Source organism: Pseudomonas syringae pv. coryli str. NCPPB 4273 (assembly GCF_000972175.1).
GTDB lineage: Bacteria > Pseudomonadota > Gammaproteobacteria > Pseudomonadales > Pseudomonadaceae > Aquipseudomonas > Aquipseudomonas syringae.
Genome location: NZ_AWQP01000074.1, coordinates 1 through 57671, shown reverse-complemented (window position 1 = coordinate 57671; position 57671 = coordinate 1). Strand labels below are relative to the sequence as shown.

The following is a 57671-nucleotide window of genomic DNA, read 5'->3' as shown; positions in this document are numbered from 1 at the left end:
GGAGATCACCATCTGGTTGTCGGCGTTGATATTGGCGAGAAATACCGGTGTCTTCGCGCTGTGTACCTGCGCGATCAGCGCTTCTACCTGCGTCTGGTCCAGACCGATGAGCGCGGTCATGCCGTAACCCTGCGGCCAGGCGCTTTGCATCAGCTCGCCACGCAGCGCGACCAGGCGCACGGCGTCGTCAAAGGCCAGCGCACCCGAAATCACCGCTGCCGGATAAGCACCGATGGACAGCCCTGCCAGGTAGTCCGGCACGCAATCACGCGCCTGCAGCACGCGCGCGCATGCGACGCCCGCGATCAACAGGCAAAGCTGAACGGCACGGGTGGCTTGCAGTGCCTCGGCGGTGTCCAGCGCAAGCACGTCTTCGCCCAGCGCATCGGCGGCTTCCTGCAGGCAGTCGCGCACCGCAGCATCGTCCGGCAACTGATGCAGCATGCCGGCTTGCTGCGCGCCCTGGCCGGGAAATACCCACAGGCTGCTCATGCGCGCACCTGACCCAGGTGCCATGGGTCTGCAACCAGCCGCGCGCCGGTGGCGGTCTTGAGCAGCACCCGCCCCGTTGGCCGCGCCCACTCACGCAGCGCCACGGCACCCTGCTCGAGTTGCAGCTGGACGTCGACCCGGCAGACCGAGGTTTCCAGCGCCTCGACCAGCTCGGCGGCACAGCGGCGACCCAGGCGTCCCGGGGTGCGCAGGATCAGGTCCAGATCGCTGTCCTGATGCAACGCGGCAATACCGCTGGCCAGCTCGAATCCGGCACTGCCGCCCACGCCCCAGTCCAGCTCCAGCGCCTCCATGACCGGACGGATCTGGCGCAACGCATGCAACGCCGGCCATTGCTGATGACGCTCGGTCGGGACGTCGACCAACTGCTCGGGCATGACCCTTCGGCAGACGTCGGCCAACGGCATGCTCGCGGCATAGCGCTGCTCCCGACTGCGACCACGCAAACCCACAGCCACCTGTCCAGCGGGCATTGCCTGACGCCGGACCACCACCGGGTGCCCGGCCAGCACGGCGTCGACCGCCCATTTGGGCGCATCGTCCGCCAACGCAGTCAGCGGCATGCCCCACAACAAATCGTGGGGCAGCACTGCGCCAGTGTTGCTGATCACCATTGCGCCCGCAGCAACTGGCGCACATTGGCCGACGCCGCACGGTTGCTGGCGCCCAGGCGACTGCTCAGATCGACGCCGCGGGCCTGCACGTCCTTGATCGCCCTGCTCAGCACATGGCGCACCTGGGTGAGATCATCGGCAGCGGGCTGTTCGATCTGGCTGACCGCCAGGGTTTCCCACAGCAGACCGAGACTGGCGTAGCTGTCGATGTCGTAAGCCATCGGCGGGATGCTGGCGGCGAGCTTTTCCAGGTCCTCGACGCTGCGCAGGGTTACGCGGGCTGCCGAGGCCTTGCCCATCGCATGCACCATCACGCCGGGATCACGTAGCGCGATCAATCGATTGGCCTGATAGCCGTGGGCCAGGAATGCGCCGGACATCGCTTTGCCGACCAGCAGGCCGATCACCGGGTGCCCGGCCAGACGTGCTCGCGCGTAACTGTCCACGGCCCCGGCCAATGCCTGATGGATACCGAGCGCTTCCTCGCGACGCCCGTAGGCCTGGCTCGGGACGTCGACGATGGCAATCAGTGCGCGTTTTTCGGCGCGGTCGCGATCCTGCTCGATGACCTCGTCCACCGCCTTGGCCAGGCCCCAGCCTTCCAGCAGGCCGACTTCGCCCTGACGCGCCCGGGGAAAGCGGTTGTCGGTATCGGCAATCACGGCAACGAAACGCACCGCCTGCTCGCCGAGAAAACCGTCGGCGACCTTGAGTGAAGCAGGCAGGCCAGTGACTTCACGGGCGCCTGCGCTCAAGGCGTTGAACCAGTTCAAACCCCGCTGTGAATGACTCATGACCGGGCTCCTTGATAGAGGGTGCGCACGCTTTGCGGATCGATTTGCGGCTCAGTGTCGAGGCTGGCCAGGCGTTGCAGGAACAGTGGGTACTGACTGCTGCGATGCGTGTCGGGCACGCCCTGTTTGAGCCAGCCGCTGACCTGCTGGCGGACATCGGCGACATCATCGGCAGCAAAACCATCCACCAGAGCGCTGGCAAAGCGTTGCTCGCCACCGGTCAGGCTCCAGATGAACGGGCGATCGCGTGAGTCGTATTCTTCGATGCCGGCTTCCTGCTCGATCACCTGCGGACCGTTCAGGCCCAGACGCGCTTCCTGGGTCACCAGCAGGTAACTGCACAGCCCGGCGGCGATGGACATCCCGCCAAAGCAGCCGACGCTGCCGGCCACCACGCCAATCACTGGCTGGTACTGACGCAGGTCGACTATCGCGGCATGAATCTCGGCAATCGCCGCCAGGCCCAGATTGGCTTCCTGCAAACGCACACCACCGGTTTCCAGCAGCACGATCGCGGCGGTAGGAATGCCGTTGCGGTTGTCTTCGGCAGCCAGTTCCAGCGCCCCGGCCATTTTCGCGCCGCCGACTTCGCCCATGCTGCCGCCCTGAAACGAGCCTTCGATGGCAGCGATGACCACCGGCCGACCATCGACAGTGCCTTTGGCGACCACCACGCCATCATCCGCCTGAGGCACCACGCCCTGCATGGCCAGCCACGGCGACATGACCCGATCGAACGGCCCGAGCAATTCGCGGAAGCTGCCAGCATCCAGCAAGGCGCGGGCACGCTGTCGGGCACCCAGTTCGATGAAACTGTGCTGATTCAGCAAACGTGCGTTATCAGTCATGGCCGATCTCCTCGAAGCCTTGCTCAAGGCGCAAACGCACGACGCCGGGCGTCGCGCCGAAGTCATGAATATCGATGCTCAGCGCAGGCGGGGTCTGACCGTCGAACATGCGTTCGAACAGGTGCTGCCAGCGCAGCGCGGCACCGTTGACCGACGTCACTACCTGAATCGACAAGGTGCCCGGTTTGCCGGGTTCAAGCAGCACCTCCAGATCACCGGAGCCCACCACACCCACCAGCGCACGGCCCTTGGGCGGCTGTCCGGCAGGAAATTCAAAAGACAGGGTTTCCATTTCAGGCACTCCTCGAAACAGGGCCGAGCGCAGGCTCAAGGCCATCGATGAACAGGCAGGCAGCCAGCAGATCCGCCGCGCCACCGGGCGAAGCATTGAGGGCCAGCAGTTGCTGGTCCAGCGCGTTCAGTGCGCGGCGGCCCGCCAGACTGGCGCTGCCTCCGGCATCCAGCACGCGTTGTGCGCCTTGCTGCATGGCGTTCAGCCCTTCGATGCCGGCGCGATGCAGCACGCAGGTGTCGTCCAGCGTAGTCATGATTGCCAGCAGCGCATCCATCCGGGCGTTCTGCTCGCCGCTGCCTGCCGCGCGGCTGCGCCGCAGTTGCGGCAAGGCGAACAGCCTGACCGCCGGGAAACCATGCTGTGCCTGCTCTCTGGCGCCCATGACACCGTAACGACGAACCACCTGATCACCGTGGCTGTTTTGCCTGAGCACCTGGCGGTCCTTGATCTGGGCCAAAGCGGCAGAGCGTGCGCAGATGGCCTCGGGCGCACACTCCTGGGGATCCAGCGCGGCAGCGGTTACCAGCAGGCCCAGCGCCCAGATCGCGCCGCGATGCGTATTCACCCCGCTGGTGGTGCGCAGCATCGTGGCTTCGCCTTCACGGCCAAGCCTGCCCAATGCCTCACGCAATGGCTGGCCCACGACACCGAACTGCGTGGCGGCGTCGGCCATCCACTTGAAAGTCGGCCACAACGACAGCGCCGAAGAATGCATCAACCCCAGGTGCAGGTCGCTGTGCGCGCCGCTGCCACGCCGGTCCACCAGAGCCGGTTTGGGCGACAGGTCGGCTTCGTCGATCAAGGCGTCGACCGCCAGATCGGCCAGTCGCTCGGCCAGCGAGGCCGATTGCGGTGTCCATTGAAGTGCGCTCATTACCAGCTCCTGAATTTGGCGGGCGGGTTGTAGAGGCCACCGGACCACTGAACCAGATCGGCAATGCTCTTGGCGGCCAGCAGTTCACGGCTGGCGTCGGTGCGCCGGATGCCGAGGTCTTCGGGCAGCGCGATCAGCCCTTCACGGCGCATGCGTGCGGTGTCCTTGGGGTTATGGCGCAAGCCGATCACGGTCACGCCTGCCACGGCCGCGATCATCGCCTGGCGTTCCTCAAGGCTGCGCGCCTTGTAGAGGTAGGCGATGCCTTCTTCGGTCAGCAGGTGGGTCACGTCGTCGCCGTAGATCATGATCGGTGCCAGCGGCATGCCGCTTTTCTTCGCCACCTCGACGGCGTCCAGGGTTTCGACGAAGGTCGGTTTGCCGCCCTCCTGGAACGTCTCGACCATCTGCACCACCAGCTTCTTGCCGCGCTCCAGGTAGGCAGCCGGGCCGTCATCGTGCTGCTGACGCATGTCGAGCCAGGCGGGCGTGGCATGACGCCGGCCGCGTGGGTCGTGGCCCATGTTCGGCGCGCCACCAAAGCCGGCCAGACGACCACGGGTGACGGTCGAGGAATGCCCGTCGCCATCAACCTGCAAGGTTGCGCCGATGAACAGGTCCACCGCGTACTGCCCGGCCAGCTGGCAGAGCTGGCGGTTGGAGCGTAGCGAGCCGTCACGTCCGGTGAAGAACACATCCGGGCGCGCGGCGATGTAGTTCTCCATGCCCAGCTCGGTGCCGAAACAATGCACGCTCTCGACCCAGCCGCTTTCGATGGCCGGGATCAACGTCGGGTGCGGGTTGAGTGTCCAGTTGCGACAAATCTTGCCCTTCAGGCCCAGCGACTCGCCGTAGGTCGGCAGAATCAACTCAATGGCGGCGGTATTGAAACCAATGCCGTGGTTCAACGACTGGACGTTGTGTTTCTCATAGATGCCGCGAATCGCCATCATCGCCATCAGCACATGCACCGGCTTGATGTGGCGCGGGTCGCGGGTGAACAGCGGCTCGATATAGAACGGCTTGTCGGCGACCACCACAAAGTCGACCCATGAGGCCGGGATGTCCACGCGTGGCAGCTCGCTGACGTCATCGACCAGTTGGTTGACCTGGACGATGACGATGCCGTCGCTGAATGCCGCCGGTTCGATGAGTGCGGGGGTGTCTTCGGTGCTGGGCCCGGTGTAGATGTTGCCGGCGCGGTCGGCCATGAAGCCTGCTGCCAGCACCACATTGGGGATGAGGTCCACCACCAGCCGTGAATAGAGTTCGATGTAGGTGTGGATCGCACCGATTTCCAGCAGGCCGTCTTCCAGCAGCTGACTGATGCGCAGGCTTTGCGTACCGGCAAACGAGAAGTCCAGCTTGCGCGCAATGCCCTGCTCGAACAGGTCCAGGTGCTCGGCGCGGCCGACGCTCGGCATGATCATGTGCAGGTCATGCACCTTGCCCGGATCGACTTTGGCCAGCGCGCGGGAGAGGAAGTCCGCCTGCTTCTGGTTGTTGCCTTCAAGCACCACGCGGTCGCCGGAAACCAGCAGGGCCTCCAGCGCGGCGACGATTTTGTCGGTTGGCAACACCACACCGTCGGCCAACGCCCGCACTTGCTCCAGACGCCGCTGCTTCTCGCTGCGACGACGTGTCCAGCGTGCGTCGGGGGAAGTTGTTGTTGTCATGATCGCTCCACGATTTTGCTGTCGTCGGCCACCATAGGAGCGATAGCGGTCGAGCATCAATCAAGCAACGCGTCGAATCATTACGGCTGGAGTAACGATAGGGGAACGGATGTTTCGCCGGGCGCGTCATTGCGCGTGCAACATGCTCGAAACGCCCGGCTGGTAATTGCGTAGGACCGCTCTTTAAAGGGCCAGGGGAGCTATCGGAATCCGTGTTTGCGCCTAGCCTTGAGGTTTTCCGTAACCCAGAGGCAGTAGCGCGATGTCATTTATAGTCAGGGAAGGCGATCTCACCACCACACGCGGCTTCGTGCTGGCCGCATCGGCAAGCGAAGTCATCGAGCGGCGCCGTGTGGCGCGCATGGGAGACCCGGTGTGGTGCCCGGCCTGCAAGCAGATTGGCTTCATCGCCCAGGGCAACCCCACCTACATCGACGAACTCGTGGCGGTCGCCACTCAGGGGCATGAGGTGCAGTGTGGCTGCGAGCCCGGCAGCAATACGCTGACCACCTCGCAGGAGCATGTCCGGGCCGACATGGACGCGACCATCACCATCCCCGAAGAACTGGCCAACACTGCCCGCCAGAATGCTGAACACCTGGCGCGCTCATTGAGAGACGGCAGCTATACGCCCGAAGTACTCAGGACTCTTTCGCAGCCGTATTGAGCTGCGAATCTCGTGCCCATGCTCCGTATTCAGCATTTGTGGAGGTGAGCTTGCTCACGAATGCTGTGGTTTAAACGCCCTGCTTTCGGGGTCTGTACCGGCCCCTTCGCGAGCAAGCTCGCTCCCACATGCCCATCACGGATGGGCGTTGGTCTCGAGCAAGTGATGCAGTTCCACGAACTGCTGCGTCAGTTTGTGCCGTGGGTCGAGGTGGATCAGCGGCAGGTTGGCCTGATGCGACTCGCGCATTTTTACCGAGGCGTTGAGGTACACCGGCAGCACCGGCAAGCCTTCGGCAATCAGTTCGTCGAGCATTTGCTGCGGCAGGCTGGCCCTGGGCTGGAACTGGTTGACGATGATGCCTTCCACCTGAAGACCTTCGTTGTGGTCCTCTTTCAATTCCTCGATCTCGCGCATCAGCCCGTACAGCGCCTGTCGCGAGAAGCTGTCACAGTCAAAAGGGATCAACACCCGATCGGACGCGATCAACGCCGAAACCGCATAGAAATTCAGCGCTGGCGGCGTATCCAGATAGATACGCTCGTAATCTTCGCTCAACTCGTCGAGCAGTTTGCGCAGCTTGTTGATCTTGTGCTTGGCCTCGAGCTTGGGCTGCAGGTCAGCAAGCTCTGCAGTCGCCGTGACCACATGCAGGTTGTCGAACGGTGTTTCGTAGATATCGACATGGTTCTTCTTGGCGACCGGGGAGCCGGACAGCGTGTTCTTGAAGAACTCGGCAATCCCCATCGGAATATCCTGACCGGTGAGGCCGGTGAGGTACTGAGTCGAGTTGGCCTGGGCATCGAGATCGATCAATAACGTCCGATAGCCTTCGTGAGCGCTGACTGCAGCCAGATTGCAGGCGATGCTCGATTTGCCGACACCGCCCTTCTGATTGAATACCACGCGACGCATGCTTTGGATTCCTTGAAAGATGAAGAAACAGCAGCAGTGGCCGATAACGACCGTAAGAGGAGGTCGATTCTAGACAGCACATATGACAACGGTGAGCTTAACGCAAAACAGTTGCCAGCCGGTTGTCATACAGAAAAACGACTTCAACCTTAAAATACACGCCTGTAAACGGTTTTTATGTAACAAATTTGCTAGTAATGAGCCCCATCAGGATAATGCGCGCACTCGGTCAATTACCGCACCCAGGCTGATATCGACCTGATATCGATGTAGCGAGAAACAAGCCCGCAGGGGCGGGAAGAGAAGCCTTGATCACCTTCAACATTGCACGATGGCAAGCCTGGGCGCCGGGCCTGGCGAGCGCGGAAGACTGGCAGAGATGGAGCCTCGATCCGACGTTGCTGGAAACCAGTGACGCAGCGCCAGACGTGTCTTTTCTTCCTGCGATGCAACGCCGCCGCCTGGGCCGTATGGCAAGAATGGCGTTTGCTGTCGGCTGGCCATTGACTGAAGGGCTGGAGCGCGTCCCGCTGGTGTTTGTCTCGCGCCACGGAGAAACCCCGAGGACCTTTGAAATCCTGCGTGATCTGGCCGCCAGCGAGCCGCTTTCACCGACCCAGTTCAGCCTTTCAGTGCATAACGCCGTCATTGGTCTGTGGTCGATCATGCGCGGTGAAACAAGTGAGATGACAGCCCTGGCCGCCACAGGCGACGGGCTGGAGTATGGAGCATTCGAGGCCGCAGCGTTGCTGGCCGAGGGAGCAGAAGCAGTATTGCTTGTGGTGACTGAAGAACAGCCGCCGCAAGCCTATGCCCAATGGATTGATGACGTGCCCTTTCCCTACGCGGTCGGCTTGCTGCTGACGCCGGGGAATGAGTGGCAACTGTCTCTGAACACCGATACGCAAGGCACAAAGCGCACTCAGTGGCCTCACGCCCTGAACCTGCTGCGGGCCTTGCACACTGATCAATCCGTCTGCCTGCACCCCTGGAATAACCGGTTATGGAACTGGCAACGCAGTCACTGAAGAAAGGTCGGGACGCCTATTACTGGCGTCTGCTGGCAACAGGCATCAGCTTTGCCCTGTTCGGGTTGAGCGGTTTATGCCTGAGGTTGTTCGTTTTTCCAGTATTGAGTTGCCTGCCTGGCAGTGTGGCCAGCCATCAGCGCCGCGCACGGCGGACCATCAGCCGCCTGTTCTGGCTGTTCATCCGCATCATGGCGCGCATGCGTGTGCTGACCTACGACGTGCAAGGCGCCGAAAAGCTTGGCCGCCCCGGGCAGATGATCATCGCCAACCACCCGTCACTGATCGATGTGGTGTTCCTGATCGGGCTGGTGCGTGACGCCAACTGCGTCGTCAAACGCAGCCTCTGGGAAAACCCGTTCACCCGCGGCCCTGTGCGCTCCACCGGTTACATCAGCAACGATGGCAGCATGGACATGCTCGACGCCGCCGTAGAGCGCCTGCAAAGCGGCCAGACACTGATCATCTTCCCGGAAGGCACGCGCACCCAGCCAGGTCAGCCGCCGGTCTTTCACCGCGGCGCGGCCGCCATTGCGCTGCGTGGCGCAAGCGTCATCACCCCGGTGACGATCAAGGTCCAGCCGACCACCCTGACCAAGGCCGAGCCCTGGTATCGCATTCCGCAACGCCGCGTGCACTTCACTTTGCGCGTCGGTGCCGATATAGACCCAACTGCCTTCAGTGCGCTAGGCCCACCGCCCCTGGCGTCCCGCAAGCTCAACGATTACCTGCATGACTATTTCACCAAGGAGCTCGCCTCAGATGAGCGATCTGCACCAGGACATTAAATTGTTGATCATCGATGCCCTGGGCCTCGAAGACATCACCCCGGAAGATATCGGCAACGATATGACGCTGTTTGGCGAAGGACTGGGACTGGACTCGGTGGATGCACTCGAATTGGGCCTGGCCATCCAGAAGCGTTATGGCATCAGGATCGATGCCGATGCAAAGGACACCCGTAACCATTTCGCCAGCGTCGACAGCCTTGCGGCCTTCGTCAGCGCCAGACAACCGGCCTGAGAATTGAACATGCAAACCCGTGAAGACATCTTCGAAATCCTGCGCACCGCAATGGTGGAACTGTTCGAACTGGAGCCTGAGCGAGTCACGCTTGAAGCCAATCTGTATCAGGACCTGGAAATCGACAGCATCGATGCCGTGGACCTGATCGATCACATCAAACGCAAGACCGGCAAGAAGATTGCGGCTGAAGAATTCAAGTCGGTGAGAACCGTAAACGACGTGGTAGAGGCCGTCTACAAACTGGTCAACAGCGCCGAATGAAGCGGCTGATTGGCCTGATTCTGGTGCTGGCCGGCGTGCTGTATCCATTCGCCGTCTATTGGGGGACCGAGCATTTCGCCCCCTGGCAGTTCGCGCTGCTGCTCGGCAGCCTGTGGCTGGCGCGCGCCCTGACCGGAGAACGCAAGCAAGGCAGCCTGGCGATGGCGATTGTCGCGCTGATCTTTTGCGTGGTGCTCGGCGCCCTCGATAGCCACATGATGCTGCGCTGGTACCCGGTACTGGTCAGCACCTTCATGCTCGGCCTGTTCGGCTCAAGCCTGGTCTACGGCCCGCCGATCGTGGAAAAGATGGCGCGCCTGAACCGCCCCGATCTGCCTGAGGCGGGTATCCGCTACACCCGAAAAGTCACGCAGATATGGTGCCTGTTCTTTCTCGTCAACGGCCTCACGTCAGCCATCCTGACACTGTGGGCACCGTTGTCATGGTGGACGCTGTACACCGGCCTGATTTCCTACGGCCTGATGGGCGTGTTGTTCGCTGTCGAATGGATCGTCCGCCCACCCTCTGCGGGCGGCAAATGAAATGGATCGCATGAACTGGTTGAACCTGGAACACCTGCTGCTCGATGCGCTGCCCGACCGGCTGCTGACGCTGGCCCCGAGCCTCGACCACGCGCAGTTTCGTGATCAGGCGCTCGGCGTGGCCGCTGGACTGCAAGCGCGTGGCATCACGCACCTTGCAGTGCACCTCGAAGATGCCGCCGACCTGGCCATTGCATTGTTCGCGGCCTGGCGCGCAGGTGTACACGTGATGCTGCCCGCCGACTTGCAGGGCCAGACCCGCGAGCGCTGGGCGAATCAGGTCGACCTGTGGCTGACCGACCTGCCGGGTGACACCCACCTGAGCGATCTGCGTGCCGCGCCCCTCCCGGCGGCAGCGCTGGACCTCGACCAGTGCCGGCTGAGCCTGTGCACCTCAGGCTCCAGCGGCGAGCCCAAACTGATCGAAAAACGCCTTCGGCAACTGGCCAACGAAGTCTGCGGGCTGGAGCAACTGTGGGGCGCGGAGCTGGGCGCGGCATGCATGATCGGCAGCGTGGCGACGCAACATATTTACGGGCTGCTGTTTCGCTTGCTGTGGCCGCTGTGCGCGGCACGCCCGTTCGTGCGCCGTCAGTTGCCGTTCGCCGAAGACCTGCAACGCGCCAGCCGTGAATACCCGTCATTCGCCTGGGTCGCCAGCCCCGCGCTGCTCAAGCGCATGGGCGACAATCTCGACTGGCCGGGTCTTGCGGCCGTGCGCCGGGTGTTCTCTTCCGGCGGCGCATTGCCGGCCGAAGCCGCACACAGCCTGCAGCAACGCCTCGGTCAGTGGCCGACTGAGATTCTCGGCAGCTCGGAAACCGGAGGTATCGCCTGGCGTCAGGGCGGGCAACGCTGGCAGGCCTTCGACGGCGTAGAGCTGAGTCAGGACGCGCAAGGTGCGCTGCGCATCAGCTCGCCCTATCTGCCGCCCGGCCATGTCGAGCAGACCGCCGATGCGGCGCTGATCGGTGCGGACGGGCGCTTCGAGCTGCTGGGCAGGCTCGACCGCATCGTCAAACTCGAAGAGAAGCGCGTGTCCTTGCCGCTGATCGAGCAGGCCCTCGCGACTCACCCGTGGGTGAGTGAAGCGCGCCTTGGCGTGGTGCAGGCAAACCGTGCCTCGCTGGGCGCGCTGCTGGTGCTCAGCGACGCGGGCTTGCTGGCCCTGCGCAACCAAGGCCGTCGGGCGCTCACCGAAGCCTTGCGACACTACCTGCAGCCGCATTGCGAAACCATCGCCCTGCCGCGTCGCTGGCGGCTGCTGCGGCAGATGCCGCTCAACGCCCAGGGCAAGCTGCCGCAAGCAGACGTCGAGGCGCTGCTGCTGGCGCCACGCTCGAAACAGCCGGAAGTGCTTGAGCAACAGAACATCGAAGGCGAGTTGCACCTGCAATTGAGTGTCCCGCCCGATCTGGCGTTTTTCAGCGGCCACTTTCCCAAGGCGCCGATTTTGCCGGGCGTGGTGCAGGTCGACTGGGCGATCAGCCTGGGCCAGCGCCTGCTTGACCTGCCATGCGGATTCGCCGGCATGGAGGTGCTCAAATTCCAGCAACTGGTGCGCCCCGGCGACCGCCTCACGCTGACGCTGCGCTTCGATGCAGCACGTTCCAAGCTGCACTTCGCCTTTCGCAACGCCGACAACGCGCCCTGCTCCAGTGGCCGGATCCTCCTGGAAGACGACCATGCATAAGCCTTGCGTGATCATTCCGGTGTTCGACCACGAGCGGGCCGTGCCCAACGTGGTCAAGGCCGTGCGCAACGCCGGGTTGCCGTGCATCCTGGTGGACGATGCCAGCAGCCCGGCCTGCGAAGCTGTGTTACAGCAGTTGGCGCAGGGTGAGGCTATCTACCTGCTGCGCCTGCCGGTCAATCAGGGCAAGGGCGGCGCGGTGATGGCCGGCTTCCGCGAGGCGATCCGGCTGGGTTTCAGCCATGCGTTGCAGGTCGATGCCGATGGCCAGCATGATCTGAGCGATATCCCGGTATTTCTGGAGCAGTCGCGCCAGCACCCGGATGCGCTGATCTGCGGCTATCCTCAGTTCGACGAGAGCGTGCCCAAGGGCCGTCTGTATGCACGCTACCTGACCCACGTCTGGGTGTGGATCAATACCCTTTCGTTGCACATTCGCGATTCCATGTGCGGCTTTCGCCTCTATCCACTGGCCCCGGTCCTGGCGCTGATCGACAGCGTGAAGATCGGCAGGCGCATGGATTTCGACTCGGAAATGCTCGTGCGCCTGTCCTGGCGTGGCCAGCCGATGCGCTGGCTGCCGACCCGCGTGCACTACCCGCAGGACGGCCTGTCGCATTTTCGCCTGTTTCACGACAACGCACTGATTTCGAAAATGCACGCCAAGCTGTTCTTCGGCATGCTGCTACGCCTGCCAATGATCCTGTGGCGACGGTGGCGGCCATGAGCATCGACAAGTCGCCCAAGGAGCATTGGGCCAGTCATCAGGAGCGCGGCAGTTTCATGCTCATGAAACTCACCGCCTGGGGCATGCGGGTGCTCGGTCGGCGCCTGCTCAGCCCGGTGCTGTATGGCATCGTCCTGTATTTCTTTGTCTTCGGCCGACGTGCCCGGCACAGCATCTGGCAGTACCAGCAGCACCTGGCTGACTGGAGCGGCAAGCCCGAACTGCGGCCCAGCCAGCGCCGGGTGTTCGGACAGTTCATGGCATTTGCCGATTCCTTGCTCGACAAGCTCGACGTGTGGAACGGCAGGCTGGGCATCGATCAGATCGAGATCGTCGACCAGGCCCTGCTGCGCCAGAACCTGCGTGGCCAACGCGGACAGATGCTGGTCGGTGCGCACCTGGGCAACCTCGAAGTGTGCCGCGCACTGGCCGAACTCGGCGAAAAGGTCACCATGAACGTGCTGGTGCACACCAAACACGCCGAACGTTTCAATCGCCTGCTCGGCGAAGCTGGCGCGACCCATCTGCGCCTGATTCAGGTCAGCGAGCTGGACCCGGCCATCATGCTGCAATTAAGCCAGCGTCTGGACGAAGGCGAGTGGCTGGCCATCGCCGGTGACCGCGTCGCCCTGCATGGCGGGCGCAATGTGCGGGTCGACTTTCTCGGCCAGCCGGCGACCTTCCCGCAAGGCCCCTGGCTGCTGGCCGGGCTGCTCAAGTGCCCGGTCAATCTGTTCTTCTGCCTCAAGGGTGCGAAAGGCTATCGGGTGATTCTGGAACCGTTCGCCGACGCCATCGAGTGGCGGCGCAGCGACCGCGCTCAGGTCATCGAGCAGTGGGCCACGCGTTATGCCGCGCGTCTTGGGCACTATTGCCTGGAAGCGCCGCAGCAGTGGTTCAATTTCTACCCATTCTGGAAGTCTGCCGATGAATCAGGCTCATGAGCTGATCGCGCTCGGCGATCATGTGCTGCGTTGTAAAATCAGCGCAGGTCGTCACAGGAGGTTACATGCGCAGTAAGGGTTTTCTGCACATCGACACTGAAATCGTCGTGCCGTTTTTCGACGTCGACATGATGAACATCGTCTGGCACGGGCACTACGTGAAGTACCTCGAAGTGGCGCGTTGCGCGCTGCTCGATCATATCGGGCATAACTATATGCAGATGCTCGAATCCGGTTATGGTTGGCCGGTGATCGATCTGCAGTTGCGCTATGTGCGCAGCGCCGTGTTCGGTCAGACACTGAACGTGCGCGCCAGTCTGGTGGAGTGGGAGAACCGTCTGAAGATCAATTACCTGATCACCGATGCACACACCGGTGAGCGCCTGACCCGCGCCAGCACTGTGCAGGTCGCCGTCGACAGCCAGAGCCGGGAAATGCAACTGGCCTCGCCGCAGGTGTTCATCGATGCCGTGAAAAATGCCCTTGAGAGCACAATAGAGAGCGCCTCGCCATGAACCGCCCGCTTCGTACCTTGATCCTGCTGGGTCTGCTGTGCCTTTGTTCCCTGGCGCAGGCGTTCGACCTGCAACAACTGAGCGACCAGCTCGCCAAACCTGCGGTGGTGCAGGGTCGTTTCGTTCAGGAAAAACACCTCCGCGCCCTGCCGCAACCGCTGCTCAGCAAGGGCCGCTTCGTGCTCGCCAGGGATTTCGGGCTGCTCTGGCTGCTGGAAACACCGCTCAAGCAGGATTACCGCATCAATGCCGACGGCATTGCCCGTCGTGAAACCGATGGCAATGTCAGCACCTGGAAGCCGGTGCCGAACAAGAATGCCGGCGCCGAGCAGAACCGCCTGTTCCTGGCGGTCCTGCAAGGCGACAGCAGCGGCCTGCAACGGGATTTCGACTTGCAGCTCAAGGGCGAGGCGAATGCCTGGCACCTCACCCTGACGCCGCGTTCGATGCTGCTGCAACAAGTGTTCAAGCAGATCAACATCGACGGTGGCGAACTGGTGCAGCGTATCGAGCTGCTGGAAACCCAGGGCGACAGCACGGTCCTGAAAATGATCGACAGCAGCAGCGCTCCGACCCTGACCGATGCGCAGCGTAATGACTTCAAAGACTGAGCGGCTGTTGCCGCGACTGTTCCTGCTGATTCTGGCAGGCGTACTGGCGCTCGCTGGCTGGCAGTGGCACGACCGCTCGCCGCTGTCGGCCAACCTGATGGAGCTGGTGCCGGGCACCGATAACGACGAACTGGTGGTGAGCGCCGAAAAGCGCATGCAGGAACCGCTCAACCGGGAAATGCTGGTGCTGGTGGGCCACAGCGATCGGCAGAAGGCCGTCGAACTGGCGCGCACGCTGGCTGAACAATGGCAGTCGACTGGCCTGTTCGAGAAGGTCCAGTGGTCGCTACAGGCCGACCTGCCCGCGTTGCGCACCCAGTTGCTGCAAGGGCGCATCGCCATGTTGCCGACAGCGGATCGCACACTGCTGATCGACGACCCGAAAACCTTCATCGAACAGCGCGTGCAGACGCTGTTCGACCCGTTTGCCGGGTTCAGCCTGGTGCCTGGCCAGGATGACTGGCTGGGGCTGACCGGACGTATCCAGAACGGCCTGCCGAAACAGGGCTCGGTCGAGGCGGACCTGGCCAGCGGTGCGCTGGTGGCCAGCGCCGAGGGTAAAAGCTGGGTACTGCTGCGTTCGCGAACCCGAACCGATGCCTTCGATATGCACCTGCCCGGCCAGGTTGCCGACCTGCTGGCGCAAGCGCGGGTGCAGGCCAGTCAGGCAGGTGGTCAATTGCTCGCGGCCAGCGGGCTGCTTTACGCTGCCGACGGGCAGAAGCAGGCCAGCCGGGAAATCACCTGGGTCGGCGGTGGCGCAACGCTCGGTATCCTGTTGTTGCTGTTGCTCGCCTTCCGCCGCTGGAGCGTGCTGCTGGCATTCGTGCCGGTGATGGTCGGCATGCTCTTCGGCGCGGTGGCCTGCGTCGCGCTATTCGGCAGCATGCACGTCATGACGCTGGTGCTGGGCTCGAGCCTGATCGGGGTGGCGGTGGATTACCCGCTGCATTACCTGTCCAAGAGCTGGAGCCTCAAGCCCTGGCGCAGCTGGCCCGCCTTGCGCCTGACCCTGCCGGGCCTGAGCCTGAGCCTGATCACCAGTTGCATCGGCTACCTGGCGCTGGCCTGGACACCGTTCCCGGCACTCACGCAAATTGCGGTGTTCTCGGCGGCCGGCCTGATCGGCGCCTACCTGACGGCGGTGTGCCTGCTGCCCGCGCTGCTCGCCAACGTCGAGATCAGCCCTGCCCAGTGGCCGCTGAAACTGGCGCAATTGATGCTCGATTGCCGCGCCGCCTTGCTGCTGCGCATCAGCACACCGATCCTGCTGGTGCTGTTGTTGGCCTTCTGTGGCGGCGGACTCTGGCACCTGACCACCAAGAACGATATCCGCCAGTGGGTGGCAGCACCTCAGGCGTTGACTGATGAAGCCCAGGCCATCGCGCGGATCACCGGTTATCAGCCCACCAGCCAGTTCTTTCTGGTGCGCGGCAAGGACCAACAGCAGTTGCTGGATCGGCAGTCCGAACTGACCCAACGGCTCGACCAACTGGTCAGCATGGACAAGCTGCAAGGCTACATGGCGCTCAATCAGTTGCTCGATTCGCCTGCCGAACAACAGGCCACCCGCGATGCACTGGGCAAATTGCCGCAATACTGGGCGCCGCTGGTAGAGCTTGGCGTCCCGGCCAGCGCCTTGAAAGCTGAACTGGCCCAATTGCAGGCACTGCCGACGCAAGATATCGATCACGCGCTTCAAGGCCCGCTGAGCGAACCGTGGCGCACGCTCTGGCTGGGACCGACACGCGATGACGACGGCGATCAAGGTGTCGCCAGCATTGTCAGCCTGCGCGGCATGAACAGCATGGCGTTGCTGCGCGTGCAGGCCATCGGCCTGGAGGGTGTGCAACTGGTTGACCGCCTGGGTGAGCTCAACGAGGTGTTTGCCCACACGCAGATCAGCGCAGCGGAATTGAAGCTGGCGTCGTGCGTACTGATCGTCCTGCTGCTGATCGCGCCGTTTGGCTTCGGTGGTGCGTTGCGCATCGTCGCCCTGCCCCTGCTGGCGGCGCTGTGCAGCCTCGCCAGCCTGGGCTGGCTCGGTCAGCCGCTGACCCTGTTCAGCCTGTTCGGCCTGTTGCTGGTCACGGCGATCAGCGTCGATTACGCCATCCTGATGCGCGAGCAGATAGGCGGCGCGGCGGTCAGTCTGCTGGGCACGCTGCTGGCAGCGCTCACCACCTGGCTGTCGTTCGGCCTGCTGGCCGTTTCCAGCACCCCGGCGATCAGCAACTTCGGCCTGTCGGTCAGCCTGGGGCTGGCGTTCAGCTTCCTGCTGGCGCCCTGGGCCAGCCCGCGTAAAGCGCTTCATTCGCCAGCCAATGCTGAAGGGCCACACGCATGAATCTTGCAGCGCTGTCGTTACTCCCCGCCACCGCCCAACCGAAAAGGAATACCTGTGCCCATCACTGATAGGGAAATTCGTCAGGTCGTCGTCATCGGTGCCGGCCCGGCCGGTTCAATAGCGGCTGCCCTGCTCAAACGCCATGGCCATGACGTACTGATCATCGAGCGCCAGCTGTTTCCGCGCTTCTCCATCGGTGAGAGCCTGCTGTGTCATTGCCTGGACTTCGTCGAAGAAGCCGGGATGCTGGAGGCCGTGCAGGCCGCCGGTTTCCAGCCCAAGAATGGCGCAGCCTTCGCGCGTGGCGAGCAATACAGCGATTTCGACTTCAGCGATACGTTCAGCAACGGCAAGCCGACGACCTTTCAGGTGCAGCGCAGCGAGTTCGACAAACTGCTCGCCGATCAGGCCGCGCTGCAAGGTGTGGACATCCGCTACCAGGAAGAGATCGTCAGCGCCGACTTCGAGGGCCCGCAGCCGGTTTTGCGTGTGAGGCGTGAGGACGGCAGCGAATACAGCGTGCAGGCCAGCTTCGTACTCGACGCCAGCGGCTATGGCCGCGTGCTGCCGCGCTTGCTGGATCTGGAAGCGCCGTCAGGTTTCCCTGTGCGCCAGGCGGTGTTCACCCATATCGAAGACCGCATCGAAAGCCCGCCCTTCGACCGCCGCAAGATTCTGGTCAGCATCCATCCGCAGCACAGCGATGTGTGGTTCTGGTCGATTCCGTTCAGCGAAGGCCGCTGTTCGATAGGCGTGGTCGCCTCGGCCGAACGCTTCAAGGACAAGCCCGAGGATCTGGATGCCTGCCTGCGCGCCTTTATCGATGAAACACCGCAACTGGCCAGCGTGCTGAAAAACGCAGTCTGGGATACGCCAGCGAGAACCATCGGCGGCTACTCGGCCAACGTCAAGACCCTGCACGGCAAGGGCTTTGCGCTGCTGGGCAACGCGGCGGAATTCCTCGACCCGGTGTTTTCTTCGGGCGTGACCATCGCCATGCGTTCGGCGAGCATGGCGGCTGGCGTGCTGAGCCGGCAGTTGCAGGGCGAAAACGTGGATTGGGAAAGCGAGTTCGCGGTGCCGTTGAAACGTGGCGTCGACACCTTTCGCGCCTATGTCGAGGGCTGGTACGACGGTACGTTCCAGAACGTGATTTTCTACCCCGGCAGCGCTCCGGACATCCGCCGCATGATCAGCTCGATTCTGGCCGGCTATGCCTGGGACGAACGCAATCCGTTTGTCAGCGAGCCCAAGCGCCGCCTGCGCACGCTCTCGGAAATCTGCGCGGACAGTGGCCCATGAATCGACCGTTCCTGAGTGACAGTTACGTCGAGGAAACCCGCTTCGGCCTGTGGTTTCTGCGCAGCAACATCTGGCAGTACCGCGTGCTGCGCGTGGCGATAGACGACTTGCGCAGCCTGTTCACCAGCCCGCCGCCGGTTGCCCCGGTATTGCTCGACGCCGGTTGCGGGCAAGGCCGTTCGTTTCAGCAGTTGAACAAGGTTTTTCAGCCGTCGAGGCTCATCGGTGTCGACGCCGATCCGCACAGCCTCGACATGAGTGGTGAAGAGGCTCGGGCCAGAGGCGTAGAGGTCGAACTGATCGGCAGCGACTGCGCAGCCCTGCAAGTACCCGACGCCAGCGTCGATCTGCTGTTCTGCCACCAGACTTTCCATCATCTGGTCGAGCAGGAACAGGCACTGGCCGAGTTTTATCGCGTGCTCAAGCCGGGCGGCTATCTGCTGTTCGCCGAGTCGACCGAAGCGTACATCGACACCTGGGTGATTCGCTGGCTGTTCCGCCACCCGATGCACGTTCAGAAAAGCGCGGCACAGTATCTGCAGATGATCCGCGACCAGGGTTTCGAGTTCGATGCACAGAATGTTTCGTACCCTTACCTGTGGTGGAGCCGCGCCAGGGACTTCGGCCTGCTCGAAGTCTTGAAACTGCAAAAGCCCAGGCCGTTCGGGCAACGTGAGGAAACGCTGGTCAATGTCGTGGCCCGCAAACCCCTGGAAGTTGGAGCATCATGATTCGCGTACTGTTTTTAGCCTTCCTGCTGCTCGGCGGCTGTGCGGCACAAGCCCCGCTGCCGACCAGCGCACCGACCATGCAATTGCCGATGCAGCTGCACATTGAGCGTCGCCAGGCCGATCAGCATCAGGACTGGCTGCTGATCATCCAGCGCGAAAACGGCGGATTGCGCTGGTCAATGATGGACCCGCTGGGCATTCCCCAGGCGCGCCAGTTGCTGATCGACGGAAAATGGCAGGCCGATGGTTTGCTGCCGCCCAATCCGGAAGCCCGCGAGCTGTTCGCTGCGCTGATGTTCGCCATGACCCCGGATCTGGAAATGCATGGCCGCTACCCGACGGCGTACCGCCAGGGCATGCAGCGTCGTCTGGATGACCGCTGGCTGGTCGAATATCAGTCGGCCAACGCGTTCACCATCCGCCTCAAGGACCGGCTGAGCTACAAGGTCACACCGCTGAACAACGAGAGCCTGCCATGACCGCCTATCTCAACGCGCTGGGCGTGATCTGCTCGCTGGGCGACAGCCGTGAAGAGGTGTCGCGCAGGCTGTTCGCAGGCGACAGCTCGGGCATGGTGTTCGAAAGCGGCTGGGTGCCGGAACGCGCGTTGCCGGTCGGTGCAGTCAAATCCGCACTGCCGCCCATTCCGCCTGCCGTGCATTTGCATCGCAGCCGCAATAACCAGTTGCTGCTGGCCGCCGCCCTGCAGATCGAGGAGGACATCAGCCAGGCCATCACCCGCTTCGGCGCCGGGCGGATCGGCGTGATCATCGGCACCAGTACTTCGGGCATTGATGAAGCGAGCGAGAGCATGGCCGTCTGGCTGCGTGAGCGTACCTTCCCCGACGATTACGATTATCGACAACAGGAACTGGGCGCACCGGCGAATTTTCTCGCCGCCTGGCTGCAATTGAGCGGCCCGACCTACGTCATCTCGACAGCCTGCACGTCCAGTTCGCGGGCGTTGCTCAGTGCGCGTCGGGCGCTGGACATGGGCCTGTGCGATGCCGTGCTGTGCGGCGGCGTCGACAGCCTGTGCAAGCTGACCCTGCAGGGGTTCTCGGCACTCGAGGCCATGTCGCCGCAGCTCTGCAACCCGTTCTCCAGCAACCGCAACGGGATCAATATCGGCGAGGCGGCCGCGCTGTTCCTGATGACTCGCGAAGCCGACAGCAGGCACTCGATTGCCCTGCTGGGTGCAGGTGCCAGCTGCGACGCTCACCACATCTCGGCCCCAGAACCCACCGGCCGTGGTGCGCGCGATGCCATGCTGCAAGCGTTGCGCAATGCCCGACTCGAGGCGGAGCAGATCGGTTATCTGAACCTGCATGGCACCGCCACGCAGCACAACGATGCGATGGAGAGCCTGGCCGTGCAGGGCGTATTTCCGAACGGCGTGCCCTGCTCGTCGACCAAACCGCTCAGCGGCCACACCCTGGGCGCGGCGGGCGCGCTGGAAGCGGCGTTTTGCTGGCTGAGCCTGGCCCCGCAGAATACCGAACAGGCCCTGCCCCCGCACCTGTGGGACGGCGAGGCCGATCCGCTCCTGCCTGCGCTGCAATGGACACACGCAGGCTCGCGCCTGACACCTGAAAACGCTCGTTACATGATGAGCAATTCGTTTGCCTTCGGTGGCAACAACATCAGCCTGATTATCGGAGATGCCCCATGACCGAGTGGCCGCTCGCCGAACTCATCCCCCATGCCGGCGACATGATTCTCATCGATCAGGTGCTGAGCGTTGACGAAGAACAGATTCGAACCCGCCTGACCGTACGCGCCGACGGCCTGTTCAATCAAGCCGACGGCAGCCTGCCGGCCTGGCTGGGCATAGAGCTGATGGCGCAGAGCGTCGCGGCCTATGCCGGTTGCAAGGCGCGCAACAAGGGCGAAGCGGTCAAGCTGGGTTTTCTGCTTGGCAGTCGCAAGTTCGACTGCAACGTGACGCGCTTCCCGCTGGGCAGTGAACTGCACATCCATGCCGTGCGCTCCCTGCAGGACGACAACGGCATGGGCATGTTCGAATGCACCCTCACCGGGCCGGGTATCGAGGCTTTTGCCCGACTCAATGTATATTGCCCGCCCAACACTGCTGACTACCTGGCTGAAGGAGCCCCGGCATGACTGAATCGATACTGGTCACCGGCTCCAGCCGTGGCATCGGCCGCGCCATCGCCCTGCGTCTGGCGCAGGCCGGATACGACCTGATCCTGCATTGCCGCACCGGCCGCAGCGAAGCCGAAGCGGTGCAGGCCGAAGTCGTTGCGCTGGGCCGCCAGGCACGCGTGCTGCAATTCGATGTGTCGGACCGGGCCGCCTGCAAGGCCATTCTGGAAGAGGACGTGGAGACGCACGGCGCCTATTACGGCGTGGTACTCAACGCCGGGCTGACCCGCGACGGCGCGTTTCCGGCACTCAGCGACGATGACTGGGATCAGGTGCTGCGCACCAACCTGGACGGCTTCTATAACGTCCTGCACCCGTTGACGATGCCGATGATTCGCCGTCGTGCAGCAGGGCGCATCGTCTGCATCACCTCGGTTTCCGGGCTGATCGGCAATCGCGGCCAGGTCAATTACAGCGCTTCCAAGGCAGGGCTGATCGGTGCCGCCAAGGCACTGGCCATCGAACTGGGCAAGCGCAAGATCACCGTCAACTGCGTCGCGCCGGGGCTGATCGATACGGCCATGCTGGACGAGAACGTGCCGGTGGACGAACTGATGAAAATGATCCCGGCCCAACGCATGGGCACGCCCGAGGAAGTGGCGGGTGCCGTGAATTTTCTGATGTCGGCCGAAGCGAGCTACATCACCCGTCAGGTTCTGGCCGTCAACGGGGGACTGTGCTGATGAAGCGTGTGGTAGTGACCGGCATGTCCGGCATCACCTCGGTGGGCAGCGACTGGCCGACTATCGATGCACGCTTCACGGCCAATCGCAGCGGCATTCGCCGAATGGACGAGTGGAACCGGTTTGCCGAGCTCAATACCCGCCTGGCTGGCCCCATCGACGATTTCGCCGTGCCGGGGCACTGGACGCGCAAACAACTGCGCAGCATGGGCCGCGTGTCCCGTCTGGCCGTGGCGGCCGCGGAGCAGGCCCTGATCGACGCCGGGCTGCTGAATGACCCGATCATTCGCGATGGCCGCATGGGCACGGCCTGCGGCTCGTCCACCGGCAGCACCGACGAGATCAAGGCCTTCGGCAACATGCTGATCAACTCGGTGGCCGTGGGCCTGAACGCCAACTCCTACGTGCGCATGATGCCGCACACCACTGCCGCCAACATCAGCATCTTCTTCGGCCTGACCGGACGCCTGATTCCGACCTCCAGCGCCTGCACCAGTGGCAGTCAGGGCATCGGCTATGCCTACGAGGCGATCAAGTTCGGTCGTCTGCCGCTGATGCTGGCGGGCGGGGCCGAAGAGCTGTGCCCGACAGAGGCCATGGTCTTCGACGCGTTGTACGCCACCAGCCTCAAGAATGACGCGCCACACACCACACCACGCCCCTACGACAGCGGACGCGACGGCCTGGTGATCGGTGAAGGTGGCGGTATGCTGGTGCTTGAAGAGCTGGAACATGCCCAGGCACGTGGCGCGCACATCTACGCCGAAATCGTCGGCTTCGGCAGCAACGCCGACGGCGCGCACAGCACTCGTCCCGAGCAGGCCACCATGCGCCGCGCGATGGAGCTGGCCCTCGAAGACGCCAACCTTTCGCCTGACGCCATCGGTTACGTCAACGGTCACGGCACCGCCACCGAACAGGGCGACATCGCCGAGACCCTGGCCACCAGCAGCCTGTTCGGCCCGCGCATGCCACTCAGCTCGCAAAAAAGCTTCCTCGGCCACACGCTGGGAGCGTGCGGCGCGCTGGAGTCATGGTTCAGCATCGAAATGCTCAACAGCGATCGCTATATCCATACCCTGAACCTGATCGACATCGACTCACAATGCGGCGAACTGGACTACATCGTCGGCGAACCAAGGCACATGAGCAACGAATACGTGATGAACAACAACTTCGCATTTGGCGGCGTGAACACCTCGCTGATCTTCAGGCGTTGGGGTTGAGCGGCGCCTTCCCGAGCACCTGTCGTTCCCTATGCTTCAGCGCAAAGTCATGCTTTGCCTGTAGTCACAGCGCATAAAAGCGCTTTTTTCTCACAGTGGCACTGACGACGCAGAGTGCGACGTCAGTGACGGCTGAGTCCTGGCGCTCAGTGGTCAACAGCCAGACGAGCTGACAGAACGCACAGAAACAGTACCTTCAGGCTTCTCCTGCTGGCCGCACTTGTCATTTGCAATGATGTCCGTGATCCAGTCCTTGTAGAACGAAATTCGAGTCATCTGACTAGCGTCGAGCAAACCACGACTTACCAGCGCAACGCCGACGTAGCCGCTCTGCGTTTTGAAGAGCAACGGCCCGCCTGAATCGCCGCCGCCAGAAATCTTGCTCGAACACACATTCAAGAGAGGATCAAAGTAGGTAGGTGGATAGCCCGGCGGCACGTCTATGCATTTGCGGTCTTCCAGAATCGAGCCGTCAACATGATAAAGCTCGTTCGGCATGGTGCCGGTTTCTCTCATTCCGAAGCCTGCCAGCGTGACGGGCATCCCGACTTCGTGCGCAACCACCTGATCAATGCCGTCCAGTTTGAGGATGTCTTTACTTTCGGTTGGACGCTCAAGTTTCAATAGCGCAATGTCGTAAAGCCCCGATCCCTTTTCGTCGCCTGTTTTAGAGTAAACCTGCCAGCCTTTGAAATCCGCAGGAATAAACGCTTCAGCGATCCTGATCTTGTCCCGGCTGACGACCGGAGGCCCGTACTTCTCTATAGCAATCTGGACAAACGCAGGCGACTGACCACGTATGCAGTGTGCCGCCGTAAGCACCCATTGCGCAGCGATCAAGGCGCCCCCGCAGAGGTGCTGGCCATCCTCCTTGGTCAATGAAGTGAAAAACGGATAAGCACCTGAGGGTGCGGGCGTACCACCGATAATTTTCTCGTCCGCCGCCACTGTCAGCGACAGGCTCAATAAAGCCATCATCCATATTTGTTTGCGCATGCTTCTCTCCCTGTTCCTGTCATTCCGTCCTGGAGCATCAGGTGCACATGAGATTCAACGCAAAAAACACTGATCTGCCTACTGTCAAAAGTGATAGTGAGTACCGGATATACGCCAGGCATTCATCCGACGTTACGCGTCAACAGCTCGGTGAACGCCTTGGCCATGGGCGATTGTTCGTCCTTGCGTTGCACCAGCCACACCGCACTGGTTGCGCCGGGGTCGAGGACGTTGCGGTAGACCACGCCGTCGATACGCATTCGCCGGTAGGACGCAGGCAGTACGGTGACGCCCAATCCTGCTGCAACCAGGCCGATGATGGTCATCACTTCGCCCGCTTCCTGGGTGATCAACGGGCTGAACCCTGCGGCGCGCGCAAGGCTCAAGACTTGCGCGTAGATGCCGCTGCCATAAGTGCGCGGGAAGAACACGAACGGCTCGGCGGCCAGCGCCGCCATGTAGATCCCCTCCTCGCTTTCTGCCGCCAGCGGATGGTCGGCACGCATGATCGCCACCAGCGGTTCACTCAGCAATTCGAACACTACCAGTGAATCGGGCAATGCCAGCGGGCGCATGATGCCGACCTGAATGGTCTTGTCCTCAAGACCTGCCGCCACTTCCTGACTGGTGATTTCGGTCAGGGTCAGGTGCACGTCCGGGTAGGCCTGGCGGAAGGCAAAAATCGCCTGCGGGATGCTCGACGTAAACGGCGCAGACGAAGTGAAGCCGATCTTCAGCTCGCCGATTTCGCCCAGTTGCGCACGCCGCGCCACATCGGTGGCTTTGTCGACCTGCGCCAGCACCAGCCGTGCTTCGTCGAGAAACAGCCGCCCGGATTCGCTCAACTCGACGCGCCGGTTGGTGCGTTCGAAAAGACGCGTGCCCAGTTCCTGCTCCAGCGTCTGAATCTGCTGGCTGAGCGGCGGTTGCGAAATCCCCAGTGCCTGCGCGGCGCGGCCAAAATGCAGCTCTTCGGCAACCGCGATGAAGTAACGCAGATGACGCAATTCCATGCGGCCTCCATTAAGTCGTTTTACCTATCAAACAGGTCAAACAATATATTGGATGGAATGATTAGCGAGCTATATGATTTTTTCATTGCCTGCTCAACCGTGCCCTGAGGTCTTTGTGAACCCTGCCGTTGCCCCGCCCACCCCCGACTTGAACACCTCGTCCGCACAGTCGTCGACGCTGCCGGGCGATACCTACATCGAAAAGAACACGCCGCTTTTCAAACGCACGGCTCTGGCGCTGTTCGCTGGCGGTTTTTCGACCTTTACCCTGCTGTACTGCGTACAGCCGATGATGCCGACGCTGTCCAGCGAGTTCTCCCTGACGGCGGCACAAAGCAGCCTGATCCTGTCCGTGGCCACGGCAATGCTCGCCATCGGCCTGCTGATCACCGGGCCGATATCCGATCGGCTGGGGCGCAAGCCGGTGATGGTCATGGCGCTGTTCTGTGCCTCGCTGTTCACCATCGCCAGCGCCTTGATGCCTAGCTGGGAGGGCGTGCTGATTACCCGCGCCCTGGTAGGCCTGTCACTGAGCGGCCTGGCGGCAGTGGCGATGACCTACCTGAGCGAGGAGATCCACCCCACCCATCTGGGCCTGGCAATGGGGCTGTATATCGGCGGCAGCGCCGTCGGTGGCATGAGCGGAAGGCTGATCGTCGGGGTGATGATCGACTACGTCAGCTGGCACGCGGCGATGCTGGTGGTCGGCGGGCTGGCGCTGATCGCAGCAGCGGTGTTCTGGAAGATCCTGCCGGCGTCGCGCAACTTCCGCCCGCGCTCGCTGCACCCTCGCAGTCTGTTCGACGGGTTTGTGGTGCAGTTTCGTGATGCAGGCTTGCCGCTGCTGTTTCTGACCGGCTTCCTGCTGATGGGCGCATTCGTCACGCTGTTCAACTACATCGCCTACCGCTTTCTGAGCGCACCCTACAACCTGAGCCAGGCCGTGGTCGGCGTGTTTTCCGTGGTGTACCTGTCGGGCATCTACAGTTCGGCAAAGATCGGCTCACTGGCTGACCGCCTTGGCCGCCGGCAGGTGCTGTGGGCCGTGATCGTGATGATGCTGGCCGGCCTGCTGCTGACCCTGTTCACCCCACTGCCGCTGGTGATCGTCGGCGTACTGATCTTCACCTTCGGCTTCTTCGGCGCACATTCAGTGGCCAGCAGCTGGGTCGGACGCAGGGCCACCACCGCCAGGGGCCAGGCCGCGTCCCTGTACCTGTTCTGTTACTACGCAGGCTCGAGCGTGGCCGGAACCGGCGGCGGCGTGTTCTGGCACTACGCGGGCTGGAACGGTATCGGGCTGTTTATAGGCGTGTTGCTGATGATTGCCCTTGGTGTGGCGTTGAGGCTGGCAAGGTTGCAGCCGCTGGGGGCGCAGGTTTAGTCACACATCGGGCGATGGCGCATAGGGTTAGCCAAGGTACACTGGCGCATCCGCCAGTTCTGGTAAAGGAAACCGACATGCGCCTCGACCGCCTCCACCTGCAGAATTTTCGTTGCTACGAAGATGCTCATTTCGACTTCCAGCCTGGGTTCAATCTGGTGGTGGGGGTTAATGGCAGTGGGAAGACTTCGTTGTTGCAAGGGGTAGCGGCATGTCTCGTACCGTATGGCAACGCCATGGGCCAGAAAGATAAGTACCTGAGTGACGAAGATATACGTTTCGTTATCGACAGGTATGAGGGAAGGATTCGATTCGAAAGACAATTCGGCGTGTTCATAAAAGCCGAAGGCAATATGTTCGGTCTTCCACATTGGGGGACCATCAGCCTGAACGCGTCTTGGGACCCGGCTGCCGATCCTGCGGTGGGCCTCCATCTGGACGATGTCTTAGCCAAGAACCAAGCCGGCGAGCGCGTCGACTTTCCTGTGCTTGCTTTTTATCGCGCCAATCGTCGCTGGAGCAGCGCACGTATATCAGCTGAATTCGCCGCGCAGCAGAGAGCTTCCCGTATTGACGGTTATGCAAACTGGTCCGACGCAGTAACCGATCTACGCGACTTTGAAAGCTGGTTGATTGCGCGGACGCTTGAGCGGCTTCAGGATCGTCTGGACTCAAGCCCCAATACCGAGCCTGAAGACGAACTTGAATGGGTAAACCGAGCGATAAGACTTGCTCTGCCAGACGCCCACAACCTCCGGTATGACTTGAGGCTGCAAAGCCTTCTTGTGGATATGGGGCGCGACAACGCGATTCCGTTTCACGAACTGAGTGATGGTCAACGCAGCCTGATTGCATTAATTGCAGATATTGCAAGGCGCATGTGCGTTCTTAACCCACACATGGGGAAGGATGTTCTGACCAATACTGGCGGCATCGTGATTATCGATGAGCTGGACATACACCTTCACCCGGCCTGGCAGCGAACCATCGCACCGACACTTAAAAAAGCCTTCCCGAAAGTACAATTCATCGCCACAAGCCACTCGCCGCAGGTCATAGGCAGCTTACAGCCGGGCGAGGTCATCCTGCTGAATAACCATGACGGCTCTCACCCAAGAGCAACCTACGGCCTGGACTCCAGCAGCATTCTGGAAGAAGTCATGGGCGTGCCTCAGCGTGAGCCTGAAATTGAAGAGTTGCTCGATCAGCTATTCAGCACTCTGGAAAACAACGAGCTTGAAAAAGCCAGGTCGCAGCTTGATGCACTGAAGAAGAAGGCGCCCGATCTACCAGAGTTCGCGGGTGCCGAGGCGCTACTCAAACGCAAGGAGATCATTGGACGATGAGACGCATCATCAAAGGAACTGAGCCTGCGTCATTCACCGAATGGAAAGCCAGCGCAAACGAAGACTGGACGCCCACCTATCCAACCTTGCAGAACCCGCAAAAACGCGACCTGCATGATCGCCTGCTGCAAGAGCAGAACTTCTCATGCTGCTATTGCGGCAGGGAAATAGAACTTGATAGCAGCCACATCGAACATTTCAGACCGCAGGATCATTATCTGCCATTGGCACTGGAGTTCAGCAATCTTCATGCGTCCTGCCTGCGCGAGACCACACCAGGAAGCCCGTTGCACTGCGGCCACTACAAAGGCAACTGGTTCGATGAGGACCTGCACATCTCTCCGACAGAGTACGATTGCGAACAGCGCTTCCGTTATCTGCTGACAGGGAAAATCCAGAGCACGTCCCACACCGACCTTCCCGCCACGACGATGATCGAAAAGCTCGCACTCGATATCGCGTATCTGACCAAAAGACGTCAGGAGGCAATCACGGGTGTGTTCGATGAGCAATTCATATCCAGCGCCAGTGATGCGGAACTCGCGAACCTTGTAGACAGCCTGCGCTCGGGCACCGCTAATACCTCTATTGCTTTCGGCCATGTCGTTGCGCGCTATGCGGAGCAATTGCTGACGCAGCGGTAGGCCGCGCCTCAGCGCCTATCTCCCATTAGCGAGGCACGACCCGAAAAAGAAATTTATTTTCATATATTTGTTTATATTTCATTTTCGTGTAATTTATTTTCATCACGAAAACAGAGATAAAAACAATGAATACCTGTGATCGCCCTGAAACGCCCCTGCTCCATCTTATTGCGTCGTCCCTGCCGAGTACTCCCGAGTCGCCTTCAGGCTGACAGCTTCAGCTGTTGGTGTTGCGCCCTCGCCTACCCACTTTGCAAGGAACCGTCGCTATGTCGCCGTCACCCGGTCTTTCGCTATTGGTCTACGCCGCTGTCGCCATCATCGCCTTGATCGTGCTGATCGCGCGTTACCGCCTCAATCCGTTTATCGTCATTACGCTTGTTTCGGTCGGTCTGGCCCTGGTCGCCGGAATGCCGGCCAGTGGCGTGGTGGCTTCTTATGAAGCGGGGGTTGGCAAAACGCTGGGGCATATCGCGCTGGTCGTGGCGCTGGGCACCATGCTGGGCAAGATGATGGCCGAGTCTGGCGGTGCCGAGCAGGTGGCGCGCACCCTGATCGATCGCTTTGGCGAGCGTAACGCGCACTGGGCCATGGTCTGCATTGCGTTTCTGGTGGGCTTGCCACTGTTCTTCGAAGTCGGCTTCGTTCTGCTGGTACCGATTGCCTTCACTGTGGCCCGGCGTGTCGGGGTGTCGATTCTGATGGTCGGTCTGCCGATGGTCGCCGGTCTGTCGGTGGTGCATGCGCTGGTGCCGCCGCACCCTGCTGCGATGCTCGCGGTGCAGGCGTATCAGGCGTCGGTAGGGCAAACGCTGTTCTACGCCATCCTGATCGGCATCCCGACGGCGATCATCGCCGGTCCGGTGTATGCCAAATTCATTGTGCCGCGCATCCACTTGCCAGCTGAAAACCCGCTGGCCAAGCAGTTTCTCGACCGCGAGCCGCGCCAGAAGCTGCCCAGCTTCGGCCTGACCATGGCCACGATTCTGCTGCCGGTGGTGCTGATGCTGCTGGGTGGCTGGGCCAACCTGATCAGTACACCGGGCAGCGCGTTCAACAGCTTTCTGCTGTTCATCGGCAACTCGGTGATTGCCCTGCTGCTGGCCACCCTGCTGAGTTTCTGGACACTGGGCATCGCGCAGGGCTTCAACCGCGACTCGATTCTGAAATTCACCAACGAGTGCCTGGCACCGACCGCGAGCATCACGTTGCTGGTAGGTGCCGGTGGCGGCTTGAACCGCATTCTGATCGACAGCGGCGTGACCAATGAGATCGTGGGTCTGGCGCAGGACTTTCATCTGTCGCCCCTGCTGATGGGCTGGTTGTTCGCGGCACTGATGCGGGTTGCGACGGGGTCGGCAACGGTGGCGATGACCACGGCGTCGGGCATCGTCGCACCTGTCGCGCTGGGGCTGGGTTACCCGCACCCCGAACTGCTGGTGTTGGCGACGGGCGCAGGCTCGGTGATCTTTTCCCACGTCAACGACGGTGGTTTCTGGCTTATCAAGGAGTATTTCAACATGACCGTCGCGCAAACGTTCAAGACCTGGACGGTATTGGAGACGCTGATTTCTGTCGTCGCTTTCGCCCTGACGCTGGGCCTGGCGCAGGTGCTTTGAGTGGACATTCTGTACCAGATACGTGCCCGTCAGGATTCCTTCAGCGCAGGAGAAGGACGAATCGCCAGGCTGTTGCTCAGCGATATCGCCTTCGCGGCCAGTGCCAGTCTGGATGAGCTGGCCAGCCGCGCCGAGGTCAGCAGTGCGACGCTGTCACGTTTCGCGCGCAGCATCGGTTGCCGGGATCTGCGCGACTTGCGCCTGCAACTGGCCCAGGCCAGCGGCGTCGGCAGCCGCTTTCTGCATCCGGAACCGGCGCCGGAGCAGTCGGCGTTTTTCACCCGAATTGTCGACGACATCGAAGCCACCCTGCGCCAGCACCTGGCCGGCTTCGATGCAACGCGCTTTGCCGCCGCCATCGCCTGTGTCGCCGATGCGCGCATGATTCACACATTCGGCATGGGCGGTTGCTCCAGCCTGTGCAGCGAGGAACTGCAAACCCGGCTGGTGCGCCTGGGTTACCCGGTGGCCGCCTGCCGCGACCCGGTGATGATGCGCATGGTCGCCGCCACGCTTGGCCCGCAACACAGCCTGATTGTCTGCTCGCTCAGCGGACGCACACCGGAACTGCTCGACGCCGTGACCCTGGCGCGCAGCTACGGTGCCCGCGTGCTGGCCATCACGCTGCCTGATTCACCGCTGGCACAACTGGCCGAGGTCGTGCTGCCGCTACAGATTGCTGAAACCAATTTCATCTATAAACCCACCGCAGCGCGTTACGGCATGCTGCTGACCATTGACGTGCTGGTCACTGAACTGGCGTTGGCGAGCCCTGAAGACAATCAGGAGCGGCTGCGCCGGATCAAGCTTGCACTGGATGAATACCGTGGCGGCGAAGATGGCCTGCCGCTGGGAGACTGAACCATGCTTTATGACCTGATCATTCGCGACGCACTGGTCATCGACGGCAGTGACACACCGGGGATACGCGCCGATGTGGCGATCAGCGACGGACGCATCCAGCGCATCGGCAGTCTGAGCGATGCCAGTGCCCGTGAAGAAATCGATGCAGCCGGTCGCGTGCTGGCGCCAGGGTTTATCGATGTGCACACCCACGACGATACGGTGGTCATCCGCAAACCCGAGATGCTGCCGAAAATCAGTCAGGGCGTGACGACCGTCATCGTCGGCAACTGCGGGATCAGTGCGTCGCCGGTTTCGCTAACGGGCAATCCTCCCGACCCGATGAACCTGCTGGGCGACGCCGCGGCGTTCGTCTATCCACGTTTCACCGACTACCGCGCGGCCGTCGACAACGCCCGCCCCGCCGTCAACGTGGCGGCCCTGATCGGCCATACCGCCTTGCGCAGCAACCACATGGATGACTTGTTGCGCAGCGCCAGCCCGGAAGAAATTGCCGCCATGCGCGAGCAGTTGCGCGACAGCCTGGAAGCCGGCGCACTGGGGTTATCGACCGGCCTTGCCTACGCCTCGGCGTTCTCGGCCGAAACCAGCGAGGTCAAGCAACTGGCGGAAGAGCTCAGCGCATTCGGCGCGATTTACACCACCCACCTGCGCAGCGAATTCGAGCCAGTGCTGGAGGCCATGGCGGAAGCATTCGATATAGGTCGCCATGCGCGCTCACCGGTCATCATCTCGCACATGAAATGCGCCGGTGCAGGCAACTGGGGACGCAGCCCGCAACTGCTGGCGGCCCTGGAAAAAGCCGCGCAGGACCATCCGGTAGGCTGCGACTGCTATCCCTATGCGGCCAGCTCTTCGACGCTGGACCTCAAACAGGTCACGGACGCGTTCCGCATCACCATCACCTGGTCTGCACCGCACGCGGATCAGGGCGGCAGGGATCTGCAGGAGATTGCCGCCGACTGGGGGCTGTCATTGCTCGACGCCGCACGCAAGTTGCAACCTGCAGGCGCGGTGTACTACGGCATGGATGAGGGCGACGTCGAGCGCATCATGTCTCACCCGCTGACGATGATCGGCTCCGATGGCCTTCCGGAAGACCCGTTTCCCCATCCGCGCCTGTGGGGCGCGTTCCCGAGGGTGCTCGGGCATTTCAGCCGCGACAAGGGGCTGTTTGCGTTGCACACCGCCGTACACAAAATGACCGGGCTGTCGGCCGCGCGCTTCGCCTTGCACGAACGCGGCCTTATTCGCGAGGGTTACTGGGCGGATCTGGTGCTGTTCAACCCGCAAACCGTACACGACGTTGCAGATTTCAAAGACCCTCAGCGAGCGGCGCAGGGCATCGACGGTGTCTGGGTCAACGGCCGCTTGAGCTATGCCGACGGCAAACCGCAAGGCGAGCGACAGGGCCGATTCCTGCCACGCAGCGGTTCGCTGCGCGAAGGCTTTGCGGATGCGAAAGCGCCGAAGTAGTCGTCGGCGCTTAAAATGGAAGGATGACCCTGGTGCGTACAGGGTTACCAGAGGTAGGGAAACAGGAACTCGATCGAGTGCCGGGATAGGTTCAGGGCTACCGGCTTGCGGCCGTCCAACGTTATCAAGCCCTCTTTGGCCATCTGGCTCAACAGACTGCGTGTGGTGCGCTCGCCGACGCCCAAGCGGGCCTGAATATCAGCGCGCTGCTGATCGCCCTGATAGAGCAACGCCTTATAGACATCTCGGGCCTCTATACGGAGCTCAGGAAGAGTCTCGCCCTTGCTGTCCGAAAGCGCGCGACGGCTGCGCATCTCGAAATAAACGTCGATCCGCTCGCCAAGCCTTTCCGGTTCAAGCTGCGCGCTGAAGTATTGCACCTGATCCAGGGCAGTCTCCGTGAAGAAACGGGTCCAGCGCAACAGGCCACTATCCGAGAGCTCACCCCGCCCGTCCAGCTCACCTTTGCGCGGGTGGTCGGCGGCGCCAAGCATCTCGTAGTAGGCGGTGACGTTGCGGGCAAATCCACGGCTCATGGACCACAGACCATACCCACCAAAGCCAGCTGCCTTGAGGTACTGATCCGTGAACAGGCGGCCGGTGCGACCGTTGCCATCCATAAATGGGTGAATCCACATCAGCCTGTGGTGCGACGCTGCAGCCGCAAAGAAGCCCGAAAGGCCGTGGATCCAGTCCAGGCGGTACATTCGCTCAAAATCGTTGAGGTATGTGGGCATCTGCTCGACGGTTGGCGGGATGTGCTTGCCGACGCGAACCCCTAAATGCCGGAATTCGCCGGGGACCATACGCACGGTATCGTCCTTCTCATTGAGTTGAATATCCAGCATATCTTCGGGCACGCCAACATAGAACTCGCGGTGCATGCGTGAGATAGCGCTCTTCGTGCACACGTCGACCTGATTGATAGGCTCATCGGTAAGTCGACGCTGGGCTTCAATGTGACGCTTGATCTCCTGCAGGTCCTTGGCACCCTTGAACTCCTGAGGCGCATCCTCGGCACGCAGAATGTCGGCGGGAATCGTGGAGTTACCCTCGATCTTGTTGCTGTAGTAAGAATTCACCACCCGAAGCAGATTCATCATCGGCAAGCGCAGCGGGCCCGGAATTTTCGCGTGGAGAGCCGCATCGAGCCGCATGATCTGCACGACCTGATCCTGCAACTCATCGGGCGCTTTGTCTTGGGGAATGTACGGTGTGAATGCCATTTGCCGGCTTTAAACCCCGTCTAACGCCCCTATTTATAGGGCCTGGGTAATTTTTAACCGGCTATTTTTTGCCGGATTTCTTGCCGGCAATTTATCACTCCTTGTCCCTAAGAGCACTACCGTCGTCCGATGACCAGCGATCAGCCATGAGAATCAGCAAGAGGAATAGTCTTTTCTATTCCTCTCCCACAGGTTTAACTCTCAAAAACCAACATCGTCAGCCCAGCAACTACTGGTGATACTGCGCCGACAACTCGTGCACCGCGTTGATGAACGCGCCGGCATTGGCCGGGTCGACTTCTGGGGTGATGCCGTGGCCGAGGTTGAAGACGTGGCCGGTGCCGCTGCCGTAGCTGGCAAGGATGCGTGCGACTTCCTGGCGGATGGCTTCCGGGCGGGCGTACAGCACGGTCGGGTCCATGTTGCCTTGCAGCGAAACCTTGCTGCCGACACGCTGACGCGCTTCGCCGATGTCGCAGGTCCAGTCCAGCCCGAGGGTGTCTGCACCGATGTCGGCAATGCTTTCCAGCCACAGACCGCCGCCTTTGGTGAACACGATCACCGGCACCTTGCGCCCGTCGTTTTCGCGAATCAGGCCGTTGACGATCTTGCGCATGTAGGCCAGCGAGAACTCCTGATACGCCGCCGAAGACAGGCTGCCGCCCCAGCTGTCGAAGATCTGCACGGCCTGCGCACCGGCCAGAATCTGGCCATTGAGGTAGGAGGTCACTGACTGCGCCAGCTTGTCGAGCAGCAGGTGCATGGCTTGCGGGTTGTCGTAAAGCATGGCCTTGGATTTGCGGAAGTCTTTCGACGAACCGCCCTCGACCATGTAGGTCGCCAGCGTCCACGGGCTGCCAGCGAAACCGATCAGCGGTACACGACCGTTGAGTTCGCGGCGAATGGTGCTGACCGCATCCATCACGTAACCCAGATCCTGCTGTGCATCAGGGATCGGCAACGCTTCGATGTCGGCCAGCGTGCTGACGGTTTTCCTGAAGCGCGGACCTTCGCCGGTTTCAAAGTACAGCCCCTGGCCCATTGCATCGGGAATGGTCAGGATGTCGGAGAACAGAATTGCCGCATCCAGCGGGTAGCGATCCAGCGGCTGCAAGGTGACTTCACAGGCGAACTGCGGGTTCTTGCACAGGCTCATGAAGTCCCCGGCACTGGCGCGGCTGGCACGGTATTCCGGCAGGTAACGGCCTGCCTGACGCATCATCCATACCGGCGTGACGTCTACGGGTTGCTTGAGCAAAGCGCGAAGGAAACGGTCGTTCTTCAGGGCAGTCATGTCGGCATCCGCAATAAAAGTGCCGGCATTTTCTCAGAGCTCGACGCAAAAGGCACGGCGAGAGCCGTGCCTTTTGTCTATCGAGGCGATTTGTCAGGCTGATTCAGCGGCCGCCAGTCTGAATTATTTGTGGGGATCCTTGACGTCGACAGCCCTGATGATGCCCTTTTCACTGGGTTCGAGTATCAAGCGCCAGGCTCCTCTCCCGGTACTTCTGCCAACACCGGGAAGATCAAGCGAAAAACCTGTTTTGCCGTGTTTATGCAGACTGCCATTGCCGTCCAGTTCGAAGCGCTCTTTTGCCTTCTTGACCGCGACGACAAGGTCATCCTCGATGTCTTTCTGAGCGTTCTTGAAGCTGCGACTTTCAAAGAACCCTTCCAGATCAACCTTGTACCTCTTTACGCGGTTACCGTTGTCCGGCGATCCGCTGTCACTGCCCGAGCCACTGGAGGACTTGGGTTTTGAATGCTTCTTGCCACCGCGCAATCCTGCCGAGGCGTGTACCCACACATTTTGCCTGTCGAGCTGAATCGGCAATTGGTAATACGCATCCGGCCGGCGCGGATCGATCACCCGCCAGACTGCGGAATCAGCGTCGTACCTGAAGGCGTAGGCCTTGTCGTGTTGCACGGCATAAAAACGGCTTGGCGCGCCTTCCCGAGTCTTTTCAAAAACGCCTTTGTAAAAGCCGTCATCGCGTAATTTCAACCCGCCGGGGATTCTTGCCACAGCTGTTTTCGGATCGAGGACAGAGCGGCCGATAGACGTCGCCGCGGGCGTCTTGACCCGTCGCCCCTTGGGCAGCGCCAATCCATCGGCCAGTAGCAGCGCCGCCTGAACGAAATACAGCGGAGCACTTGCCTTGTCATCAACAGTCGTTGCGACGCCCTGCCATATGGCATAAAAACTGCGCAGCGCGGCAATCGGCAGCCTCACCTTGAAAGGTGCGAAGGTGAGCACGATGTCGCCAACGAGTTTGGTGATTTCCCAGGCGCTCTCCCAATTGGTTTCCCAAGTGGTATTGGTCTGTTCATCGACAGCAGAAATCACCCGTGCGACTTCAGACTCGTAAACCGCATCGAGAAAACTGCCGGTGCAGGGCTGCAGTTCCATGAACAGCGTGTCACGGCCAGAGGTCAGGACGTGCCGAACATGGGCCTGGGACGCCAGAGGTGCCCTGCTCACCAGATAGTCCAGCAGTTCAGGTTCAAGCAGCACGTGTTGCTGAAAAGCCTGCGCATCGCTCACTTCCCGGAAGCATCTGCCGTCGGGCGCCTGCGGGGTGAACACCACCAGGCTGGCCACGCTGGAGAGAGACTCCACGCCGACCAGCAGTATGCCGCTCAATGTCACATCATTGATCGACAACTGACTGACCTGAATGCGATGCCCCTCCACCGCCGCACGATCATTACCTTCAGCCGGGTGATCCAGCACGGCGGCGAGCCATTTGTAACCTCTGTTCGCCAACTCGGGAGGAAGCCCGCCATCGCCAAGAAAGTCTCCGGCCATTTTTGCTTCGAGGGCGTCCAGACGCATCTGTGCGCGCATGACGCTCGCGAAACGTTCGCGGTGCCATTGCCCGGCTGTCGAGGTCAATAATTCAGTGTTGAGGAATCGGACATAGTTTTCGCCGACGTTCAGATCACGAATCAGACCGAACAGATAACCGGCGCTCAAAAAGCTGATCAGTTGCTCCTGATCGTCAAACGCGCGACCGGTGAGCAGAAAGTTGATATCGGTAACGGCAATGTTTTCCAGCGACAGCGCCGTCAGGCTGCGCTGCTGCGTTTCAACATTCGGCTCGACCTCTGAAGGACCGATGTAGGTGTAATCCGTATCAATGATAATGGCTGGGTCAATCTTGATGCTCGCGGTGTGGACAGTGATAGCGTCCGGGTCCACTGCCACCCCATGGTCGAGCAGGATTCGCTCCTGGAGTTTCTCGCGCGCATATTTGCGCAACAGATCAGGCTCTCCGTACCCGGAAGGATCGAGCAGGTCCGGCGCCTGAGCTTCGAGCAGTGCCTGAGTGTAATCCTGCACTGCCGCTTTCCAGCGTTGCTTTTCGACATCGGCCGCATTCGCGAACCACTCGGGTAGAAACCCGCTTTCGATTTCAGTCGGCTTTCCGGGGTCAAACCAGCCGCGATTGTCCTTGATGGCCAGACGGGTCAGGAAGTCGCGAAAACGCTTAACGTCCTGTTCGAACTGCATGCCGAGCAGTGCTCGTTCTTCGGCCTTCAACTGCGCACTGATCGCCAGATAAAAGCTGTCGGTGCCCTCCTTGAATGAAGTGATTTCACCGTTGCCGATGTCCTGTGCACGGTAATTGCCGTAGTTGTCATGCAGCAAAACGATGCGTGTATCGTCAGGGCCTGGCGTGACATACCGGGTCATGCCGTAGTCGATGATCACCAGCTCTCGTCCCAGCGTGTCAGCCAGCACCTGACTGGCAAGGTCGCGGGCCAGCTCATCCGTATGGATATTGAAACTGCGCGTTCGCGCCAGACCATCGATAGCCAGACTGCTGCGCCACTCATCCAGAGAAATGTTCAGCGCTTCGCCAAGGGCATCCGGCAATAGCGTTTTCTCCAGCAAGTCGGCTTCCTCCTGCTCCGTCAACGGCATTTGCTCCAGCAACTCCTCAAGACGTGCGACCGGAACCTCGGGGCATAAGGCACACAGCACGCCCAGCGCCGGAGTCAGAAAAATCTGCTGACGAACCCACAACGGCAGGAGAGGGTTACGTGTGCGAGTATCCAGCTGGCTTTTTGAAACGCCCTCATTCGCCGCCACCAGGGCATCGAACAACAGCGGTCTCTGGTCTTTCGCCAAGCCGGCGATCTGCTCACGCAGGGTCACTATTCGTCCAGCGACACTGTGGCTGCCCGGAAAGTTACCGCCCATCCCGAGGCCAGAACCCGCAGGCAACTGGCTGAACACCAAGTGCAGCAGCGGCTCCTCAGCGGAGACCGGAACATCCTCCGGCGCGACATAAGCGTCACCGTTTTGCATCAGGACAATACTGTTCTGAACGACGCTGTCATCGCTGCCCTTCAGAAAAACCGCGAGCACTTCGTCGTTTTCGTTGTGAATCCGGATCGACAGGTCTGCAGGCCATTCAGGCAACTGAACCAGTAAGGCAAACAAAGCCTCATCGCCGTCATCCGGGAAAAAGTCTTTCTCTGTGAAGCGCTCGACGAACTGGTCGATGATGCGGTCGGCCCGTTCCCGGTTGCGGTGTTCGCGGACGGCAACGCTACTGGGCGTGAACCTGTCCGGACCGAGAGATTGCTGTTCAGTGGAGCGCGCAAGCTTGCCCATGGGTGCTGCTTTCAACATGGCTATTTCCTTATAGCGACATGGATGGCGGGAGCATCGAAGGCGATGAGCTCCCGATGAGGGTCAGGAGCGTAATCCTTTTCAGAAGCAGGCACAGGGGGCGGAAAACAGCTGTAAACAATCACCTGTCGCTTACGCCGCAACAGGCTTTGCTCGGGATTCGGAGAAGGGGTTGAAAGCTTGGTACACCGCCCCTGGCAGGGCGGCGCAACGCGATGAAAAGCGCGTTGTAATACCAGGACAGGGTTATTTCAAAACGTCACAAGCCCGTTTTCCGAGCCCCGTCCCGGCCATCCAGACCTGGCCTTGGCCTTGGCCAGGCTGGAATATGGAATCAATTAGCCTGGCTGATACCCGACGCTGCAAGCGACTGTTCAAGTGCGTAGGCATAGCTCAGCAAATCAGCTTCGTCCCAGGCCGTGGAAAGAAAATACAGTCCTCGTGGCAGGCCATTCTCTTCGAGCCCGACAGGCACGGTTATTCCCGGATAACCCGCGATTGCGCCAACCGCTTTGAACGAAACCTCTGACCAGTCGATCAGCGCGTCAAGCGCGTGTTGTTGCAAAAGCCCATCGATTAATTGCCGATGAGCAGTGCGCAAACTGGTTGCAATGGACAGGTAATCCTCCTGATCGAGAGTCGCACCCGAGGAGTCGATCATTAAATCCTGGTCATAGGCTTGCGCCCCATCCGACGCGGTGTTGAATGCAATGATGTCGTCCAGCGTGCTGACACCCAGCCCGGTGCGTGTGCTCAAGTAAGCGTTAAGCTCACGCTTGAAGTCATGCAGCAGCACTAGATACTCCGGGGTGCTGTCAATCGAAGGAACGTCGACTGGAACCAGTATCGCCCCGGCCGAACTCAAACGACTCTTCACCTTTTGGAATTCAGGATCGTCGTCCATCAGCATGCCGTCATGGGTGCGGCTCGAATAGCCCAGGCGCTTGCCATTCAGCGCGTCCGTTCTGAGCTGATCGACATAGTTCACGGTGTTAGCGGTGGCTTGGGCGGTGGCGTCGTCGAGAGGGTCGGTGCCGCTCATCGCCGTCAGCAGGATGGCGGTATCCGTGACCGTTCGCGCCATGGGCCCGGGGGTGTCCTGACGACTGGAGAGCGGAATCATGCCGGTACGGCTGAGCAAACCCAGCGTAGGCCTCAGCCCTATCACACCACTCGTGGCGGCAGGCTGGATGATCGACCCATTGGTCTCGGTGCCCACCGCCAGAGGTGAAAATCCAGCCGCAAGGCCCACTGCCGAACCGGAGCTGGAGCCGAGCGGATCAGCGCTCAGGTCATAGGGATGACGCGTCTGCCCGCCGCGGCCACTCCAGCCGCTCGGCACCTCGTATCCACGGAAATACGCCCATTCGCTGAGATTGGCCTTGCCGATAATGATCGCGCCGGCCTCGCGAAGCCGCTGCACCACAAAAGCATCGCGTTGCGCAGGCAAGCCGACCATCGAGAGAGAGCCCGCAGTGGTCTGCATCTGATCGCCCGTATCGAGATTGTCTTTCACCAGTACGGGAATGCCGTGCAGCGGCCCACGTTCCTCACCGCGAGAACGCTCCTCGTCCATTTGCGCGGCTAGCTGCAGCGCATCGGGGTTGATTTCAATGACCGCGTTAAGCGCCGGGCCATTTTTGTTCAGCGCTTCGATGCGCTGGAGCAGGTCTGTCACCAGCCCGGCAGAGGTCAGGCTGCCTGCGCTCATGCGTCGCTGAAGCTCGACACTGGATTCAAAGTAAACGGCCTTGTTTTCGATGATCGAACCGAACACGGGGCCATCGAAGTCGGCGTGCGCCTGGCTGGCAAATGTAAAGGGCGCTATCGAGAGCGCGAGGCTGAAACCAAACTGATTGTTCATGACGTCCTTCCCTGGTTGATAAAACGCTCGTCTTGAGCGAGTTACACCGAGCTTAGGAAGGAGCGGGGATAAGGGATGTCAGAAAAGTCGGTAAATTACCCGTGATGGGTAGACGCCCGTTGTCAGAGCGCGCCTCGGTAACGGCGCGCTCTGGCAACACAAGGCTCAGACGCCCAGGTAATCCAGAATCCCTTCAGCCGCATTACGGCCTTCGAAGATAGCGGTCACCACCAGGTCGGAGCCGCGCACCATGTCGCCACCGGCGAAGATCTTCGGGTTGCTGGTCTGGTGCTTGTACTGCGCCTGTTCCGGGGCCACGACACGGCCCTGGCTGTCGGTGCTGATGGTGAACTGCTCGAACCAGGGCGCCGGGCTTGGGCGGAAGCCGAAGGCGATGACCACGGCTTCTGCCGGGATGATCTCTTCGGAGCCAGGAATCGGCTCGGGGCTGCGACGACCACGGGCATCCGGTTCGCCCAGGCGCGTCTCGACCACTTTCACGCCTTCAACCTTGCCCTCGCCAATGATGGCGATAGGCTGACGGTTGTAGAGGAACCTCACGCCCTCTTCCTTGGCGTTTTTCACTTCCTTGCGCGAGCCAGGCATGTTTTCTTCGTCGCGACGGTAGGCGCAAGTCACTGACTTGGCCCCCTGGCGGATCGAGGTGCGGTTGCAGTCCATCGCCGTGTCGCCACCGCCCAGAACCACGACCCGCTTGCCCTTCATGTCGACAAAGTCTTCCGGGGCCTTTTCAAAGCCCAGGTTGCGATTGACGTTGGCGATCAGGAAGTCGAGCGCATCGTGCACGCCCGGCAGATCCTCACCGGGGAAGCCACCTTTCATGTAGGTGTAGGTGCCCATGCCCATGAACACCGCATCGTATTCTTCGAGCAGTTGATCGATGGTGACATCCTTGCCGACTTCGGTGTTGAGACGAAATTCGATGCCCATGCCGGTGAACACTTCACGGCGATGGCTCAGCACGGATTTCTCCAGCTTGAATTCCGGGATGCCGAAGGTCAGCAGACCGCCGATTTCCGGGTTCTTGTCGAACACCACCGGGGTCACGCCACCACGCACCAGCACGTCCGCACAGCCCAGGCCCGCAGGCCCGGCGCCGATGATCGCGACGCGCTTGCCGGTCGGCACGACCTTGGACATGTCCGGACGCCAGCCCATGGCAAAGGCGGTATCGGTGATGTACTTCTCGACCGAACCGATGGTCACCGCACCGAAACCGTCGTTCAGTGTGCAGGCACCTTCACACAGGCGATCCTGCGGGCACACACGGCCGCAGACTTCCGGCAGGGTGTTGGTCTGGTGCGACAATTCCGCAGCGGCGAGGATATTGCCCTCGGCGACCAGCTTGAGCCAGTTGGGAATGAAGTTGTGCACCGGGCACTTCCATTCGCAGTACGGGTTGCCGCAGCCCAGGCAGCGGTGCGCCTGATCGGCGGACTGCTGGGGCTTGAAAGGCTCGTAGATTTCCACGAACTCTTTCTTGCGTTGACGCAGCAGTTTCTTCTTCGGGTCTTTACGTCCGACGTCGATGAACTGGAAGTCGTTACTGAGACGTTCAGCCATTCTCTGGAGCCTCTTTGCAGCAGCTTCAGGTTACAAGCCTGAAGCTGCGGGAATCATGATCGCAGGCAATTGGCGCACTGCTGTTAACGTGCGGCGTGAAGCTTGCCGCTCGCAGCTGCTGTTATTGCGGGTTGGCCCGAGTGCTGGAGAGCAGCGATTTCAGGTTGGCAGCCTTGGGCTTGACCAGCCAGAAACGACGCAGGTAATCGTCCAGGTTTTCCGCGATATTACGGCCCCATTCGCTGTCGGTTTCTGCGACGTATTCGTTCAGGACGCTTTGCAGGTGAGTGCGGTAAGCCTCCATCGATTCGCCGCTGATACGCTGGATCTCGACCAGTTCATGGTTGACGAGGTCAACGAAGGTGTTGTCCAGGTCGAGCACGTAGGCGAAACCGCCGGTCATGCCGGAACCGAAGTTGTAGCCGGTCTTGCCCAGTACGCAGACGAAACCACCCGTCATGTATTCGCAGCAATGATCGCCAGTGCCTTCAACCACGGTATGAGCACCGGAGTTACGCACGGCGAAACGCTCGCCAGCCGTGCCCGCCGCAAACAGCTTGCCGCCGGTTGCGCCGTACAGACAGGTGTTGCCGATGATCGCGCTTTCGTTAGTCTTGAACGGGCTGCCCTTGGGCGGCACGATCACCAGCTTGCCAGCGGTCATGCCCTTGCCGACGTAGTCGTTGGCATCGCCTTCCAGATACATGTTCAGGCCACCGGCGTTCCACACCCCGAAGCTCTGACCGGCAGTGCCCTTGAAGCGGAAGGTGACAGGTGCCTTGTTCATGCCCTGGTTGCCGTGCAGTCTGGCGATTTCACCAGAGATGCGCGCGCCGATCGAACGGTCGCAGTTGCAGATATCCAGCTCGTAGTCGCCGCCGCTGAGCGACTCGATGGCCGGCTTGGCCATCTCCACCATCTTCTCGGCCAGCAGGCCCTTGTCGAACGGCGGGTTGCGATCCACCTGGCTGAACTGAGGCTTGTCCGCAGGAATGTGGTCACTGCCCAGCAACGGTGTCAGGTCCAGATGCTGCTGCTTCTCGGTTTCGCCCGGCAGGATGTCCAGCAGGTCGGTGCGGCCGATCAGCTCTTCCAGCGAGCGAACACCCAGCTTGGCCAGCCACTCGCGGGTTTCTTCTGCCACGTAGGTGAAGAAGTTGATCACCATATCGACGGTGCCGATGTAGTGGTCCTTGCGCAGCTTTTCGTTCTGGGTCGCTACGCCGGTGGCGCAGTTGTTCAGGTGGCAGATACGCAGGTATTTGCAGCCCAGCGCGATCATCGGCGCGGTGCCGAAGCCGAAGCTTTCGGCCCCGAGAATGGCAGCCTTGATCACGTCCAGGCCGGTTTTCAGACCACCGTCGGTCTGTACCCGGACCTTGCCGCGCAGGTCGTTGCCACGCAGGGTCTGGTGGGTTTCGGCCAGCCCCAGCTCCCACGGTGCGCCGGCGTATTTGATCGAGGTCAGCGGCGATGCGCCGGTGCCACCGTCGTAACCGGAAATGGTGATCAGGTCGGCATAGGCCTTGGCGACACCGGCGGCAATGGTGCCGACGCCCGCTTCCGCCACCAGCTTGACCGACACCAGCGCCGCCGGGTTGACCTGTTTCAGGTCAAAAATCAGCTGCGACAAGTCTTCGATGGAATAGATGTCGTGGTGCGGAGGCGGCGAAATCAGCGTCACGCCCGGTACTGCATAACGCAGCTTGGCGATCAGGCCATTGACCTTGCCACCCGGCAGTTGCCCGCCCTCGCCCGGCTTGGCGCCCTGCGCGACCTTGATCTGCAGCACATCGGCATTGACCAGATACTCGGGCGTCACGCCAAAGCGGCCCGTCGCGATCTGCTTGATCTTGGAACTGCGGACCGTGCCGTAACGAGCCGGGTCTTCGCCACCCTCACCGGAGTTGGAGCGCGCGCCCAGACGGTTCATCGCCTCGGCCAGCGCTTCGTGGGCCTCGGGCGACAAGGCACCCAGAGAAATACCGGCCGAGTCGAAGCGCTTGAGAATTTCGCTCAGCGGCTCGATTTCGTCGATGTTCAGCGGCTGATCGATCGTTTTTACCTGCAGCAGGTCACGAATCATCGACACCGGACGCTGGTCCACCAGCGAGGTGTATTCCTTGAATTTGCTGTAGTCGCCCTGCTGCACGGCAGCCTGCAGGGTACTGACCACGTCCGGGTTGTAGGCGTGGTACTCGCCACCAAACACGAACTTGAGCAGGCCGCCTTGCTGGATCGGCTTGCGCGGGCTCCAGGCCTCGGCAGCCAGCGCCTTCTGTTCGGCTTCGATGTCGACGAAGCGCGCGCCCTTCAGACGGCTCGGTACACCGCGGAAGCTCATGTCGCAGACTTCCTCGGACAGGCCGATGGCTTCGAACAACTGCGCGCCACGGTAGGACGCAACGGTCGAGATGCCCATTTTCGACAGGATCTTGAGCAGGCCCTTGGTGATGCCTTTGCGGTAGTTCTTGAAGACTTCGTAGAGATCGCCCAGCACTTCGCCGGTACGTATCAGGTCGCCCAGCACTTCGTACGCCAGGAACGGATAGACCGCCGAGGCGCCGAAGCCGATCAGCACGGCGAAATGGTGCGGGTCACGCGCCGTCGCGGTTTCGACCAGAATGTTGCTGTCGCAGCGCAGACCCCGCTCGGTCAGACGGTGGTGAACCGCGCCGACCGCCAGCGAGGCGTGCACCGGCAGCTTGCCCGGCGCAATGTGTCGGTCGCTCAGCACGATCAGCGTATGACCGGCACGCACGGCTTCTTCGGCCTGATCGGCAACGCTGCGCACAGCGGCTTCAAGGCCCAGGCTTTCATCGTAGTTCAGGTCAATGATATGGCGCTCGAACCCTGGACGCTCCAGGTTCATCAGCGAGCGCCATTTGGCCGGCGAAATGACCGGCGAGCTGAGGATCACGCGCGAGGCATGCTCCGGCGACTCCTGGAAAATATTGCGCTCGGCACCGAGGCAGATTTCCAGCGACATGACGATGGCTTCACGCAGCGGGTCGATCGGCGGGTTGGTCACCTGCGCGAACTGCTGACGGAAGTAGTCGTAAGGCGAACGCACACGACGCGACAGCACGGCCATTGGCGTGTCGTCACCCATCGAGCCTACGGCTTCCTGCCCCTGTTCGCCCAGCGGACGCAGCACCTGATCACGCTCTTCGAACGTGACCTGATACATCTTCATGTACTGCTTGAGCTGCTCGCTGTCGTAAAAAGCCGAACCGTGGTCGTTGTCTTCCATGGTCGCCTGAATGCGCAGGGCATTCTTGCGCAGCCATTGCTTGTACGGATGACGCGACTTGAGGCGGTTGTCGATGGCATCGGTGTCGAGGATCTGACCGGTTTCGGTGTCCACGGCAAAGATCTGCCCCGGACCGACACGGCCCTTGGCGATGACATCTTCGGGTTTGTAATCCCATACGCCGATTTCCGACGCCAGGGTGATGTAGCCGTTCTTGGTCGTAACCCAGCGCGCCGGGCGCAGGCCGTTGCGGTCGAGCAGACAGACCGCATGACGACCTTCGGTCATGACCACGCCCGCAGGGCCGTCCCACGGCTCCATGTGCATGGAGTTGTATTCATAGAACGCCCGCAGATCCGGGTCCATGGTCTCGACGTTCTGCCACGCAGGCGGAATGATCATGCGCACGCCACGGAACAGGTCGATGCCGCCGGTGACCATCAGCTCGAGCATGTTGTCCATGCTCGACGAGTCAGAACCCACGCGGTTGACCAGCGGACCCAGCTCGTCCAGGTCCATCAGATCGTTGGTGAACTTGGTGCGCCGCGCCTGTGCCCAGTTGCGGTTGCCGGTAATGGTGTTGATCTCGCCGTTGTGGGCGAGGAAGCGGAACGGCTGCGCCAGCGGCCATTTCGGCAGGGTATTGGTGGAAAAGCGCTGGTGGAACACGCAGATAGCGGTCTGCAGACGCTCGTCGCTCAGGTCCGGGAAGAAGGCCGTGAGGTCGGCCGGCATCATCAGGCCTTTATAAATGATGGTCTTGTGCGAAAAGCTGCAGATGTAGTGATCGGTATCTGCGGCGTTGGACACCGACGAGCGGCGACGCGCACTGAACAGTTTGATGGCGAATTCCTGATCGCTCAGGCCTTCACCGCCAATGAATACCTGCTCGATTTTCGGCAGACGCTCCAGCGCCAGACGACCCAGAACGCTGGTATCGATCGGCACCTGACGCCAGCCCACCAGATCCAGGCCTTCGGCGAGGATTTCGCGGTTCATGTTTTCGCGTGCGGCGTCGGCCTTGGCGTCGTCCTGATTGAGGAACACCATGCCCACAGCATATTGGCGGGGCAGATCGACGTCGAAGTGTTGCTTGGCGATTGCACGCAGGAAGCCATCGGGCTTCTGAATCAACAGACCGCAACCGTCGCCGGTCTTGCCGTCGGCGTTGATACCGCCACGGTGGGTCATGCAGGTCAGGGCCTGAACGGCCGTCTGCAACAGGTGATGACTGGGCTCGCCCTGCATATGAGCGATCAGGCCGAAGCCGCAGTTATCCTTGAATTCATCTGGTTGGTACAGACCTGCTTTCATAGACACTTTCTCACCAGGCTGCCTCTATGCGAGGCAAATTTCCTTTTAATTCAACCAATTACCTGTCACGCCGAACGTACGCCAGCTTCGGACAGGCAAAACGGAGGTCATTGTACACAGCGACACAAGGGCTAACAAATTTAACGACGACTGGCTGATAATCAATGTCGCAATTATGAAAGTTTTAAAACGGGTCGCTGTGCTAGTCAAAGTATTTCTTCATGAATCTGACTGACGCGACGGGAGACTGTAAGGCGCTTGTAACGCAGACGCCGCAAGGCGCGGGCCGATAGGCCGCGCGCGCAGGCGGGTTAAGTCAGGTAAATCGGCAAACGGCCCGGGTAGGGCCGCTGCGACTTTAACGAGTGGCGCCGAGCTCTTGTTGGACGCTGGCGACAGTACGAGGCCAAGGTTTACCAGCCTGAACCTTGGCTGGCAATACCTTGATGGCTGCCAGGGCGGCAGCACGGTCAGGAAAATTGCCGTACGTCACGACGTACAGCGGCTTGCCCTGCAGGGTTTTCTTGAAATAACGGTACTCGCCACCCTGCTCTGCAACGTAGGCCTGGGCCGTCGCTTCGGAGCTGGTGCCGAGAATCTGCACCACGTAGTGGCCTGGTGCCTGGCTGCTGTACCAGCTACCGCCGGCAGCCGGTTTGGCCGCCGCCGCTGCCGGTTTTTCAGCAGGCTTGGCAGCCGGAGCCGGAGTCGGGGCAGGCTTGGCAGTGGCGACCTGAGTCTGCGCAGGGGCCGGCTTGGCGGCTGGCGCAGGTGCCGGGGTCGGTGCAGGGATGGACGAACGAGGCGTCTGCGCTGCAGCCTGGCCTGCCGGAACACCGGCTGGCGGCGCAGTGGTGGTCACGGTCGGCGGCTGGGCAGGCGAACCTGTCGGCACGGCGTCTTCGTCGGAATCACTGGAACCGGCAGCTTCGGCCAGAGGCCCGCGCATCACTGGCTGAGAGCCATTCATCGGCAACGGCATCGGCTGGGAGTTGCCAGCGAATTCGATGGCCGGGCTACCGTTGTTCGATTGTTGAGCAGTTGGCTTGCCTTCACCCAGCGGCAGTTGCGCCTGAGCGGAAGCCGGGGCATTGGCGGGTGTACCCGTCTTGTCGCCGCGACCCGGGATCAGCACAGCTGCTGCCACGGCCACTATGACGACGGCACCCAAGGCCAATACGTGTTTTTTCGGCATTTTGAACCCCACACTTGGACGCTTGACCGCGGAACGACTCGCGATCATCGCCTCGATCATTGAATCGCGGGCTACCTGGTTGATTGCGCCAGGCCAGCCATCGGACTGTTCATGAATATCGGTGATCTGGTCGGCGGTGAACAACGCGATTCCCTGCCCTGCACCCTCCAGACGCTGAGCCAGATACTCCCGGGTTTCCTCTTCCGTATAGGGTTGCAGCTCGATGACGTGAAAGCGTTCGCCTTCGACATCGCCCTGTAGGTCAGCACACATCTGATCGAGACGATCGAGCAGCGATGGCTCTCCGAACAGGAATACATGCGGACGCCCTTCAGGCGTTCCCGCAGCAAGACCCAGCAACGCTTCGAGCGCCGAATCGCCAAGTTGTTCCGCATCGTCAACCAGCAGGTAGACTTCCTGGCCGGTCAGCCCGAGCTGCACGACCTGCGACAGGATCGACTGCATTTCAGCCTGCGCGACGCTCAGCGCCTGCGCGACCTGCTGCAGCACGCCCGCGGCATCGCCGGCACCGCGCGCAGAAATCACGACACTTTGCACCGACTGCTTGTTGGTACTCGCCACCAGCGCCTGGCGCAGCAGGGTCTTGCCGCTGCCCTGAGGCCCGGTGACCGCCAGCAGCAGCTGGCTGTAGCGCGCCAGATGATGAAGCTGACCCAGCACAGGCTTGCGTTGGGCAGGAAAGAATTTGAAGCCAGGTACCCGCGCCGCAAAGGGGTCATGACTCAACTGATAATGGCCGAGGAAGGCCTCGTCGGCATGCAAACTAGTCATGGGGTTTCCGTTAACCTCTGAGCTGATCCACCAGGGCGCGATAATCCGCAACCAGAGTGGCCTGTAATACTTCTTTTGGATATTCGTCCGTGATAACCGCTTCACCCATCCGGCGCAACAGCACCAGACGCAGGCGACCGTCGATGACTTTCTTGTCGATCGCCATGTGTTCGAGGAAATTGTCTTCCGTCATCTCCTGCGGCGGCACGACCGGCAGCCCGGCACGCTGAAACAGGCGAATGCCGCGATCCCGCTCGTGCGTGCTGATCCAGCCCAGGCGCGAGGACATTTCCAGCGCCATGACCGTCCCGGCAGCAACCGCCTCGCCATGCAGCCAGACACCATAGCCCATATGCGTCTCGATGGCGTGCCCGAATGTGTGACCCAGGTTCAATGTCGCACGAACACCGGACTCGCGCTCATCGGCGCCGACCACCAGCGCCTTGGCGGCGCAGGAACGTTCGATGGCTACGGTCAGCGCCGCCTGGTCCAGCCCGCGCAGTGCATCGACGTGCTCTTCGAGCCAGGTCAGAAAGGGCTCGTCGCAGATCAGACCATATTTGATGACTTCCGCCAGCCCGGCGGACAGCTCACGCGCGGGCAGGGTGTTGAGCGAGGCGGTATCGATCAGCACCACACTCGGCTGATAGAAGGCACCCACCATGTTCTTGCCCAGCGGATGATTGATGCCGGTCTTGCCGCCAACCGACGAGTCCACCTGAGACAGCAGCGTGGTCGGGATCTGGATGAAGTTCACGCCGCGCTGATAACAGGCGGCAGCGAACCCGGCCATGTCGCCGATCACCCCGCCACCCAAGGCGATGACCGTGGTGCGACGATCATGACGAGCGGTCAGCAGGCCATCGAAAATGGTCTGCAGGGTTTCCCAGTTCTTGAATGCCTCGCCATCGGGCAGAACAATCGGCAGAACGTTGTAACCGGCCAGGGTTTGCGTCAGGCGCTCCAGATACAGCGGTGCCACTGTCGTGTTGGAGACGATAGCCACCTGACGCCCGACGATATGCGGGGTCAGGAGCTCGGGCTGATCCAGCAGGCCTTCGCCAATATGGATCGGGTAGCTACGCTCACCAAGCTCGACCTTAAGTGTCTGCATGTGTCCCCACATTGATTACCGATTGGACGGTTTGTGCTTCAGCAGGTCATGACGCAAGGCCACGAACCGACGCTGTTTTGCTGGGCGACGAGAATAGCGCATTTTCGCCTGCGCTTTAACGGGGAGGAAGCTCTGCCAGTCGCGCCAGTATCTCGAGAACCACCATTCGGGGTGGCCGCTCATCGGTTTCAATCACGATATCGGCGATTTCCCGATAGAGCGGGTCACGGATGGCCAGCAGCTCGCTAAGGACCCGGGCAGGATCGGCGGTACGCAGCAAAGGACGATTGCGATCACGCGCGGTGCGCCCCACCTGCTGCTCGATCGAGGCGTGCAGATAAACCACGCGCCCGCCGGCCCGCAGTGCATGGCGATTTTCGCTGCGCATGACCGCGCCACCGCCGGTGGCCAGAACCACGCCATCGGCGTCGCACAGTTCGGCAATCATGGCCTGCTCGCGATCACGAAAACCCGGCTCGCCTTCCTTGTCGAAGATCCAGGGAATGTTGGCGCCCGTACGCAGCTCGATTTCCTTGTCGGAATCCTTGAACGGCAGTCGCAATTCTTTGGCAAGCAAACGGCCGATGGTGCTCTTGCCAGCACCCATCGGCCCCACAAGTATTAAATTTCGCACAAAATCAACGACTCACAGAAATCGCCTGGTTGTTCATGATACGCGGAGTCAGAAATACCAACAGCTCGGATTTGGACTCGGATACCACATCGCGCCTGAAAAGCCGGCCAAGATACGGTACATCGCCAAGAAATGGCACTTTATCGACAACTTTACTTTGCGTATTCGAGAACACACCACCGATGACGATGGTCTCGCCGTCGGAAATCAGCACTTTGGCGTTGACCTCGTTCTTCTTGATCGGCGGCACACCCAGCACCGCATTCAGGTAGTCCGGCTCATCCTTGGTGACCTTCACTTCCATGATGATGCGATTGTCCGGGGTGATCTGCGGCGTGACCTCAAGCGACAGGGAGGCCTCCTTGAAGCTCACGGTGGTCGCACCGCTGGAGCTGGATTCCTGATACGGAATCTCCGTACCCTTGAGGATCTTGGCGGTTTCCTTGTCGGAAGTGACCACCTTGGGCTGGGAGACGATTTCACCGTTACCGGTTTTCTCCATCGCGCTCAGTTCCAGGTCCAGCAGCGTGTTGTTGGTCACGAAGCCCAGGCCGATACCGGTCGTCGCATCAGCGGCGCCCAGGTCCACGAACGGCACGTTGGAGGTCACACTGCTGCCAGTGTTACCGGCCTCGTCGCCATTATTATCGAGCCCGTAGGTTGTCCATTTGCCGCTGCCGCTGGTGTTGGTAGAACCGCCCCAGCGTACCCCGAGCTGCTTGTTGTAATCGACGTTGGCCTCGACGATGCGCGCCTCGATCATCACCTGGCGTACCGGGATGTCCAGTTGCGACACGATACGACGAAGCTCGTCGAGTCGTTCCTGGGTCTGGTAGGCAATGATGTTGTTGGTCCGGTCGTCCACCGTGATCGAGCCGCGCTCGTCGGCCTTGGACTCGGCGCTGGTCACGGACTGGAACAGCTTGGCGATGTCGGCTGCCTTGGCGTAATTGACCTGCAGCAGTTCGCGGCGCAGGGGCGCCAGCTCGGCGATCTGTTTGAGCGATTCCAGTTCCTGACGCTCGCGGGCGGCAATTTCATCGGCTGGTGCGACCAGCAGAACGTTGCCGACCTTGCGCTTGTCCAGGCCCTTGGTTTTCAGCACCAGGTCCAGCGCCTGATCCCATGGCACATTCTGCAGACGCAGGGTGATGCCGCCCTGGACCGTATCACTGGCCACCAGATTGAGGTTGGTGAAGTCGGCGATCAGTTGCAGTACCGAACGCACATCGATGTCCTGGAAGTTCAGCGACAGCTTTTCACCGGTGTACACCGGCTTGTCGGCAGCGCGGCGGTCCAGATCCTCGTTGGTCAACGGGCGCACGCTGATCGTCAGCTTGTTTTCGGTCTGGAACGCCGAGTAGTCGAAGGCGCCCGACGGCTCGATCAGAATGCTGGCCTTGTCACCTGTCGCCGAAGCACTGACGAACTGCACCGGCGTGGCGAAGTCCTTGACGTCCAGGCGGACGCGCAACGGTTCGGGCAACTGGGTCTTGGCGAAGTCCACGCGGATCTTGCCGCCCTGCTCCTGAATATCCGGGGCAATGCTGGGGTTGCTCAGGTCGATGACCACATTGCCCTCACCCAGCTCGCCACGCTGGAAGTCGACATTCCTGATGGCCTTGACGCCAGCGGGGATGAACGGCCTGGCGGATGCCGGCGTGGGCGGTGGCGCTGCGACCCGTTGTGCGCCCATCGCGGTCGTCGGCTGAGAGGCTTGCGCGGCGCCGGCACCCTGGCCGATGACCACGAACAGGTTGTTGCCATCGACGCGGGAGCTGTACGGCGAAAGCGTGGTCAGGTTGATGATCACCCGGGTGCGGTCCTGAGCCTGTACCACAACCACACTGCGCGCATTGCCGGTGCCCAGATCACGACTTTTGGTCGCCAGCTGGCTGGTAACGCCCGGCAGGTCCAGCGCAATGCGCGCCGGTTGCGACGTGGTGTAACCGCGCGGTGCAGGCACCGGGGCGTCGAATGCCAGCTTCAGCTCGATGCGGTCACCCGGCAGGGCGGCGACATCCAGGGTCTTGAGGTTGGCAGCCTGGAGAACCGGCGACAGCATCGCGATGCATAACGACACGCCGATAATCGAGAGAATCCGGGTCATGATCAATTTCCGTTGAGCGCTACTGTGCATACTTGGCCTTGCCCACTTCATGAGCGTTCTTTGAGGGCGATAGTGCGCGGCCTTTCCAGCCACGCCCCCTCTCCATCAGGAACAATTTCGATGACATCAACCTGCGCGTCGCCGATCGACACTACCCGGCCGTTGTTACGCCCCAGATAATCGCCCACCTTGACGCGATGAACACCTCCGGCACCGCGCAGCAGGGCAAATGTCCCTGACTCGTTGCCAATCGTGCCGACCATCTCGAACGACTCGATATTGAAGCCTTCAAGGAACTGCCTGACCCGGTGTTCGTCCGGCGCCACCAGCCGTGAACCCTTCTGGCGGTTGAGCAGGTCGATCTTGACCGGCGGCTGAAAAGGACTGCGCAGCGTGGAAGCGTTGTAGGTGAACGCCTCGTACGGCCGAAACTTGGGAAGCGGCTCGATGTTGCCACTCGGGCGGGCTCTGGCCTGATCCATGAATTCGGACAGGTCGGCAAAATCATTGTCATTACCGCACCCGGCGAGCCCTGCCAGAACCACACTGACGCACAGCAATCGCGCCGCCCTCATTTCTTCAACCCTTCATCGTTGTAGCGGTAGGTCTTGGCCAGAATGCTCATGCGCAACTTGGTCGGTACTTTGGGATCGACCGGCTTGATCTCGAAATCATGCAGCGTGACGATGCGCGGCAGGCTGGCTACGCCGCTGACGAAGGTCGCCAGGTCGTGATAACCACCGACCACGGTGATCTGTATCGGCAGCTCGATGTAGAACTGCTGGACCGCCTCGGGCAGCAGCTTGATTTCCTCGAACTCGAGCCCGCTTCCCAGCCCGGTGCGGGTGATGTCCTCAAGCAGGCCGGGCACCTCGGTGTCGCTGGGCAATTGCCGCAACAGAGCGCCGAAGGTGTTTTCCATTTCTTCCATCTGCTTCTTGTACGGCTCGAGGTTGGCCGCTTGGAAGGCCTTGTTGGAGAACTGCTCCTTGAGCGTCACCTCGCTGGTCTGAGCGCTTTCCAGCTGGGTTTCCAGGTCCTGGATAAAGAAGAAATAACCCAGAGCGAAAATCGTGACCGCAACCAGCACCCCGGCAATGGCTTTGACCGCTGCGGGCCATGAGCCCAGGTTGTTCAGGTCCAGCTCGCTCAGATCGACCTTGCGCAGCCCTTCCAGCCATTCGGACATATTCATGGCTTGGCTCCTGGGGCAGCGGCAACCGGCGGCTGGGTCTGGCGTACGGTTAGCTGAAAGACGTTGGCCTGATCCACGGCACCGGCCGTGGTGGCCTTGACCTCGGTCAGGCTCGGCGCTTCCAGCCAGTCAGAGGCTTCAAGGTTGCGCATCAGGTCGGAAACCCGGTTGTTCGACTCGGCAGCGCCATTGATGGCAATCAGCTTGTCGGTCATTTTGACCTGCGAGTAATAGACGCCATCCGGCAGGGTGCGCGCCAGTTGATCGAAGACGCGCCCGGTGATCGGGCGGTTGCCTTGCAGATCCTGAATGATCTTCATGCGCTCGAGCAGCTGTTTGCGCCGAGCCTTGAGATCACTGATCTCCTTGATGCGGATATCGAGCTGGGCGATCTGCGTCTGCAGAAAGGCATTGCGCGCCATCTGATGCTCGATGGCGTTGCTGACGTAACGATCGATCAGAAACAGAATGCCGACTGACACCACCAGCATGCCGACCAGTGCGGTCAGGAAGCGTTTCTTTCGTTCTTCGCGAAGCTCTTCGCGCCACGGTAATAAGTTGATCCGCGCCATCAGTCGAAGCTCCTCAACGCCAGGCCACAGGCGATCATCAGCGCCGGCGCGTCACTGGCCAGGGCGCCGGCATTGACCTTGGAGCTCAGGGCCATGTCGGCAAACGGGTTGGCGACCATGGTCGGAGTGCCGATGCGTCGCTGGATCAGATGCTCCAGCCCTGAAATCGAAGCCGTGCCGCCTGCCAGCATGATGTGATCCACAGAGTTGTATTGACCGGCCGCAAAGAAGAACTGCAGGGAGCGGGAAACCTGCTGCACCAGCGCTTCCTTGAAGGGGTCGAGCACTTCGCTGACGTAGTCGTCGGGCAAGCCGCCCTGCTTTTTGGCAAGCCCGGCTTCCTCCATGGAGAGCCCGTAGCGGCGCTGGATTTCGTCAGTCAGCTGGCGCCCGCCAAACAGCTGCTCGCGGGTATAGATGATCCGGCCGTGATGCAGCACGCTCAGGGTGGTCATGGTGGCGCCGATATCGACCACGGCCACCGTCAGCTCGTCATGGCCATTGCCCAGTTGCGCAGCCAGCAAACCGAACGAGCGCTCCAGAGCGTAGGCCTCGACATCGACGACGCGCGCGGTCAGCCCGGCCAGCGCCAGCGCGGCCTCGCGTACTTCGACGTTTTCCTTGCGGCAGGCAGCCAGCAACACCTCGACGCGCTCGGGGTTGCGCACCGAGTAGCCCTGCACTTCGAAATCGATGGCGACTTCTTCCAGCGGATAGGGGATGTACTGGTCAGCTTCAAGCTTGAGCTGGTTTTCCATGTCATCGTCGGAAAGACCGGCGTCCATCTCGATGGTCTTGGTGATCACCGCCGAACCGGCCACGGCAACCGCCACGATCTTGACGCTGGTCTTGGCCTTGACGAGTACGCGTGACAACGCCTGCCCGACCCCTTCGAGTTCGGCAATGTTCTTTTCGACGACAGCGTTGGCCGGCAATGGCTCTACTGCGTAAGACTCGACCTTGTAACGGGTGCCGGAACGACTCAATTCCAGGAGTTTTACCGAGGTGGAGCTAATATCGATCCCTAGAAGGGTGTTGGCCTTCTTACTGAAGAGTTCGAACACAACCTGATTCCTATGAGTTTCCGTCACTTACGGAGTTATTTCGGGCCAACGTCACGGTCGACAGCCTTGACAGTAGCGCAAATCACGCTTGGGGACGAAAAATGCTTATAATGCCCAGCGTTTTTTTCATTTAATAAAGCTTCAAGGCATGTTCATTTGTAAATGCCTGCGCTTAACCCATTATTTTTTCTGGAAATCCAAAAGCCTTGATACGCCTGCTGAAGTTTTTCTGGTGGTCCCTCGTCGCGGTATTCTGCTCGCTGTTGCTTGGCCTGAGCGGCGCGTTTCTTTACCTGAGTCCGACCCTGCCCTCCGTTGACGCGCTGCGAAGCATTCAACTGCAAATCCCCCTGCGCGTGTTCACCAGCGACGGCAAGCTGATTGCCGAGTTCGGTGAAATGCGCCGCACGCCGATTCGCTTCGCGGAAATCCCGCCCAATTTCATCAACGCACTGCTGTCGGCCGAAGACGACAACTTCGCCAACCACTATGGCGTCGACCCGGGCAGCCTGATGCGCGCCGCCACTCAGCTGGTCAAGAGCGGCCATATTCAGTCAGGCGGCAGTACCATCACCATGCAGGTCGCGAAAAACTTCTTCCTGACCAGCGAGCGCAGCTTTTCGCGCAAAACCACCGAGATTCTCTTGGCCTTGCAAATCGAGCGCCAACTTACCAAGGACGAGATTCTCGAGCTGTACGTCAACAAGATTTATCTGGGTAACCGCGCCTACGGGATCGAGGCGGCGGCGCAAGTCTACTATGGCAAATCGATTCGCGATGTAAGCCTTGCGCAAATGGCCATGATTGCCGGTCTGCCCAAGGCACCGTCACGTTTCAACCCATTGGCCAACCCGACCCGTGCCAAGGAACGTCGCGACTGGATCCTCGGCCGCATGTACCGCCTGGGCAAGATCGACCAGACCGCTTACCAGGCCGCTTTGAACGAACCGCTCAACGCCAGCTATCACGTGCCGACGCCGGAAGTGAATGCGCCGTACATCGCCGAGATGGCGCGGGCAGAAATGGTCGGCCGTTATGGCAGCGAGGCCTATACAGAAGGCTTCCGCGTCACCACCACCGTGCCGAGTGACCTTCAGGAACACGCCAACAAGTCCATCCAGCAGGGCTTGATCGATTACGACCAGCGCCACGGCTACCGTGGTCCGGAAAGCCGCTTCCCGGGCATGACCCGCGCCAACTGGGTACAGGAACTGACCAAACAGCGCACGATCAACGGCCTTGAGCCAGGCATCGTGACGCAGGTCGACAAGACCGGTCTGCGCGTCCTGACCCGCAACGGCGAGAAGGAAGAAACCGTCGACTGGGCCACCATGAAGTGGGCACGGCCTTACCTGAATACCAACAGCCTGGGCGCCAATCCGAAGCAGCCGGGTGACGTTGCAAAAGTTGGCGACCTCGTCCGCCTACTGCGCCAGGACGATGGCTCACTGAAATTTAGTCAAATTCCCGTCGCGCAGAGCGCTCTGGTATCGCTTGATCCGCAAAACGGTGCCATTCGCGCGCTGGTCGGCGGCTTTGCGTTCGAGCAGAGCAACTACAACCGCGCCATGCAGGCCAAACGTCAACCGGGCTCCAGCTTCAAGCCGTTCATCTATAGCGCCGCGCTCGATAACGGTTACACCGCTTCCAGCCTGGTGAACGACGCGCCTATCGTGTTCGTCGACGAGTACCTGGACAAAGTATGGCGTCCGAAAAATGACACCAACACCTTCCTTGGGCCGATCCGCCTGCGCGAGGCGCTGTACAAGTCTCGTAACCTGGTATCGATCCGCCTGCTCCAGGCCCTCGGCATCGACAGCACCATCGACTACATCACCCGCTTCGGCTTCTCCAAGCAGGACTTGCCGCGCAACCTGTCACTGGCACTGGGTACGGCGACATTGACTCCGATGGAAATCGCCACCGGCTGGGCGACCTTCGCCAACGGCGGTTACAAGGTCAGCCCTTATCTGATCCAGACCATCGAGAACCGTGACGGCCAGACCCTGTTTGTCGCCAACCCGCCAAGCGTTCCGGTCAACGATGTGAACACAGCGCCCAATACGTCGACGTTTGCCGTGCATGACAGCCCGAGCGTCGTTGCGGGTCCACCGGGCGCACCCGCCCAGCCGCAAGCGCCTGCCGTTGCCGAGCGCATTGTCGATGGCCGCACCACGTACATTTTGAACAGCATGCTGCAGGACGTGATCAAGCGCGGCACCGGGCGCCGCGCGCTGTCCATGAACAGACCGGACATCGCGGGCAAGACCGGTACCACCAACGATTCAAAGGATGCCTGGTTCTCCGGGTATAACGCGGACTACGTGACGACGGTGTGGAGTGGTTTCGATCAGCCTGAAAGCCTTGGCCGTCACGAATTCGGGGGGACGGTCTCGCTGCCGATCTGGATGGACTACATGAGCGCCGCGCTCAAGGACAAGCCACCGCATCAGCAGGCCGAACCGCCAGGCATTCTCAGCCTGCGCGTCGACCCATTGAGTGGCCGCGCCGCCACGCCAAGCACGCCGAACGCATTCTTCGAGTTGTTCAAAAGCGAAGACACACCGCCAAGCGTCAACGAACTGGGTGGCAGCAGCGCACCGGGCAGCCCGTTGCCAGCAGATGAATCCGCGCCGATCGATTTGTTCTGATAGCACAGACTTAATGGATCAGTAGATTTTCAGAGGCTGCACTGGCCTCTTCGTGAGCAAGCTCACTCCCACGGACTCAGGGACTTTCAGGATAATCCGCGGCTTTGTGGGAGCGAGCTTG

50 protein-coding genes (1 of these 50 running past the window's edge) are annotated in these 57671 nt (G+C 61.1%); 26 read left to right on the top strand and 24 right to left on the bottom strand.

The genetic code is table 11. The features are described 5' to 3' along the window. The 7 genes in view from mdcH to mdcA are tightly spaced (at most 1 nt apart) and all read right to left on the bottom strand, a layout consistent with a single transcriptional unit that may run on beyond the window. On the bottom strand, positions 1–492 hold the 5' portion of the coding sequence (gene mdcH / locus P406_RS25795) for a malonate decarboxylase subunit epsilon (protein ID WP_046237747.1). The gene continues 444 nt to the left of window position 1, outside the view; the window shows 492 of its 936 coding nt (coding positions 1–492); the start codon lies at positions 490–492; its stop codon lies beyond the left edge, outside the window. Then, complete coding sequence (locus P406_RS25790) at positions 489–1127, bottom strand: malonate decarboxylase holo-ACP synthase (RefSeq protein WP_046237746.1); 639 nt, start codon at positions 1125–1127, stop codon at positions 489–491. The genes mdcH and P406_RS25790 overlap by 4 nt, the downstream gene beginning before the upstream one ends. Then, positions 1121–1921 carry a biotin-independent malonate decarboxylase subunit gamma gene (mdcE, locus tag P406_RS25785; RefSeq protein ID WP_046237745.1) on the bottom strand — a complete coding sequence of 267 codons (801 nt, stop codon included), beginning with the start codon at positions 1919–1921 and terminating at the stop codon, positions 1121–1123. Before mdcE ends, P406_RS25790 begins: the two co-directional genes overlap by 7 nt. Then, on the bottom strand, positions 1918–2769 hold the full coding sequence (locus P406_RS25780; protein WP_003402952.1) for a biotin-independent malonate decarboxylase subunit beta: 852 nt from the start codon (positions 2767–2769) through the stop codon (positions 1918–1920). Before P406_RS25780 ends, mdcE begins: the two co-directional genes overlap by 4 nt. After that, on the bottom strand, positions 2762–3061 hold the full coding sequence (locus tag P406_RS25775; RefSeq protein WP_003346322.1) for a malonate decarboxylase subunit delta: 300 nt from the start codon (positions 3059–3061) through the stop codon (positions 2762–2764). The genes P406_RS25780 and P406_RS25775 overlap by 8 nt, the downstream gene beginning before the upstream one ends. A gap of 1 nt (position 3062) precedes the next feature. Further along, positions 3063–3938: a triphosphoribosyl-dephospho-CoA synthase gene (locus P406_RS25770; protein ID WP_046237744.1), complete on the bottom strand. Its 876-nt coding sequence runs from the start codon at positions 3936–3938 to the stop codon at positions 3063–3065. Beyond that, a complete protein-coding gene (gene mdcA / locus P406_RS25765) occupies positions 3938–5614 on the bottom strand; it encodes a malonate decarboxylase subunit alpha (protein WP_046237743.1) in 1677 nt (558 codons plus the stop codon). Before mdcA ends, P406_RS25770 begins: the two co-directional genes overlap by 1 nt. Positions 5615–5876: 262 nt before the next feature. On the opposite strand from mdcA, the gene P406_RS25760 reads away from it, so the two are divergent. Next, complete coding sequence (locus P406_RS25760) at positions 5877–6281, top strand: PAAR domain-containing protein (protein WP_046237742.1); 405 nt, start codon at positions 5877–5879, stop codon at positions 6279–6281. A gap of 135 nt (positions 6282–6416) precedes the next feature. Here P406_RS25760 and P406_RS25755 read toward each other — a convergent pair whose 3' ends face one another. Beyond that, positions 6417–7196, bottom strand: a complete 780-nt coding sequence (locus P406_RS25755; RefSeq protein ID WP_003304810.1) for a ParA family protein — start codon at positions 7194–7196, stop codon at positions 6417–6419. A 308-nt stretch (positions 7197–7504) separates the two neighbouring features. Here P406_RS25755 and P406_RS25750 point away from each other — a divergent pair, with 308 nt between their 5' ends. The 18 genes from P406_RS25750 (at position 7505) to P406_RS25665 (ending at position 22998) form a co-directional block, all read left to right on the top strand. Continuing rightward, the gene (locus P406_RS25750; protein WP_003414301.1) at positions 7505–8224 is read left to right on the top strand and encodes a beta-ketoacyl synthase chain length factor; all 720 of its coding nucleotides are present in this window, start codon (positions 7505–7507) and stop codon (positions 8222–8224) included. Next, on the top strand, positions 8200–9012 hold the full coding sequence (locus P406_RS25745; RefSeq protein WP_004409308.1) for a lysophospholipid acyltransferase family protein: 813 nt from the start codon (positions 8200–8202) through the stop codon (positions 9010–9012). Before P406_RS25750 ends, P406_RS25745 begins: the two co-directional genes overlap by 25 nt. Further along, positions 8987–9247, top strand: a complete 261-nt coding sequence (locus P406_RS25740; protein WP_003316688.1) for a phosphopantetheine-binding protein — start codon at positions 8987–8989, stop codon at positions 9245–9247. Before P406_RS25745 ends, P406_RS25740 begins: the two co-directional genes overlap by 26 nt. Positions 9248–9256: 9 nt before the next feature. Beyond that, positions 9257–9511: an acyl carrier protein gene (locus P406_RS25735; protein WP_003316687.1), complete on the top strand. Its 255-nt coding sequence runs from the start codon at positions 9257–9259 to the stop codon at positions 9509–9511. Continuing rightward, complete coding sequence (locus P406_RS25730) at positions 9508–10053, top strand: COG4648 family protein (RefSeq protein ID WP_003316686.1); 546 nt, start codon at positions 9508–9510, stop codon at positions 10051–10053. Before P406_RS25735 ends, P406_RS25730 begins: the two co-directional genes overlap by 4 nt. A gap of 10 nt (positions 10054–10063) precedes the next feature. Next, the gene (locus P406_RS25725; RefSeq protein ID WP_046237748.1) at positions 10064–11746 is read left to right on the top strand and encodes an acyl-CoA synthetase family protein; all 1683 of its coding nucleotides are present in this window, start codon (positions 10064–10066) and stop codon (positions 11744–11746) included. Continuing rightward, positions 11739–12473 carry a glycosyltransferase family 2 protein gene (locus P406_RS25720; RefSeq protein ID WP_046237741.1) on the top strand — a complete coding sequence of 245 codons (735 nt, stop codon included), beginning with the start codon at positions 11739–11741 and terminating at the stop codon, positions 12471–12473. Before P406_RS25725 ends, P406_RS25720 begins: the two co-directional genes overlap by 8 nt. Further along, positions 12470–13417 (top strand): lysophospholipid acyltransferase family protein, encoded by a 948-nt coding sequence (locus tag P406_RS25715; protein ID WP_003414291.1) that lies wholly within the window; start codon positions 12470–12472, stop codon positions 13415–13417. Before P406_RS25720 ends, P406_RS25715 begins: the two co-directional genes overlap by 4 nt. A gap of 65 nt (positions 13418–13482) precedes the next feature. Next, positions 13483–13932, top strand: coding sequence for an acyl-CoA thioesterase (locus P406_RS25710; RefSeq protein WP_003316680.1), 450 nt, complete (start codon positions 13483–13485; stop codon positions 13930–13932). Further along, the gene (locus P406_RS25705; protein WP_046237740.1) at positions 13929–14543 is read left to right on the top strand and encodes an outer membrane lipoprotein carrier protein LolA; all 615 of its coding nucleotides are present in this window, start codon (positions 13929–13931) and stop codon (positions 14541–14543) included. Before P406_RS25710 ends, P406_RS25705 begins: the two co-directional genes overlap by 4 nt. After that, the gene (locus P406_RS25700; RefSeq protein ID WP_046237739.1) at positions 14527–16890 is read left to right on the top strand and encodes an MMPL family transporter; all 2364 of its coding nucleotides are present in this window, start codon (positions 14527–14529) and stop codon (positions 16888–16890) included. The genes P406_RS25705 and P406_RS25700 overlap by 17 nt, the downstream gene beginning before the upstream one ends. A 54-nt stretch (positions 16891–16944) precedes the next feature. Further along, positions 16945–18192, top strand: a complete 1248-nt coding sequence (locus P406_RS25695) for an NAD(P)/FAD-dependent oxidoreductase (protein ID WP_046237738.1) — start codon at positions 16945–16947, stop codon at positions 18190–18192. Further along, complete coding sequence (locus tag P406_RS25690; RefSeq protein ID WP_003414280.1) at positions 18189–18923, top strand: class I SAM-dependent methyltransferase; 735 nt, start codon at positions 18189–18191, stop codon at positions 18921–18923. Before P406_RS25695 ends, P406_RS25690 begins: the two co-directional genes overlap by 4 nt. After that, the gene (locus tag P406_RS25685) at positions 18920–19402 is read left to right on the top strand and encodes a hypothetical protein (protein ID WP_003316675.1); all 483 of its coding nucleotides are present in this window, start codon (positions 18920–18922) and stop codon (positions 19400–19402) included. Before P406_RS25690 ends, P406_RS25685 begins: the two co-directional genes overlap by 4 nt. After that, positions 19399–20595, top strand: a complete 1197-nt coding sequence (locus P406_RS25680; RefSeq protein ID WP_046237737.1) for a beta-ketoacyl-[acyl-carrier-protein] synthase family protein — start codon at positions 19399–19401, stop codon at positions 20593–20595. The genes P406_RS25685 and P406_RS25680 overlap by 4 nt, the downstream gene beginning before the upstream one ends. Beyond that, positions 20592–21047 (top strand): hotdog family protein, encoded by a 456-nt coding sequence (locus P406_RS25675; RefSeq protein WP_003392291.1) that lies wholly within the window; start codon positions 20592–20594, stop codon positions 21045–21047. The genes P406_RS25680 and P406_RS25675 overlap by 4 nt, the downstream gene beginning before the upstream one ends. Continuing rightward, positions 21044–21772: a 3-oxoacyl-ACP reductase FabG gene (fabG, locus tag P406_RS25670; RefSeq protein ID WP_003346294.1), complete on the top strand. Its 729-nt coding sequence runs from the start codon at positions 21044–21046 to the stop codon at positions 21770–21772. The genes P406_RS25675 and fabG overlap by 4 nt, the downstream gene beginning before the upstream one ends. Then, entirely contained in the window at positions 21772–22998 is a 1227-nt protein-coding gene (locus P406_RS25665; RefSeq protein ID WP_046237736.1) for a beta-ketoacyl-ACP synthase, read from the top strand. Before fabG ends, P406_RS25665 begins: the two co-directional genes overlap by 1 nt. A gap of 153 nt (positions 22999–23151) precedes the next feature. Here P406_RS25665 and P406_RS25660 read toward each other — a convergent pair whose 3' ends face one another. Together P406_RS25660 and P406_RS25655 are read right to left on the bottom strand one after the other, a co-directional pair. Further along, complete coding sequence (locus P406_RS25660) at positions 23152–23994, bottom strand: S1 family peptidase (RefSeq protein WP_046237735.1); 843 nt, start codon at positions 23992–23994, stop codon at positions 23152–23154. 122 nt (positions 23995–24116) lie between these two features. Then, on the bottom strand, positions 24117–25007 hold the full coding sequence (locus P406_RS25655) for a LysR family transcriptional regulator (protein ID WP_003316669.1): 891 nt from the start codon (positions 25005–25007) through the stop codon (positions 24117–24119). Positions 25008–25122: 115 nt separating this feature from the next. Between P406_RS25655 and P406_RS25650 the strand changes: the two genes are divergently transcribed. The 6 genes from P406_RS25650 to P406_RS25625 all read left to right on the top strand — a co-directional run bounded on the left by P406_RS25650 (position 25123) and on the right by P406_RS25625 (position 32340). Further along, positions 25123–26391 (top strand): MFS transporter, encoded by a 1269-nt coding sequence (locus tag P406_RS25650; protein WP_082100966.1) that lies wholly within the window; start codon positions 25123–25125, stop codon positions 26389–26391. Between the two features lie 77 nt (positions 26392–26468). Then, the gene (locus tag P406_RS25645; RefSeq protein ID WP_046237733.1) at positions 26469–27737 is read left to right on the top strand and encodes an AAA family ATPase; all 1269 of its coding nucleotides are present in this window, start codon (positions 26469–26471) and stop codon (positions 27735–27737) included. After that, entirely contained in the window at positions 27734–28381 is a 648-nt protein-coding gene (locus P406_RS25640) for a retron system putative HNH endonuclease (RefSeq protein WP_046237732.1), read from the top strand. Before P406_RS25645 ends, P406_RS25640 begins: the two co-directional genes overlap by 4 nt. Positions 28382–28650: 269 nt before the next feature. Continuing rightward, the gene (locus tag P406_RS25635) at positions 28651–30000 is read left to right on the top strand and encodes a GntP family permease (RefSeq protein ID WP_004409270.1); all 1350 of its coding nucleotides are present in this window, start codon (positions 28651–28653) and stop codon (positions 29998–30000) included. After that, on the top strand, positions 30001–30861 hold the full coding sequence (locus P406_RS25630) for a MurR/RpiR family transcriptional regulator (protein WP_046237731.1): 861 nt from the start codon (positions 30001–30003) through the stop codon (positions 30859–30861). A 3-nt stretch (positions 30862–30864) separates the two neighbouring features. After that, the gene (locus P406_RS25625; RefSeq protein WP_046237730.1) at positions 30865–32340 is read left to right on the top strand and encodes an N-acyl-D-amino-acid deacylase family protein; all 1476 of its coding nucleotides are present in this window, start codon (positions 30865–30867) and stop codon (positions 32338–32340) included. Between the two features lie 44 nt (positions 32341–32384). Here P406_RS25625 and P406_RS25620 read toward each other — a convergent pair whose 3' ends face one another. From P406_RS25620 to P406_RS25555, 14 genes are all read right to left on the bottom strand, one after another. Then, positions 32385–33566, bottom strand: a complete 1182-nt coding sequence (locus P406_RS25620; RefSeq protein WP_046237729.1) for a Fic family protein — start codon at positions 33564–33566, stop codon at positions 32385–32387. Between the two features lie 229 nt (positions 33567–33795). Next, the gene (gene hemE / locus P406_RS25615) at positions 33796–34860 is read right to left on the bottom strand and encodes a uroporphyrinogen decarboxylase (protein WP_003366016.1); all 1065 of its coding nucleotides are present in this window, start codon (positions 34858–34860) and stop codon (positions 33796–33798) included. 123 nt (positions 34861–34983) lie between these two features. After that, positions 34984–38208, bottom strand: coding sequence for a dermonecrotic toxin domain-containing protein (locus tag P406_RS25610; protein ID WP_046237728.1), 3225 nt, complete (start codon positions 38206–38208; stop codon positions 34984–34986). Between the two features lie 334 nt (positions 38209–38542). Beyond that, complete coding sequence (locus P406_RS25605) at positions 38543–40072, bottom strand: amidase family protein (protein ID WP_046237727.1); 1530 nt, start codon at positions 40070–40072, stop codon at positions 38543–38545. 165 nt (positions 40073–40237) lie between these two features. Continuing rightward, on the bottom strand, positions 40238–41656 hold the full coding sequence (locus tag P406_RS25600) for a glutamate synthase small subunit GltD family protein (RefSeq protein ID WP_003414250.1): 1419 nt from the start codon (positions 41654–41656) through the stop codon (positions 40238–40240). Positions 41657–41777: 121 nt separating this feature from the next. Then, on the bottom strand, positions 41778–46223 hold the full coding sequence (gene gltB, locus P406_RS25595) for a glutamate synthase large subunit (protein WP_046237726.1): 4446 nt from the start codon (positions 46221–46223) through the stop codon (positions 41778–41780). 358 nt (positions 46224–46581) lie between these two features. Further along, positions 46582–48210: an SPOR domain-containing protein gene (locus tag P406_RS25590; protein ID WP_003432141.1), complete on the bottom strand. Its 1629-nt coding sequence runs from the start codon at positions 48208–48210 to the stop codon at positions 46582–46584. Between the two features lie 10 nt (positions 48211–48220). After that, complete coding sequence (aroB, locus tag P406_RS25585; RefSeq protein ID WP_046237725.1) at positions 48221–49324, bottom strand: 3-dehydroquinate synthase; 1104 nt, start codon at positions 49322–49324, stop codon at positions 48221–48223. Positions 49325–49439: 115 nt separating this feature from the next. Beyond that, complete coding sequence (gene aroK, locus P406_RS25580) at positions 49440–49958, bottom strand: shikimate kinase AroK (protein ID WP_032697680.1); 519 nt, start codon at positions 49956–49958, stop codon at positions 49440–49442. A 4-nt stretch (positions 49959–49962) separates the two neighbouring features. Continuing rightward, positions 49963–52068 (bottom strand): type IV pilus secretin PilQ, encoded by a 2106-nt coding sequence (locus P406_RS25575; protein WP_046237724.1) that lies wholly within the window; start codon positions 52066–52068, stop codon positions 49963–49965. A gap of 47 nt (positions 52069–52115) precedes the next feature. Then, a complete protein-coding gene (pilP, locus tag P406_RS25570; protein WP_003350151.1) occupies positions 52116–52643 on the bottom strand; it encodes a type 4a pilus biogenesis lipoprotein PilP in 528 nt (175 codons plus the stop codon). After that, positions 52640–53263, bottom strand: a complete 624-nt coding sequence (gene pilO, locus P406_RS25565) for a type 4a pilus biogenesis protein PilO (RefSeq protein WP_046237723.1) — start codon at positions 53261–53263, stop codon at positions 52640–52642. Before pilO ends, pilP begins: the two co-directional genes overlap by 4 nt. Next, a complete protein-coding gene (locus P406_RS25560) occupies positions 53260–53835 on the bottom strand; it encodes a PilN domain-containing protein (RefSeq protein WP_046237722.1) in 576 nt (191 codons plus the stop codon). The genes pilO and P406_RS25560 overlap by 4 nt, the downstream gene beginning before the upstream one ends. After that, positions 53835–54899, bottom strand: coding sequence for a pilus assembly protein PilM (locus tag P406_RS25555; RefSeq protein WP_003414236.1), 1065 nt, complete (start codon positions 54897–54899; stop codon positions 53835–53837). Before P406_RS25555 ends, P406_RS25560 begins: the two co-directional genes overlap by 1 nt. A gap of 209 nt (positions 54900–55108) precedes the next feature. Between P406_RS25555 and P406_RS25550 the strand changes: the two genes are divergently transcribed. Next, the gene (locus P406_RS25550; protein ID WP_370737617.1) at positions 55109–57550 is read left to right on the top strand and encodes a penicillin-binding protein 1A; all 2442 of its coding nucleotides are present in this window, start codon (positions 55109–55111) and stop codon (positions 57548–57550) included. Positions 57551–57671: the final 121 nt, after the last annotated feature.

Excerpts from the sequence above, each read along its gene's own strand:
- P406_RS25790 (WP_046237746.1), bottom strand. The coding sequence starts at position 1,127 with ATGGTGATCAGCAACACTGGCGCAGTGCTGCCCCACGATTTGTTGTGG.
- mdcE (WP_046237745.1), bottom strand. The coding sequence starts at position 1,921 with ATGAGTCATTCACAGCGGGGTTTGAACTGGTTCAACGCCTTGAGCGCA.
- P406_RS25780 (WP_003402952.1), bottom strand. The coding sequence starts at position 2,769 with ATGACTGATAACGCACGTTTGCTGAATCAGCACAGTTTCATCGAACTG.
- P406_RS25775 (WP_003346322.1), bottom strand. The coding sequence starts at position 3,061 with ATGGAAACCCTGTCTTTTGAATTTCCTGCCGGACAGCCGCCCAAGGGC.
- P406_RS25770 (WP_046237744.1), bottom strand. The coding sequence starts at position 3,938 with ATGAGCGCACTTCAATGGACACCGCAATCGGCCTCGCTGGCCGAGCGA.
- mdcA (WP_046237743.1), bottom strand. The coding sequence starts at position 5,614 with ATGACAACAACAACTTCCCCCGACGCACGCTGGACACGTCGTCGCAGC.
- P406_RS25760 (WP_046237742.1), top strand. The coding sequence starts at position 5,877 with ATGTCATTTATAGTCAGGGAAGGCGATCTCACCACCACACGCGGCTTC.
- P406_RS25755 (WP_003304810.1), bottom strand. The coding sequence starts at position 7,196 with ATGCGTCGCGTGGTATTCAATCAGAAGGGCGGTGTCGGCAAATCGAGC.
- P406_RS25745 (WP_004409308.1), top strand. The coding sequence starts at position 8,200 with ATGGAACTGGCAACGCAGTCACTGAAGAAAGGTCGGGACGCCTATTAC.
- P406_RS25740 (WP_003316688.1), top strand. The coding sequence starts at position 8,987 with ATGAGCGATCTGCACCAGGACATTAAATTGTTGATCATCGATGCCCTG.
- P406_RS25735 (WP_003316687.1), top strand. The coding sequence starts at position 9,257 with ATGCAAACCCGTGAAGACATCTTCGAAATCCTGCGCACCGCAATGGTG.
- P406_RS25730 (WP_003316686.1), top strand. The coding sequence starts at position 9,508 with ATGAAGCGGCTGATTGGCCTGATTCTGGTGCTGGCCGGCGTGCTGTAT.
- P406_RS25725 (WP_046237748.1), top strand. The coding sequence starts at position 10,064 with ATGAACTGGTTGAACCTGGAACACCTGCTGCTCGATGCGCTGCCCGAC.
- P406_RS25720 (WP_046237741.1), top strand. The coding sequence starts at position 11,739 with ATGCATAAGCCTTGCGTGATCATTCCGGTGTTCGACCACGAGCGGGCC.
- P406_RS25715 (WP_003414291.1), top strand. The coding sequence starts at position 12,470 with ATGAGCATCGACAAGTCGCCCAAGGAGCATTGGGCCAGTCATCAGGAG.
- P406_RS25710 (WP_003316680.1), top strand. The coding sequence starts at position 13,483 with ATGCGCAGTAAGGGTTTTCTGCACATCGACACTGAAATCGTCGTGCCG.
- P406_RS25705 (WP_046237740.1), top strand. The coding sequence starts at position 13,929 with ATGAACCGCCCGCTTCGTACCTTGATCCTGCTGGGTCTGCTGTGCCTT.
- P406_RS25700 (WP_046237739.1), top strand. The coding sequence starts at position 14,527 with ATGACTTCAAAGACTGAGCGGCTGTTGCCGCGACTGTTCCTGCTGATT.
- P406_RS25690 (WP_003414280.1), top strand. The coding sequence starts at position 18,189 with ATGAATCGACCGTTCCTGAGTGACAGTTACGTCGAGGAAACCCGCTTC.
- P406_RS25685 (WP_003316675.1), top strand. The coding sequence starts at position 18,920 with ATGATTCGCGTACTGTTTTTAGCCTTCCTGCTGCTCGGCGGCTGTGCG.
- P406_RS25680 (WP_046237737.1), top strand. The coding sequence starts at position 19,399 with ATGACCGCCTATCTCAACGCGCTGGGCGTGATCTGCTCGCTGGGCGAC.
- P406_RS25675 (WP_003392291.1), top strand. The coding sequence starts at position 20,592 with ATGACCGAGTGGCCGCTCGCCGAACTCATCCCCCATGCCGGCGACATG.
- fabG (WP_003346294.1), top strand. The coding sequence starts at position 21,044 with ATGACTGAATCGATACTGGTCACCGGCTCCAGCCGTGGCATCGGCCGC.
- P406_RS25665 (WP_046237736.1), top strand. The coding sequence starts at position 21,772 with ATGAAGCGTGTGGTAGTGACCGGCATGTCCGGCATCACCTCGGTGGGC.
- P406_RS25660 (WP_046237735.1), bottom strand. The coding sequence starts at position 23,994 with ATGCGCAAACAAATATGGATGATGGCTTTATTGAGCCTGTCGCTGACA.
- P406_RS25655 (WP_003316669.1), bottom strand. The coding sequence starts at position 25,007 with ATGGAATTGCGTCATCTGCGTTACTTCATCGCGGTTGCCGAAGAGCTG.
- P406_RS25645 (WP_046237733.1), top strand. The coding sequence starts at position 26,469 with ATGCGCCTCGACCGCCTCCACCTGCAGAATTTTCGTTGCTACGAAGAT.
- P406_RS25640 (WP_046237732.1), top strand. The coding sequence starts at position 27,734 with ATGAGACGCATCATCAAAGGAACTGAGCCTGCGTCATTCACCGAATGG.
- P406_RS25635 (WP_004409270.1), top strand. The coding sequence starts at position 28,651 with ATGTCGCCGTCACCCGGTCTTTCGCTATTGGTCTACGCCGCTGTCGCC.
- P406_RS25625 (WP_046237730.1), top strand. The coding sequence starts at position 30,865 with ATGCTTTATGACCTGATCATTCGCGACGCACTGGTCATCGACGGCAGT.
- P406_RS25620 (WP_046237729.1), bottom strand. The coding sequence starts at position 33,566 with ATGGCATTCACACCGTACATTCCCCAAGACAAAGCGCCCGATGAGTTG.
- hemE (WP_003366016.1), bottom strand. The coding sequence starts at position 34,860 with ATGACTGCCCTGAAGAACGACCGTTTCCTTCGCGCTTTGCTCAAGCAA.
- P406_RS25610 (WP_046237728.1), bottom strand. The coding sequence starts at position 38,208 with ATGTTGAAAGCAGCACCCATGGGCAAGCTTGCGCGCTCCACTGAACAG.
- P406_RS25605 (WP_046237727.1), bottom strand. The coding sequence starts at position 40,072 with ATGAACAATCAGTTTGGTTTCAGCCTCGCGCTCTCGATAGCGCCCTTT.
- P406_RS25600 (WP_003414250.1), bottom strand. The coding sequence starts at position 41,656 with ATGGCTGAACGTCTCAGTAACGACTTCCAGTTCATCGACGTCGGACGT.
- gltB (WP_046237726.1), bottom strand. The coding sequence starts at position 46,223 with ATGAAAGCAGGTCTGTACCAACCAGATGAATTCAAGGATAACTGCGGC.
- P406_RS25590 (WP_003432141.1), bottom strand. The coding sequence starts at position 48,210 with ATGACTAGTTTGCATGCCGACGAGGCCTTCCTCGGCCATTATCAGTTG.
- aroB (WP_046237725.1), bottom strand. The coding sequence starts at position 49,324 with ATGCAGACACTTAAGGTCGAGCTTGGTGAGCGTAGCTACCCGATCCAT.
- P406_RS25575 (WP_046237724.1), bottom strand. The coding sequence starts at position 52,068 with ATGACCCGGATTCTCTCGATTATCGGCGTGTCGTTATGCATCGCGATG.
- pilP (WP_003350151.1), bottom strand. The coding sequence starts at position 52,643 with ATGAGGGCGGCGCGATTGCTGTGCGTCAGTGTGGTTCTGGCAGGGCTC.
- pilO (WP_046237723.1), bottom strand. The coding sequence starts at position 53,263 with ATGAATATGTCCGAATGGCTGGAAGGGCTGCGCAAGGTCGATCTGAGC.
- P406_RS25560 (WP_046237722.1), bottom strand. The coding sequence starts at position 53,835 with ATGGCGCGGATCAACTTATTACCGTGGCGCGAAGAGCTTCGCGAAGAA.